Source organism: Streptomyces sp. NPDC014864 (genome assembly GCF_043081525.1).
GTDB lineage: Bacteria > Actinomycetota > Actinomycetes > Streptomycetales > Streptomycetaceae > Streptomyces.
In genome coordinates this window covers 114,647-171,063 of record NZ_JBIBWT010000004.1, presented here as the reverse complement: position 1 = coordinate 171,063, position 56,417 = coordinate 114,647, and the positions used below count along the sequence as shown (strand labels likewise).

General features: G+C 73.8%; 48 protein-coding genes, 1 pseudogene and 1 riboswitch (1 of these 50 cut by a window edge). Of the genes and pseudogenes, 22 read left to right on the top strand and 27 right to left on the bottom strand.

What is annotated here, in order from left to right; genetic code table 11:
• Positions 1–216: 216 nt before the first annotated feature.
• Complete coding sequence (locus ACF1A5_RS09370) at positions 217–561, top strand: helix-turn-helix domain-containing protein (protein ID WP_392192242.1); 345 nt, start codon at positions 217–219, stop codon at positions 559–561.
• Here ACF1A5_RS09370 and ACF1A5_RS09365 read toward each other — a convergent pair.
• The 4 genes from ACF1A5_RS09365 to ACF1A5_RS09350 form a co-directional block, all read right to left on the bottom strand.
• Positions 503–1,126, bottom strand: coding sequence for a potassium channel family protein (locus tag ACF1A5_RS09365; RefSeq protein WP_392192241.1), 624 nt, complete (start codon positions 1,124–1,126; stop codon positions 503–505). The two genes, ACF1A5_RS09370 and ACF1A5_RS09365, sit on opposite strands and share 59 nt — an antisense overlap.
• A 392-nt stretch (positions 1,127–1,518) precedes the next feature.
• Entirely contained in the window at positions 1,519–2,712 is a 1,194-nt protein-coding gene (locus ACF1A5_RS09360) for an NAD(P)/FAD-dependent oxidoreductase (protein ID WP_392192240.1), read from the bottom strand.
• Between the two features lie 138 nt (positions 2,713–2,850).
• The gene (gene sigJ, locus ACF1A5_RS09355; RefSeq protein WP_392192239.1) at positions 2,851–3,795 is read right to left on the bottom strand and encodes an RNA polymerase sigma factor SigJ; all 945 of its coding nucleotides are present in this window, start codon (positions 3,793–3,795) and stop codon (positions 2,851–2,853) included.
• A 106-nt stretch (positions 3,796–3,901) separates the two neighbouring features.
• Positions 3,902–4,720 carry a hypothetical protein gene (locus tag ACF1A5_RS09350; RefSeq protein WP_392192238.1) on the bottom strand — a complete coding sequence of 273 codons (819 nt, stop codon included), beginning with the start codon at positions 4,718–4,720 and terminating at the stop codon, positions 3,902–3,904.
• 300 nt (positions 4,721–5,020) lie between these two features.
• On the opposite strand from ACF1A5_RS09350, the gene ACF1A5_RS09345 reads away from it, so the two are divergent.
• Positions 5,021–5,932 (top strand): hypothetical protein, encoded by a 912-nt coding sequence (locus tag ACF1A5_RS09345; RefSeq protein WP_392192237.1) that lies wholly within the window; start codon positions 5,021–5,023, stop codon positions 5,930–5,932.
• Between the two features lie 238 nt (positions 5,933–6,170).
• Here the strand turns inward: ACF1A5_RS09345 and ACF1A5_RS09340 are convergent, their stop codons facing one another.
• Positions 6,171–6,653 (bottom strand): SRPBCC family protein, encoded by a 483-nt coding sequence (locus tag ACF1A5_RS09340; RefSeq protein WP_392192236.1) that lies wholly within the window; start codon positions 6,651–6,653, stop codon positions 6,171–6,173.
• 224 nt (positions 6,654–6,877) lie between these two features.
• Between ACF1A5_RS09340 and ACF1A5_RS09335 the strand changes: the two genes are divergently transcribed.
• Together ACF1A5_RS09335 and ACF1A5_RS09330 are read left to right on the top strand one after the other, a co-directional pair.
• Positions 6,878–8,350, top strand: coding sequence for an aminotransferase class I/II-fold pyridoxal phosphate-dependent enzyme (locus tag ACF1A5_RS09335; RefSeq protein WP_392192235.1), 1,473 nt, complete (start codon positions 6,878–6,880; stop codon positions 8,348–8,350).
• A gap of 128 nt (positions 8,351–8,478) precedes the next feature.
• Entirely contained in the window at positions 8,479–9,087 is a 609-nt protein-coding gene (locus ACF1A5_RS09330) for a cysteine hydrolase family protein (RefSeq protein ID WP_392192234.1), read from the top strand.
• A gap of 459 nt (positions 9,088–9,546) precedes the next feature.
• Here the strand turns inward: ACF1A5_RS09330 and ACF1A5_RS09325 are convergent, their stop codons facing one another.
• On the bottom strand, positions 9,547–9,954 hold the full coding sequence (locus ACF1A5_RS09325; protein ID WP_392192233.1) for a hypothetical protein: 408 nt from the start codon (positions 9,952–9,954) through the stop codon (positions 9,547–9,549).
• Between the two features lie 102 nt (positions 9,955–10,056).
• A complete protein-coding gene (rox, locus tag ACF1A5_RS09320; RefSeq protein ID WP_392192232.1) occupies positions 10,057–11,502 on the bottom strand; it encodes a rifampin monooxygenase in 1,446 nt (481 codons plus the stop codon).
• A 1,491-nt stretch (positions 11,503–12,993) separates the two neighbouring features.
• On the opposite strand from rox, the gene ACF1A5_RS09315 reads away from it, so the two are divergent.
• Both ACF1A5_RS09315 and ACF1A5_RS09310 read left to right on the top strand, forming a co-directional pair.
• Complete coding sequence (locus ACF1A5_RS09315) at positions 12,994–13,650, top strand: YeeE/YedE family protein (protein WP_392192231.1); 657 nt, start codon at positions 12,994–12,996, stop codon at positions 13,648–13,650.
• Positions 13,650–14,066, top strand: coding sequence for a YeeE/YedE thiosulfate transporter family protein (locus ACF1A5_RS09310; RefSeq protein ID WP_392192230.1), 417 nt, complete (start codon positions 13,650–13,652; stop codon positions 14,064–14,066). Before ACF1A5_RS09315 ends, ACF1A5_RS09310 begins: the two co-directional genes overlap by 1 nt.
• A gap of 152 nt (positions 14,067–14,218) precedes the next feature.
• Here the strand turns inward: ACF1A5_RS09310 and ACF1A5_RS09305 are convergent, their stop codons facing one another.
• The 5 genes from ACF1A5_RS09305 to ACF1A5_RS09285 form a co-directional block, all read right to left on the bottom strand.
• Positions 14,219–16,375, bottom strand: coding sequence for a transglycosylase domain-containing protein (locus ACF1A5_RS09305; RefSeq protein WP_392192229.1), 2,157 nt, complete (start codon positions 16,373–16,375; stop codon positions 14,219–14,221).
• A 179-nt stretch (positions 16,376–16,554) separates the two neighbouring features.
• Positions 16,555–19,110, bottom strand: coding sequence for a glycosyltransferase (locus ACF1A5_RS09300; protein WP_392192228.1), 2,556 nt, complete (start codon positions 19,108–19,110; stop codon positions 16,555–16,557).
• Positions 19,111–19,123: 13 nt separating this feature from the next.
• Complete coding sequence (locus tag ACF1A5_RS09295) at positions 19,124–19,699, bottom strand: hypothetical protein (RefSeq protein ID WP_392192227.1); 576 nt, start codon at positions 19,697–19,699, stop codon at positions 19,124–19,126.
• 10 nt (positions 19,700–19,709) lie between these two features.
• Positions 19,710–20,006: a hypothetical protein gene (locus tag ACF1A5_RS09290; protein WP_392192226.1), complete on the bottom strand. Its 297-nt coding sequence runs from the start codon at positions 20,004–20,006 to the stop codon at positions 19,710–19,712.
• A 90-nt stretch (positions 20,007–20,096) separates the two neighbouring features.
• Complete coding sequence (locus ACF1A5_RS09285) at positions 20,097–20,600, bottom strand: DUF1877 domain-containing protein (RefSeq protein ID WP_392192225.1); 504 nt, start codon at positions 20,598–20,600, stop codon at positions 20,097–20,099.
• A 188-nt stretch (positions 20,601–20,788) separates the two neighbouring features.
• On the opposite strand from ACF1A5_RS09285, the gene ACF1A5_RS09280 reads away from it, so the two are divergent.
• The 3 genes from ACF1A5_RS09280 (at position 20,789) to ACF1A5_RS09270 (ending at position 23,106) form a co-directional block, all read left to right on the top strand.
• On the top strand, positions 20,789–21,238 hold the full coding sequence (locus ACF1A5_RS09280) for a hypothetical protein (protein ID WP_392192224.1): 450 nt from the start codon (positions 20,789–20,791) through the stop codon (positions 21,236–21,238).
• Positions 21,239–21,525: 287 nt separating this feature from the next.
• On the top strand, positions 21,526–22,227 hold the full coding sequence (locus ACF1A5_RS09275; protein WP_392192434.1) for an RNA polymerase sigma factor: 702 nt from the start codon (positions 21,526–21,528) through the stop codon (positions 22,225–22,227).
• 120 nt (positions 22,228–22,347) lie between these two features.
• On the top strand, positions 22,348–23,106 hold the full coding sequence (locus ACF1A5_RS09270) for a hypothetical protein (RefSeq protein WP_392192223.1): 759 nt from the start codon (positions 22,348–22,350) through the stop codon (positions 23,104–23,106).
• A gap of 78 nt (positions 23,107–23,184) precedes the next feature.
• Here ACF1A5_RS09270 and ACF1A5_RS09265 read toward each other — a convergent pair whose 3' ends face one another.
• Positions 23,185–24,198 (bottom strand): RimK family alpha-L-glutamate ligase, encoded by a 1,014-nt coding sequence (locus ACF1A5_RS09265; protein ID WP_392192222.1) that lies wholly within the window; start codon positions 24,196–24,198, stop codon positions 23,185–23,187.
• Positions 24,199–24,533: 335 nt separating this feature from the next.
• Between ACF1A5_RS09265 and ACF1A5_RS09260 the strand changes: the two genes are divergently transcribed.
• The 6 genes from ACF1A5_RS09260 (at position 24,534) to ACF1A5_RS09235 (ending at position 33,297) form a co-directional block, all read left to right on the top strand.
• On the top strand, positions 24,534–26,225 hold the full coding sequence (locus ACF1A5_RS09260) for an acetolactate synthase large subunit (RefSeq protein WP_392192221.1): 1,692 nt from the start codon (positions 24,534–24,536) through the stop codon (positions 26,223–26,225).
• 125 nt (positions 26,226–26,350) lie between these two features.
• Positions 26,351–27,544 (top strand): PP2C family protein-serine/threonine phosphatase, encoded by a 1,194-nt coding sequence (locus tag ACF1A5_RS09255; protein WP_392192220.1) that lies wholly within the window; start codon positions 26,351–26,353, stop codon positions 27,542–27,544.
• 53 nt (positions 27,545–27,597) lie between these two features.
• Positions 27,598–30,189 (top strand): SpoIIE family protein phosphatase, encoded by a 2,592-nt coding sequence (locus tag ACF1A5_RS09250; RefSeq protein WP_392192219.1) that lies wholly within the window; start codon positions 27,598–27,600, stop codon positions 30,187–30,189.
• A gap of 16 nt (positions 30,190–30,205) precedes the next feature.
• On the top strand, positions 30,206–31,531 hold the full coding sequence (locus ACF1A5_RS09245; RefSeq protein WP_392192218.1) for a hypothetical protein: 1,326 nt from the start codon (positions 30,206–30,208) through the stop codon (positions 31,529–31,531).
• A gap of 149 nt (positions 31,532–31,680) precedes the next feature.
• Entirely contained in the window at positions 31,681–32,046 is a 366-nt protein-coding gene (locus ACF1A5_RS09240; RefSeq protein ID WP_392192217.1) for a hypothetical protein, read from the top strand.
• A 240-nt stretch (positions 32,047–32,286) separates the two neighbouring features.
• Positions 32,287–33,297 carry a hypothetical protein gene (locus tag ACF1A5_RS09235; protein WP_392192216.1) on the top strand — a complete coding sequence of 337 codons (1,011 nt, stop codon included), beginning with the start codon at positions 32,287–32,289 and terminating at the stop codon, positions 33,295–33,297.
• A 49-nt stretch (positions 33,298–33,346) separates the two neighbouring features.
• On the opposite strand, the gene ACF1A5_RS09230 is transcribed toward ACF1A5_RS09235, so the two are convergent.
• Together ACF1A5_RS09230 and ACF1A5_RS09225 are read right to left on the bottom strand one after the other, a co-directional pair.
• Positions 33,347–34,237 carry an NAD(P)-dependent oxidoreductase gene (locus ACF1A5_RS09230; protein ID WP_392192215.1) on the bottom strand — a complete coding sequence of 297 codons (891 nt, stop codon included), beginning with the start codon at positions 34,235–34,237 and terminating at the stop codon, positions 33,347–33,349.
• A gap of 157 nt (positions 34,238–34,394) precedes the next feature.
• On the bottom strand, positions 34,395–35,090 hold the full coding sequence (locus ACF1A5_RS09225; RefSeq protein WP_392192214.1) for a type 1 glutamine amidotransferase domain-containing protein: 696 nt from the start codon (positions 35,088–35,090) through the stop codon (positions 34,395–34,397).
• 362 nt (positions 35,091–35,452) lie between these two features.
• On the opposite strand from ACF1A5_RS09225, the gene ACF1A5_RS09220 reads away from it, so the two are divergent.
• The gene (locus ACF1A5_RS09220; RefSeq protein ID WP_392192213.1) at positions 35,453–35,938 is read left to right on the top strand and encodes a hypothetical protein; all 486 of its coding nucleotides are present in this window, start codon (positions 35,453–35,455) and stop codon (positions 35,936–35,938) included.
• Between the two features lie 65 nt (positions 35,939–36,003).
• Here the strand turns inward: ACF1A5_RS09220 and ACF1A5_RS09215 are convergent, their stop codons facing one another.
• Together ACF1A5_RS09215 and grpE are read right to left on the bottom strand one after the other, a co-directional pair.
• Positions 36,004–36,687, bottom strand: coding sequence for a DUF6445 family protein (locus tag ACF1A5_RS09215; protein WP_392192212.1), 684 nt, complete (start codon positions 36,685–36,687; stop codon positions 36,004–36,006).
• Positions 36,688–36,697: 10 nt separating this feature from the next.
• On the bottom strand, positions 36,698–37,264 hold the full coding sequence (grpE, locus tag ACF1A5_RS09210; RefSeq protein WP_392192211.1) for a nucleotide exchange factor GrpE: 567 nt from the start codon (positions 37,262–37,264) through the stop codon (positions 36,698–36,700).
• Positions 37,265–37,530: 266 nt separating this feature from the next.
• Between grpE and ACF1A5_RS09205 the strand changes: the two genes are divergently transcribed.
• A complete protein-coding gene (locus ACF1A5_RS09205; RefSeq protein ID WP_392192210.1) occupies positions 37,531–38,262 on the top strand; it encodes a DUF4142 domain-containing protein in 732 nt (243 codons plus the stop codon).
• 22 nt (positions 38,263–38,284) lie between these two features.
• Here ACF1A5_RS09205 and ACF1A5_RS09200 read toward each other — a convergent pair whose 3' ends face one another.
• Together ACF1A5_RS09200 and ACF1A5_RS09195 are read right to left on the bottom strand one after the other, a co-directional pair.
• A complete protein-coding gene (locus tag ACF1A5_RS09200; RefSeq protein ID WP_392192209.1) occupies positions 38,285–39,976 on the bottom strand; it encodes a glycoside hydrolase family 13 protein in 1,692 nt (563 codons plus the stop codon).
• A gap of 196 nt (positions 39,977–40,172) precedes the next feature.
• Positions 40,173–40,547: an ArsR/SmtB family transcription factor gene (locus ACF1A5_RS09195; protein WP_392192208.1), complete on the bottom strand. Its 375-nt coding sequence runs from the start codon at positions 40,545–40,547 to the stop codon at positions 40,173–40,175.
• Positions 40,548–40,627: 80 nt separating this feature from the next.
• Positions 40,628–40,828: riboswitch (cobalamin riboswitch) on the top strand.
• Between ACF1A5_RS09195 and ACF1A5_RS09190 the strand changes: the two are divergent.
• A pseudogene (locus ACF1A5_RS09190) lies at positions 40,826–41,955 on the top strand (HoxN/HupN/NixA family nickel/cobalt transporter). Its footprint overlaps the riboswitch before it by 3 nt.
• Here the strand turns inward: ACF1A5_RS09190 and ACF1A5_RS09185 are convergent.
• Positions 41,948–42,943 carry a nucleoside hydrolase gene (locus tag ACF1A5_RS09185; protein ID WP_392192207.1) on the bottom strand — a complete coding sequence of 332 codons (996 nt, stop codon included), beginning with the start codon at positions 42,941–42,943 and terminating at the stop codon, positions 41,948–41,950. The pseudogene ACF1A5_RS09190 and the gene ACF1A5_RS09185 sit on opposite strands and share 8 nt — an antisense overlap.
• Before the next feature lie 184 nt (positions 42,944–43,127).
• On the opposite strand from ACF1A5_RS09185, the gene ACF1A5_RS09180 reads away from it, so the two are divergent.
• Entirely contained in the window at positions 43,128–43,907 is a 780-nt protein-coding gene (locus tag ACF1A5_RS09180) for a hypothetical protein (protein ID WP_392192206.1), read from the top strand.
• Positions 43,908–43,923: 16 nt separating this feature from the next.
• On the opposite strand, the gene ACF1A5_RS09175 is transcribed toward ACF1A5_RS09180, so the two are convergent.
• From ACF1A5_RS09175 to ACF1A5_RS09150, 6 genes are all read right to left on the bottom strand, one after another.
• A complete protein-coding gene (locus tag ACF1A5_RS09175; protein ID WP_392192205.1) occupies positions 43,924–45,267 on the bottom strand; it encodes a tetratricopeptide repeat protein in 1,344 nt (447 codons plus the stop codon).
• 462 nt (positions 45,268–45,729) lie between these two features.
• Entirely contained in the window at positions 45,730–47,121 is a 1,392-nt protein-coding gene (locus ACF1A5_RS09170) for an extracellular solute-binding protein (protein WP_392192204.1), read from the bottom strand.
• A 134-nt stretch (positions 47,122–47,255) separates the two neighbouring features.
• The gene (locus ACF1A5_RS09165; RefSeq protein ID WP_392192203.1) at positions 47,256–50,060 is read right to left on the bottom strand and encodes a caspase family protein; all 2,805 of its coding nucleotides are present in this window, start codon (positions 50,058–50,060) and stop codon (positions 47,256–47,258) included.
• A gap of 4 nt (positions 50,061–50,064) precedes the next feature.
• Entirely contained in the window at positions 50,065–50,430 is a 366-nt protein-coding gene (locus ACF1A5_RS09160; protein ID WP_392192202.1) for a hypothetical protein, read from the bottom strand.
• 81 nt (positions 50,431–50,511) lie between these two features.
• On the bottom strand, positions 50,512–51,915 hold the full coding sequence (locus tag ACF1A5_RS09155; RefSeq protein WP_392192201.1) for a hypothetical protein: 1,404 nt from the start codon (positions 51,913–51,915) through the stop codon (positions 50,512–50,514).
• Between the two features lie 87 nt (positions 51,916–52,002).
• Positions 52,003–53,220, bottom strand: coding sequence for a PP2C family protein-serine/threonine phosphatase (locus ACF1A5_RS09150; RefSeq protein WP_392192200.1), 1,218 nt, complete (start codon positions 53,218–53,220; stop codon positions 52,003–52,005).
• Between the two features lie 183 nt (positions 53,221–53,403).
• On the opposite strand from ACF1A5_RS09150, the gene ACF1A5_RS09145 reads away from it, so the two are divergent.
• Both ACF1A5_RS09145 and ACF1A5_RS09140 read left to right on the top strand, forming a co-directional pair.
• Complete coding sequence (locus tag ACF1A5_RS09145) at positions 53,404–53,835, top strand: hypothetical protein (RefSeq protein ID WP_392192199.1); 432 nt, start codon at positions 53,404–53,406, stop codon at positions 53,833–53,835.
• A gap of 283 nt (positions 53,836–54,118) precedes the next feature.
• On the top strand, positions 54,119–55,075 hold the full coding sequence (locus ACF1A5_RS09140) for a hypothetical protein (RefSeq protein ID WP_392192198.1): 957 nt from the start codon (positions 54,119–54,121) through the stop codon (positions 55,073–55,075).
• On the opposite strand, the gene ACF1A5_RS09135 is transcribed toward ACF1A5_RS09140, so the two are convergent.
• The gene (locus ACF1A5_RS09135; protein ID WP_392192197.1) at positions 54,966–56,324 is read right to left on the bottom strand and encodes a PLP-dependent aminotransferase family protein; all 1,359 of its coding nucleotides are present in this window, start codon (positions 56,322–56,324) and stop codon (positions 54,966–54,968) included. The genes ACF1A5_RS09140 and ACF1A5_RS09135 overlap by 110 nt on opposite strands.
• 90 nt (positions 56,325–56,414) lie before the next feature.
• On the opposite strand from ACF1A5_RS09135, the gene ACF1A5_RS09130 reads away from it, so the two are divergent.
• Positions 56,415–56,417: the 5' end (the start) of an alpha/beta fold hydrolase gene (locus ACF1A5_RS09130; protein WP_392192196.1), read on the top strand. Its footprint extends 819 nt past the window's final position; only the first 3 of its 822 coding nucleotides appear in the window; it begins with the start codon at positions 56,415–56,417; its stop codon lies beyond the right edge, outside the window.

The following is a 56,417-nucleotide window of genomic DNA, read 5'->3' as shown; positions in this document are numbered from 1 at the left end:
GCCCGAGAAGCACTCGGCCCGGGTACCGCAAGACCCCGGATTGGATGGTGGTCCCCGGTCACGCAGCTGCGATCCCCCCGCTCCGCCCTGCCGGGCCGGGTAGCGGAAACAGAAGGTCGGCACAGCAGTAGGGCCGACAGATGGTGTTGAATTTCCTTCGGGGCCCTGGTGCCGTACGGCACCAGGGCCCCTCGACGCGTTGCACAGCGAGGTGACATGACATCGGACAACCCACTGAATGATCGTCTGGACGACGACGACTACCCCGCGTACTCGATGGGCCGGGCAGCCGAGATGCTCGGCACCACCCCGGCCTTCCTCCGAGCCATCGGTGAGGCTCGTCTGATCACTCCGCTCCGCTCGGAGGGAGGACATCGCCGGTACTCCCGTTACCAACTCCGGATCGCCGCCCGCGCCCGCGAGCTCGTCGACAAGGGGACCCCGATCGAGGCCGCGTGCCGCATCGTCATCCTCGAGGACCAGCTCGAGGAAGCGCAGCGCATCAATGCCGCATACCGCCGCGCCGCCAACGAATCCGCGGCCAGTTCAGGTTCCGGCTGAACACGCGGACGCGGCCGTGTCCCGTCGTACGCAGGCTCCTACTTGCCGGTTGAGTCCCTCGGGGCGTCGGAGCCGGAGCCGTCTCCGGCGGCGGCCGGGATGGCCGGAGCCTTGCTCGGCGGTGACCAGCACCCTGGCGTAGGCACCCATCACCGCCGCGGTCACCACGAGGATCACCAGCCGGCGCAGATGCAGGCGGGCGGGCAGGCTCAGCGTCGGAGGCCGGTCGCCCAGCCGCCGGACCGGCGCGGCGCAGTTGGGAGATGCGCAGGGCGAGCGCCCGCCGCCGGGCCAGAGCCGGATAGATGCCGAGGATCCAGGAGACGGTGGCGGTCAACAGCACGAAGCCGACCATCGCCTCCAGCGGTGCCACGATGCGCAGCCAGTCGGCGGAGGGTGCGATGTCACCGAGGCCGAGCGTGGCGACGGTCACCAGTGAGAGGTACACAGAGCGTCCACCGGTCCCGAGTGCTCGGACGGCTTCAACGTGCCGGAGAAGGAGAACGCTTCCGGCATGTGCGGCCAGTACACCAGAGCCCAGCCCACGGCCACGGCACAGGCCCATGTGGCCACCACGGCCACCATGCCGACAGGCCCGGCCACCCGGCGGTCCTGCTGCTCTCGCGGCCCCGGGTGGACAGCCGCCACAGCAGCGACATGACGACCCTGCTCAGGCCCCCGTGCCGGGTGGGGTGCCACAGAGTGTGGAACACGTCCCGCAGGATGATCAGCACCACCACCGCGCCGATCAGTGTGACCAGCCATTCCATGGAACCTCCCGGGCTCGCCCGCCTCGGGTCCAGCATGGGGCGAGCCCCACGCGGAGACGATCGTGCGCCACGCCTCGTCCGGCACGCCCCAGTCGATCGGGCCCCGGTCGGGGCTTTTCGGCGCCGCCAGCCGGCCGGCACCCGCCCGAGCCGCGACGCCGCAGACCCTGCGCGCCTTGAGGACGGGTCAGACCGGTGACCCGACCGCCGAGCCCGCCCGGGCCGGCTCCCGTACCACGCGGTGGCGCCGGGTCGGAATGAGCAACGGGTGGGCGACGCCCCAGGCGGCGCCCTTGCAGACCAACTCCTTGTAGCAGGCGGCGATCCGTCCCGTCAGGGCGGTCCGCACGGCGCGGTCGTCGGCGGTGACGTACTGGATCAGGCCGTCCTTGCGGCCCAGCGAGATGCACTGGTTGAAGTAGCGGAGCGGCACCTTCGGGAGCTTCCTGCCGGTCAGGCGCGCCGCGATGGCGTCGGCCGCCTGCCACGCGGTCGGGACGCCCGAGGCGCACGACATGCGCAGCGGTTTGTCGCCGGGCCCCGTCACCCTGGCCGCGTCGCCGATGGCGTACACGTCGGGGTGCGAGACCGAGCGCATGGTCCGATCGACCACGATCCGGCCCGTGCCGGTGACCTCCAGGGTGGTGGCCTTCGCGATCGGGTGGACGGCGAAGCCGGTGGTCCACACGGTGACCGCGGCGGGGATCGTCCCGCCCTCGGCCGTGGTGACGCGGTCGGCCTCGACGCCGGTGACGGCGGTGTGCTCGTGCACGGTGACGCCGAGCTTGCCGAAGACCTTGCGCAGGTGCCCGCGCCCTTTCCCGGAGAGCCAGTCGCCGAGGCCGCCACGGGCGACGAGGGCGACATCTAGGTCCGGCCGGGCCTCGGCGATCTCGCTCGCCGCCTCCAGGCCGGTGAGACCGCCACCGACCACGACCACGGACTGTCCGGCGTCCAGGCGGGCCAGGCGCTCCCGCAGCCGCAGTGCTCCGGGACGACCGGCGATCTCGTGGGTGTGCTCGGCGGTGCCGGGGACGCCGTGGTCGTCCCAGCCGCTGCCGAGGGCGTAGACGAGGGTGTCGTACGCCAGTTCCTCGGCGCCGTCCGCCGCGACGACCGCGACCGTCTTGCGGTCCACGTCGACGCCGGTGACCTTCCCGAGCTTCAGCTCGACTCCGGTGCCCGCGAACATCTCGCCGAAGGGCCGCGGCTTGAGGTCCTGGCCGACCGCGAGTTGGTGCATCCGGACGCGCTCGACGAAGTCGGGCTCGGCGTTGACGAGGGTGAGGGCGACCTCCTCGCGGCGCAGCCGTCCCGCGAGGCGCCCGGCGGCGATGGCTCCTGCGTATCCGGCTCCGAGGACGATGATGCGGTGCTGCATTTCCTGGCTCCTGTCGTCAGCGGGTTCGCCACTTGAACCGGGCCGGCCGCCCTTTCCTGACAACACTGCGATGTGAAGCACCTCACATCAGTGTCAGAAGGCGCAGAGTCGGAAGGCGCGGAGTCAGAGGGCTCAGAGTCAGAAGGCGTGGAGCAGGGGTTCACCGTGGTCGGCGGACGCCCACCGCCGGGTCGCACGTTCGAGCTTGTCGGGGTTGACCTGGTTGCGGAACGCGGCGATGCCGCCCGCGGTGACCTCCAGGCAGATGACGCCCACGACCCGGCCCTCGACGACCGCCACCACGGCGGGGCCGCCGTTGGCGGTCGTGGCGTAGACCTCGGGTGAGCCACCGGCCAGGACGCGCTTGGCCTTGCTCGGTTTGAACAGGCCCCGCATGAACTTGGCGACCGCGAGCGCGCCCTCGAACGCCTTGGCCCGGGCCGGGACCTTCCCGCCGCCGTCGCCGATCGAGACGGCGTCCTGGGTGAGCAGCCGTACGAGTGGCTCGGTCCGGCCGCTGGCGGCGGCCGCGAGGAACTCTTCGACGATCCGCCGGGCGGCGGCCTCGTCGATCTCGGTGCGGCTCCTGCCGTCCGCCACGTGCTTCTTGGCACGGTGGAAGATCTGCTGGCTGGCGGCCTCGGTGATGTCCAGGATCTCGGCGATCTCCCGGTGCGGGTGGGCGAAGGCCTCCCGCAGCACGTACACCGCCCGCTCGTTGGGGGAGAGACGCTCCAGCAGGGTGAGGACGGCGTACGAGACCGACTCGCGTTGTTCGGCGGTGTCGGCCGGGCCGAGCATCGGGTCCCCGGCGAGCAGCGGCTCGGGGAGCCATTGGCCCACGTAGGTCTCGCGCCGCGCACGGGCCGAGGTGAGCTGGTTCAGGCACAGGTTGGTGAGGACCTTCGCCAGCCATGCCTCGGGGACCTCGATGTGCTCGACGTCGGCGGCCTGCCAGCGCAGGAACGTCTCCTGCACGGCGTCCTCGGCCTCACTGGCGGAGCCGAGGAGGCGGTAGGCGATGGCCTCCAGGCGAGGCCTGGAGGCCTCGAACCGTTCCACGTCGTTCACGGTCAGGGCCATGGCCCGGATCCTAGCTCCCGGAGAGGACGCACTCCCCCGCGTCCGGTGGGCAGGCCGCGAGGGCGGTCGCGGGACGCGTCGGCGGCCCGGCCGTTCCCGGTGTGCGTCACGCGCCGACCTGCGGGGGCGCACCGACCTGCAGGGGCGGCCGGCTCGCCCCGTTGTGCGGGTACAGCCAGGGGCTTTCGGCCCCCGTTCGGAGGTGGCCGATCGCTGTCAGCGCGTCCGCCGCGTTCTTGCAGCGCGGATGCCGTGCGGCGAAGGCCGCGATGCGGTCCCGCTGGGTGACGAGCCAGTCGGCGACGGCCTGCGGGTCGCCTTCGTACCACCAGAACCGGAAGTCCTCCCACAGGAGTTCGGTTGCCCAGTGGGCCGCCAGCCGGACGAGGCCGGCGTCCGCCTCGGGGCCGGGGAGTCCCGCCATGTACTCCAGCCACGGCCCCAGGCCGTCCGTGGCGCCCGCGATGCCTTCCACGAGGTCGGTGATCTCCCCGGGGGACCGGCCGTCGGTCACGGCGATCGCGAGCAGGGCCCGGAAGGCCCGTTCGACCGCCGTACGTTCGCAGACCGGCCAGTCGATCAGCCGGGCCCCGTGCGGGCCGAGACGGTCGAGTTCACCGGACGGGTCGGTGCCGGGGCCGCCCGGACCCCAATGGCGCAGGGCGCGGGGCAGGAGGCGACGCCACAGGACGGGGTACTGGTCGGTGCTCCAGTGGTCGACGACCTCGCGCAGGAAATGCCCGAGGAGATCTTCCGGTACGGCGGACGGGTCGCCGCCGAGGATGCGCAGCTCCGGCTCCGGCGTGCAGAAGGTGCACCCCTCCACCGGCCGGTCGAGCGCGGGCGGCGGAGCGAAGATCCGGTCCACCTCGGCGAGCGCGTGCTCCCACATCGCGTACGGGTCGAGGGCGAGCTGATCAGGCATGGCAGGTACCTACCGGTGACTCCGCACAGGGCGCCTAGCGAAGAGCGTGACGCTACCACCTGACGCGCCCGGTGCCACCTGTCCCCACCCCACCCCACCGCCCGCGCGCGGTGCGCGGCGGACGGGGACGAACTGGCCACTGTGACGCTTGATCAAGTTTCGACGCTTAGAGGATGGGGCCTGATCGGCCCGCCAACCAGCCACATTCCAGGGCGACTTGACCAGCACAGGCGCAAGTGTCGCGCGTGTGGCCGGTCGAGATCACCACACTCCCTTGGGGGGACCTTGACGAGAAGTACCATGCCGAGGCGCGTACTGGCCCGCACGATGGGCGTGATCGCGGCAGTGACCGTCGCGCTCACGGCCGCACCGCTGGTGGGCACCGCGGAGGCCCAGAGCGCGGAGTCGGGAACGCTCAGCTTCAGCGGCGGTACCGGTGAGCCCATCTCGGGCGGTCAGTCGTACGCGTACACGGGCGGCGCGGTTCAGCTGTTCGACGTCCAGGGCAGCCAGGACGAGAACAGCCTGACCGTCGCGGTCGACGCGGACGAGAGCACGCGCTGGCGTCTCATCATCGCCGCGCCCGACGGTCAGAAGCTGACCGAGGGCACCACGTACACCGGGGCCAAGCAGTGGCCCTACGCCCAGCCGGCCGATCCGGAACTGCAGTTCAGCGGGACCTACAACGGGACCGACAAATGGTGCAACACCAACTCCGGGTCCTTCACCGTCCAGCACATCGCCTTCGGCCCCTACGGCTACGTCCGCGAACTGGACGCCACCTACGAGCAGTACTGCAACGGGTCGACGGTGCCGCTGAGCGGTGAGGTGCACGCGGTCATGCCCGAGCCTCCGGCCGAACTGACCCTGGGAATGACCACCGACCCCAACGGCACGGTGGACGTCCGGGACGGCCACATCACCGTCGGTGGCACCGTGACGTGCAACAAGCCGGCGAGCGTCTCGCTGACCGGGCAGGTCTTCCAGGTCCAGAACAACCGAACGCCGGGCGCGTCGTACTCGACCACCGTCGCCTGCGCCCCGGGCGCGCCCGTCCCGTGGTCCGTCAGCCTGACCAGCCAGGAACCCGACACCTCGTTCCGGCCGGGCACCGCAACGGTGCGCGGCAAGGCCAAGGCGGACGACCGCGACTACCCGGTGACCGTCGACACCGGGCAGCAGGAGTCCGAGGTCACGCTTTCCAAGGTCTGACCTCCGGCCTCGGGTGACCACGACGGCAAGCCGTGCCTACAGCGGCTGAAGCGGCTGCGCAGGCCGGTACGGCCCCTCATTCCGGGGGCCGTGCCGGCCTGCGTGGGGTCCGGGCCGGCCCGCCGGAGCGCGGAGCCGACCGCTGCCTTGGCCGAAGTGTTGCTCCGACCAGGTCCTGCCGGGGTCCTGCCGGGGTCCTGGCCCGGATACCGCGTCGGCGCGTGGGCCTGCCGGGCCGTCAGAAGCCCGTGCCCGCGCCCGGGTCCTCCGGGCGGATACGTCCGCGCCAGCCTTCGCCCTCGCCGCCCCCGCCCTCGATGTAGTTCTTGAAACGGCGCAGGTCACCCTTCACCCGCATGTCGATCACGCCCAGCGCGTCCGCGCCCTTCTCGGCGACACCGGTCGGCTCGACCTCCATCGTGAGCTCGACCCTGGTGTGCGCGTCGTCCAGCCGCTCGAACCGGACCGAGCCGCGCTGCCGGGTCTCGCCGTCGACGGACCGCCAGGTGATCCGGTCGTCCGCCAACTGGTCGACGATCTCCGTGTCGAACTCGCGCCGCACCCCGCCGATGCTGGTGGTCCAGTGGTTGTGCCGGTCGTCGAGTTGCCGGACCTCCTCGACGCCTTCCATGAACTTCGGGAACTGCTCGAACTGCGTCCACTGGTCGTACGCCCTGCGCAGCGGGACCTCCACGTCGACCGTTTCCTTGACCGTGCTCATAGATCCCTCCTGGTCCGCTGGTCGCCGGAGCCGGCCGAGCCGGCCTCCTGCCTGTGTGCCAGGCACCGGGTACCCGGGAAACCGATGTGAAGACCATGGCTTCGGGACGGGACCCCTCGCCGGAGCACGTCGCCTCCCCGGCTCCTCAACACGGGCCTGACAACTCCACGCGGGCCTGAAAACCCGGCCCGCATACCGGTCGGGCCGCTGGGAACCCGGCGCGCATGGGTGTGAATCACGCGGAGGCCCCGATCCTCGAAGCGCTGGCCGCATATCAGGACGCGGACGAACTGGGATTCACGCCCCCGGGCCACAAACACGCACGCGGCGCGGATCCACGCGCCCGCGCGGTCCTGGGCGACGCGGTGTTCCACGGCGACATCCTGGCCAACGGCGGCCTGGACGACCGGCTCACCCGGGGCCGGGTGCTGGCGCGGGCCGAGGACCTCATGGCCGACGCGGTGCACGCGGACCACACCTTCTTCTCGACCTGCGGCAGTTCCCTGTCGGTGAAGGCCGCCATCCTGGCGGTGACCTGCCCCGGCCACCGGCTCCTCGTCGGGCGCGACGCGCACAAGTCGGTGGTCGCCGGACTCATCCTGTCCGGTGTCGAGCCGGTGTGGGTGGAGCCCCAGTGGGACGCCGACCGGCACCTCGCCCATCCCCCCACCGCGGCGGCCTACGAGGAGGCGTTCAAGGAGCACCCGGATGCCGACGGGGCCCTGGTCACCAGCCCCACGCCGTACGGTTCCGCGGCCGATCTGGGGGGCATCGCCGATGTCTGCCATCGACACGGCAAGCCGCTCATCGTGGACGAGGCGTGGGGAGCGCACCTGCCGTTCCACGACGATCTGCCGACGTGGGCCATGGACGCCGGCGCCGACATCTGCGTGACCAGCATCCACAAGATGGGCAGCGGTCTGGAGCAGGGCTCGGTGTTCCACCTCCAGGGCGATCTCATCGACCCCACCGAACTGTCCTCGCGGGCCGACCTCCTGGGCACGACCAGCCCCAACGTCCTGATCTACGCCGGCATCGACGCATGGCGCCGGCAAATGGTGCAGCACGGTCACGAGCTCATCGGCGGAGCACTGGAGCTGGCCGCGCGCACCCGCGGCGCCATCGAGGCGATCGACGGCTTTCACGTCAACGACGCGATGGACTTCTGCGGCCCCGGTCTCGCCCCCGACTTCGACCCGCTCCCCGTCGTCATGGACATCAGCGACCTCGGCACCACCGGCTACCGGGCGGCCGACTGGCTACGGGCCCACCATCACATCGACGCACATCTGTTCGACCATCGACGCATCAGCGCGCAGCTCACCCACGCCGACGACGAGCGGACCACGGCGCGGCTCCTCACCGCGCTGCGCGATCTGGCCGGCCATGCCTCGGAACTCCGGGACGCCCCCCAGGTCACCGTCCCGTCCCCGGCCGAGCTGCGGATGGACCAGGCCGTTCTGCCCCGGGACGCCTACTTCTCGCGGTCCGCGACCGTCCCCACGACCGAGGCCGCCGGCCGGATCGCCGCCGAGATGATCACTCCCTACCCGCCCGGCATCCCCGTGATCCTGCCCGGCGAACGCCTGACCGAGCCGGTATTGAAGTACCTGCTCACCGGGGTCGAGGCCGGTATGTTCCTGCCGGACGCGGCCGACCAGCGCCTGGAGACCGTACGAGTCGTCGCGGACGGCTGACCGACCGCCCAGGACACCCGCACACCCCCCGTTAGCGCCGCCGGGCCACCGGGTACTCGGCAGCGCGTCCCCAAAAGCACCACACACCTCACCGGGAGACACCATGTCCGACATCCCGCCGCAGCCACATGGCTGAGAGAGCCGGACGGGCGGCGGAGGCCACGGACCGGCGGTCGGACCCGACGGGCCTCGCCCTCCTCGTGGTCGACATGATCAACACGTACGAGCACGAGGACGCCGAACTGCTCGTGCCGTCCGTCGAACGTGTCGTACCCGTCCTGGCGGAGCTGCTCGACCGGGCCCGGGGGGCAGGCGTGCCGGTGATCTACGCGAACGACAACTTCGGGCGGTGGCGCTCGCACCACGGAGAGCTGGTGGACACCGCGCTGGCCGGACCCCACGCCGGCCTGATCGAGCCGATACGGCCCGACGACGAGTCGCTCTTCGTGGTGAAGGCCCGCCATTCCGCCTTCTACGAGACGCCCCTGGCCTACCTCCTGTGGCGTCTGGGCGTCGGACAGGTGGTGCTGGCCGGTCAGGTCACCGAGCAGTGCGTCCTCTACTCCGCCCTGGACGCGCACATCCGCCACCTGGAGGTCACGGTGCCCAAGGACGCCGTCGCCTCCATCCACCCCCATCTGGCGTCCGCCGCGCTGGAGATGATGGAGCTCAACATGGGCGCCCGCATCGTCACCGCGAAGGAGATCGACTTCACGGATTCATCCGCCGGATCCTGACCGGACTCGCTTGCTGTGGGTCGTCCGCGCGTGTCTCTCCGTTCGGCGATGTGCGCGCCGTCGATACAACTCTTCGGCGTGGGTGTGTGTCTGACGTGCTGAACTAGCGTTCGCCCGCGGTTCACCGTCCGTCGCCGCCGCCCCTCTCCGGAGAGACCCGCATGCCCCACTTCCGTCCCGGCCTCCGCACGTTCCGCAGGACCGCCGGTGCCATCGGCGCGGGTGCGCTGATCGCGTTGGGGACCGCCTCCGGCGCCGTCGCCGACGATGCCGGGACCGGGCTGGTGCTGGGGGACATCGCCCCGATCGACGGGGTGAAGCCGGGGAGCACCGGCCCTGTCGCTGGCGGCCACCGCGGCCGCGGCCGTCGCCGCCGGTGCGGGTACGGTCCTGCTCGTACGCCGTCGCGCGGCCCGGCGGTAACCGCTCGGCGCTCCCTCGTGGCGCTGGTGAACGCGTTCAGCGGACAGCCGACCGCGGCCCGCCTCGGGTCACGGAGGCGATCACGGTGGAGGCGACGGCGGTCACGGCGAGGCTCCCCACCATGACCATCCCCACGCCGATCACGAAGAGGCCGCTGGAGTCGTCCGACCAGTCGGCCCAGGCGGCGACGGTCAGGCCTGCCGTGGTGCCGAGCACGGCGGCCGCGACGTGACGCCGGGATGCCGCCCAGTACACCGGCACCAGCAGCGTCAGTACCAGCCCGATCACCTGCCAGGCCGCGTACGGTCCGGTCGCGGAGCCGTCGGGGTGGACGTCACGCTGCTGGTCCCAGCCCAGCCAGGCGGCCCACAGCAGCAGCGACGCCCCGGCGGGCACGAGGACCGGCAGCAGCGGGAGCACGGGTTTCATCAGTCCTTGGCGCATGGTCCAAGCGTTCCGGCTCACACCGCTCCCGGACAGAGCACGCGTACTCAGCTCGACCCGAGTACCTGAACCGGGGTCGTGGTGCGCTCCGGGCCGTCGTCGTCACCGGTGGTCGGGGCCGCGGCCGGCGGCGGTGCCGAACCACTTCGGGAGGTGGCCGAGCAGATCCCGCTGGTCCTCACCGGCCCACGCCACGTGGCCGTCCGGCCGCAGCAGCATCGCGGGCACGTCCAGGTCCTCGGCCACGTCGGCGACGTGGTCGACCCGGTCCGCCCAGCCCTCCACCGAGAGCCGGCCGGTCTGGTCGAGCAGCAGTCCGCGGCCGTCGTGCATCAACTCGTAGAGGCGGCCCCGTTTCAGGTTCACGTCCCGCAGGCGCCGGCCGAGCAGGTCGTGGCCCTCGCCGAAGTCGTAGCGGACCTCGACCGCGGTGATCATCCCGGTCACGTACCGGTTCACCTCCTCGAAGTCCATCAACTCGGAGAACAGCTCCCGCAGTGCGGTCGCGCCCGGATCGGTCCCCAGCAGCGTCATCTGCGCCCGGGTGCCGGCCAGCACGCGGGCGCCCACCGGGTGGCGTTCGGCGTGGTAGCTGTCCAGCAGTCCCTCCGGGGCCCAGCCGTTGACCGCGGCGGCCAGCTTCCAGCCGAGGTTGAACGCGTCCTGCACACCGAGGTTGAGCCCCTGCCCGCCGGTCGGCGGGTGGATGTGCGCCGCGTCGCCGGCCAGCAGCACCCGGCCCACCCGGTAGCGCTCGGCCTGCCGGGTGGCGTCGCCGAACCGGGACAGCCAGCGCGGCGAGCGCGCGCCGAAGTCGGTGCCCGCGACCGTCCGCAGCCGGTCCCTGAACTCCTCCAGGGTCGGCGCGGTCGTCCGGTCCTCCGCCACCTCCGCGGCGGGCACGACGACGCGGTACACGCCCTCGCCCTCGGGGATGACACCGAACCGCAGTTGCGTCCTGCGGACCTCCTCGACGACGGCGGCGATCGTCTCCGGATCCTCGGTCAGCTCCATGTCACCCAGCAGGGTCTCGACCTTGGCGGGCTCGCCGGGGAAGCCGACGCCGAGCAGCCGGCGCACCGTGCTGCGACCGCCGTCGCACCCGACGAGGTAGCGCGAGCGCAGGCGCGTGCCGTCCGCGAGCTCGACGCCCACCCCGTCCTCGTCCTGGCTCAGCCCGACCAGCTCACGGCCGCGCCGGAGCTCGGCACCGAGTTCCCGGGCACGCTCCTCGAGCAGCCGCTCGGTGACCGGCTGCGGGGTGGCGAGGCCGTACGGGTGGGCCGTGTCCAGGCGGTCCGGCCACGGCTTGACGATGCCGCCGAAGAGACCCCCGACCTGGAACTTCTCGCTGACCGCGAGGAACCGGTCCAGCAGACCGCGCTGGTCCATCACCTCGACGCTGCGCGCGTGCAGGCCGCGTCCGCGGGACTGCCCGCTCGGCTCGGTCAGCTTCTCCAGCACGACCACGTGCACTCCGGCCAGCCGCAGCTCGGCGGCCAGCATCAATCCGGTCGGTCCGCCACCGGCGATGATCACGTCCATCATCAATGCCCCCATTTTTTCCGCGGGTTGCCGCTTCGGCCCGCGATTCTGCGGCACAGGAGGGGCCTTGCCGCAAGCCCCCAGGTGCGCTATACGTTGAGAGTGGCAAGGAGTGGGTCGACCTCCTTGCCTTTGTCATTTTCTTCGCGCGCCGCGTTCCGTCGCCGATGGACCGGGCGGCCCCCTCGCATCGCCGCGTGCCTGGCTCGCCGGGAGTGCCGGGATCGCCGGGCATCACCCGGATGGCGTAATCCGCGTGGCGGGGACCCGGGGCAAACGGTCTCCGGCCGACCGAGGAGGGCGGCCTGGAGGTCAGCGGCCCGTCCGACGCGATCGCGTGGCGGTCCACCAGGGACGTGACGTCCTGACCGGGCGGGGCCCCTCCCCACCTCGTGCACCGACGGCCTCCTGGCCGAGCTCGAGGGCCATGAGACCAGGCCAGCTGATCCCCTTCTGCAAAGGCCTTCATTCACGATCCGCAATATTCACATCTTCGTCACACTCGGTCGCAGATTTCTACTCTCTCCACGAACAACCGACCTGATCGGTCAAGGATTCAACTGTGCGGCCGAATAACGATCAAACCGCCCGCGCCGTGGCCAGCGGATATCCGGACATGGGAGATAGACCGGCGTATTCATCGCGTGGCGCACATCACTGCGTGATGTCAAGGGGTTGGCCGAGTAATACCCAGTCAGGTTGCCCGGGAGGCCGAAAAGGTGGTTGCATCACGCCTGAACCCGATGACAGGAAGTCACAATTCGGCGCGGGGCCCGCATTTCCCGAGGCATTCGAAATCGTCGGCCGACCGCAGCAAGGACAAGAACCGAGAACGGCAACCGCCCTCTCCGAACCGGGCGGCAGGCCCCGGTCAGGAGGGAGCAGCGTGAGTTGCTCGCACGCCGTGTCATGTCCCCTTTTCCCCCTACTCCGGGCGAGCTTGCACGGATGGCGCGATTACTACTGCGACAGCCAGGACCAGTGGCACACCTGTGCCCGCTACAAGTCGTCGCTCGCGGGTGAGCGCGTGCCCATCAGCCTGCTGCCCAACGGAGCGGTGGCGCGGCACCTCGAGACCCCGGCCGCCGCGGAGACGGCCCGCGCGGGTATGCCCGGCGGCGGCATGCAGGGCACAGGAATGCCCGGTCCTGGGATGCCCGGCGCGGGTATGCAGGGCGCGGGTGTGCCCGGCGCCGGCATGTACGGCGCGACGAACCCGGGGCAGGCGTCCTGGCAGGCGCCCGCACAGGCCCCGCCGTCACAGCCCCATCCGTGGGCACAGGGAGCCGATTCCTGGTCCCAGCCGGCTGCCGCTTCCTGGTCCCAGCCGGCCGCCGCTTCCTGGTCCCAGCCGACCATGGCCGGACATCACCAACCGTCATCACCCACCCTGACTCCCCAGGCCGGGGATCGCCCCGCCCGACGCGCGCGGCAGGCGCCCAGCCCCAGGCGCGGCTGGTGGGCTCGGCTCGCCGACTGGATGAGAGGCCCCGCATGAGTACGTACTGGCCCTGGTGGGCGGGAGCTGTCGGGCTCGCGCTGATCACCATCAACTTCACCCTCATCACCGACCGCTCCCTGGGTGTGTCGTCGGCGTGGGAGCGCGTGCTGAACTGGCGCAGCGAACGCGAACTCGAGCGGATGGACGAGGAGTTCGCGGACGACGAGGCGCTCGCCGCGGCGCTCGCCGCGGCCACCGCGGAGCACTTCGGCACGGTCGGTGCCCCCGCCGCGGCGCCGGCACCCTACCCGCAGGCGCAGCCGCCCCAGCCGCACGTCGCCGAACCGGCGCCGGGTGCGGACTCCTCGGTCACGAACCCGCGGCCCGCCCCGCTGGTCACCCAGGCCGCCCTGCTGGTGTCGGTCTTCTTCGGCGGACTGATCGCCGCGGTCACCTCCGGGCGGTTCCACGTGCGGTACGACATGGGCGCGGGTTTCCGGAGCCTCGTCACCGGCGATCCGGCCGTCATGGTCGGCGTGCTGTTCCTCGGCGGCGTCCTGGTCGGCTTCGGCACGCGACTGGCCGGCGGGTGCAGCTCCGGCCACGGGCTCAGCGGCTGCGGCCGGCTCCGCCCGGTCAGCATCGTCGCGACCACCGTCTTCTTCGGCACCGCCGTCGCGGTGTCGTTCCTCCTGTGGAAGGTGATCTGATGCGTACCCGGGGCGCGATTCTGCTGGCCAACGTCCTCACCGGACTGGCCTTGGGTTACGTCGTCACCAACATCGGCTTCGGCGACTTCGCCGAGCTGAACCGCATGTTCACCTTCCAGGACCTGCGCATGCTCTACTCCTTCGCCGGCGCCGTCGCGATCATCGTGGTCGCGTTCGCCCTGGTGCGGGTCCGCCGCACCCCGGGGCGCATCCACGCCGGTGTGATCCCGGGCGCGATGCTGTTCGGCACGGGCTGGGCGATCTCGGGCGGGTGCCCGACGATCCCGATCATCCAGGTCGCCAGCGGATACCTGCCCGCCTTCGCCACGATCGCCGGCGTCGCCGTCGGCATGTGGCTGTGCCGCTGGGCCAGCAACCGGTTCTTCCAGTTCGACCGCGGCTCCTGCGGGATGTGACGCGGGGGAACCCGCGCCGTTCCCGAAGGACCGGACCGGCTGGACCGGCCGCACAGCCGGAGGACCACACAGCCAGGCGACCGGACAGCCGGACGACCGGACGAACGTCACGCCATCGCGACCCGGGGTCTCACGCTCCGGGCCACGCCGCGTCAACCGCACTTGTGAGCGTGGCACTTGGTGCGGTTCGCCGGGGCGCCCGGGGTGGGTGCGGCGGTCGACGGCGCCTTCTTGCCGGTCTTGCCGCCTCGCCCGTCAGGGGACGCGGACGGCGAGGGGGACGGGGCGCCGGGTTCGTCGGCGCCGTGGCCGAGGGGGGCGGGGGCCGGGAAGGGCGTGTCGGGCAGACCTGAGAGAGCGTCCCGCATGTACTGGGTCCAGATCTCGGTGGGGATGTCGCCGCCGAACACCTTCCGCAGGCCGCCGACACCGATCAGGGACTGCAACTGCGGGTGGGCCGAGTCCTCGCGGAAGAGGACGACGGAGGTGGCGAGCCGGGGGGTGTAGCCCACGAACCAGGCCGACTTGAAGTCGTCGGTGGTGCCCGTCTTGCCCGCGGCCGTCCGGCCGAGCGCCTGGGCCTTGGTGCCGGTGCCCCGGGCGATGACACCACGGAGCACGTCCGTCACGTTGTCGGCGACCTCCGCCGGCAGGGCCCGCACGGGGGCGGGGGCGGTGAAGCCGGGCAGGGGCGAGCCGTCGTGGACGACCTTCGTCACCGAGTACGGGGCGGCCTGCATCCCCTCGGCGGCGAAGGTCGCGTACGCGCCCGCCATGCGGATGGCACTCGGTGTGGAGGTGCCGATGTAGAAGCCGGCGCTGGGGGCGGCGAGGCTGCTCGGGCGCAGGCCGAGGGCCTGCGCCGTGCGCGCCACGTTGCCGTAGCCGACGTCCTCGCCGAGCTGGACGTACGGCGTGTTCACCGACTGCTCCATCGCCTTGCGCAGGGAGATGTGGCCCCAGCGCTGGGTGGTGTCGTTGTGCTGGTGGAGGAGGCCGGTGGGGTCCTTGGGGTCGGCGACGTAGTTGCCCTGCTGGTCCTTGATCCTGAGGCCGTCGTCCCCGTTGAACTTGCTGGCCGGGGTGATCGGCTTCGGGGACGCGCCGGGCCGCAGTACGGCCCCGTGCTGGAGCGCGGCGGCGAGGACGACGGGTTTGAAGGTCGAGCCGACCGGGACGCCGGAGGTGTCGGCGTTGTCGGAGAAGTGGTTGTGGTCGAAGCCGGGGCCGCCGTAGACGGCGAGGATCCTGCCGGTCGAGGGATCCACCGAGGCGGCACCGACCTGGACGTCCCGGTCGACGGACCGGTGGGCGGGGTCGAGGCGCTGCCTGCGCACCGAGGCGACGGCCCGGGCCAGGTGCGCCGTCTTCCTCCTGTCGAAGGTGGTGTGGATCTGGTAGCCGCCCCTGCTGAGGCTGCTGTCGGTGATGTTCCGGTCGTGGGCCTGAACGTAGGACCGGGCGAGCTGGACCAGGTAGCCGGTCTCGCCCGTGAGCCCCGAACCGGGGGTCCACTTCCTGGGGACCGGGAATCCGGCGGCCGCGTACCGCGCCCGCTGCTGGGGCGTCAGCCTGCCGATCTCGACCATCCGGTCGAGCACCCAGGACCAGCGTGCCTCCGCCTTCGCCCTGGCCACCGGGTCGGAGTCCGCGCGCTGGAAGAGGCTCGGCTCGTTGACCGCCGCGGCGAGGAAGGCCCCCCGGCTCACGTCGAGCTTCTCCGCCGGCAGGTCGTAGTACATGCGCGCCGCGGCCTGGATGCCGTTGGCCTGGCGGCCGAAGAAGCAGGTGTTCAGATACCCCTGGAGGATCTGGTCCTTGGTCATGACGGCGCCGATCTTGGTGGAGATCAGCAGCTCCTTGAGCTTCCGTGAGACCGTCTGCGACTGGTCCAGGTAGGTGTTCTTGACGAACTGCTGGGTGATCGTCGAGCCGGACTGGACCGACCCGCCCTCGGCCATGTCGACGACGGCGCGCAGGATTCCCTGCGGGTCGATGCCGGGATCGGTGTAGAAGGAGGCGTTCTCCGCGGCGATGAAGTCCCACCGCACGTCGGGGGGTACCTGCGCGAGCGTGGCGTTCTGCCGGTTGACGCTGCCGTCGGTCGCCAGGACCGTGCCGTCCGACCAGTAGTAGACGTTGTTCTGCAGCAGTGTCGTGGGATTGGGGTCGGGGATGGTGACCGTGGCGTAGGCGTAGCCGACGGCCGCCGCCGTGACGCCGGAGAAGAGCGCGAGGACCGCCAGCAGTTGACGCACCGAAGGCAGCCAGCGGCGCAGGCCCGTCCTGGCCCGGCGCGGGTAGTCCATCCGGCGTTTCTGCTGCGGCGCCCGCCTCCGGGCGCGGCCCGGCACGTCGTGCCGGGGGGCCTGGTCACCGCGTGCGGCCCTGCGGCCCGTGGCGAGGTGTCCCCCGGCACGCGTGCCGCCGGGGAAACGCTGCGGCGGTCGGCGCCGGTGTCCGCTCATGGGCGCTGCTCACTGTCCTCTCAGTACGGTCGGGTGGTCTCGTGGGGTCCGGGCTGCCAGTAACCGGGGTGGGGCGGCGGCTGCTGCCGGGAGTCGTACGGCGCCTGCCGCTGGTGAGGGTCGTACGGCGCCGGCTGCTGGCAGGGGTCGTACGGGGCGGGATGCGGGGCAGCGCCGTACGGGTCCGGGTGGGGGTGCGCGTCGTACGGGGCCGGCTGCTGGTACGGGTCGTACGGCGTCCGTTGCGGGACTCCGCCGTACGGCGCCGGCTGCCGGAGGGGCTCGTACGGCCTCTGCCGAGGGAGGCCGCCGCCGTGTCCCGCCGGCACCGGGGCGTCGCCGTACGGCGCCTGCGCCGGAACGCCGTCGTACGGCGCCGGATGGGGAGAGCCGGGGAGCCCATGGTCCTCGTGGGGCGTCTCCGCGGACACCGGGGCCTGCAGGCTGCCGTAGCGCTCCATGCGCTGCCACCGCAGCCGGGAGCCCGAGACGGCGGTGAAGACGGACTGGATCACCACCAGGTACATCAGCTGCCGGTAGACGAACTGCTGCAGCGGCAGGCTCCACAGCGGGCCGGGCCGCTCCCCGTCCAGGCGGAACGCGTACAGGCCCATCAGGAGCTGCAGCAGCAGGAAGGCCAGCCACAGTCCGACGATCCGGACCGGGTCGAGGAAGAACAGGCCGTACACGGCGAAGACGTCCACGACGGGTGCGAGCAGGGGCAGCAGCACCTGGAAGAGCAGCAGATAGACCAGGCCGCGGCGGCCCAGCTTCCCGGCCGCGCCACGCTGTACCAGCGCGCCGCGGTGCTTCCACATCGCCTGGAGGGTGCCGTAGCACCAGCGGTACCGCTGCCGCCACAGGGCGTTCAGCGACGCGGGCGCCTCGGTCCAGGCCACCGCGCCCTCCTCGTAGACCACGCGCCAGCCGTCGCGGCACAGCGCCATGGTGAGGTCGGTGTCCTCGGCGAGGGTGACGTCGCTGACGCCCCCGAGTTCGAGCAGCGCCCGGCGGCGGAAAGCGCCGACCGCTCCGGGCACGGTCGGCATGCACTCGGCGAGGTCGAACAGGCGGCGGTCGAGGTTGAACCCGACCACGTACTCGATGTGCTGCCAGCGGCCCAGCAGGCCGCCGCGGTTGACGACCTTGGCGTTGCCCGAGACGGCGCCCACGTGGGGGTCGGCGAAGGGCTGCACGATCGCGCCGACGGTGTCGGAGTCGAAGACCGTGTCGCCGTCGACCATGACCACCAGGTCGTAGGTCGCGGCCGCGAGCCCGGTGTTGAGCGCGGCGGGCTTGCCCGCGTTCTGCTGCCGGATCACCCGTACCGGCAGGCGGAGCGACTCCACCAGGTCGGCGGTGCCGTCGGTCGAACCGTCGTCCACCACGATGATCTCCACCGGATGGTCCGAGGCGAGCAGGGAGCGCACGGCCGCCTCGATCCCGGCGCTCTCGTTGTACGCGGGGACGATGACGCTGACCGGCTCGGTCACCGGCGGCCCCCAGGACGCGCCCCGCCTCGCCGTCCGCAGCCGCCGGTGCCGGCGGGCGGCGATCAGGACGACCGCCGCGCGCAGCACGCTGATCGCGCCGGCCGCGTACATCAGCAGGCCCAGCAGCCACACCAGCCAGTCGCCGCCCTGCAGCACCCGGATCAGGGCCAGCCCCTGCAGATGGTCGCCGAGGCCGGCGGATTGGACGGGCGGGGCCATGCCGACCGCGTCGGAGACCGTGGCGAAGGTGAAGCCCCGCGCCTTGAGCCGGGGCACCAGGGTGCCCAGCGCGGTGACGGTCTGCGACCGGTCGCCGCCGCCGTCGTGCATCAGCACGATCTGCCCGGCGTGGCCGCGCGGTGTCGCCCGGGCGAGGACGCGGTCCGTGCCGGGGCGCTGCCAGTCCCCGGCGTCCAGGGTGGAGAGCACCGTGACGTAGCCCGCCGCGCCGGCCTGCCGGAGGACGGACCAGTCGGCGTCGTCCAGCATGTCGTTCTCCGAGGAGTACGGCGGTCTCAGCAGCGCGGTGGTCACTCCGGCCGCGCCGGCCACCGCCAGCTGCGTCTCGCGCAGTTCCAGGGAACGCTGCCAGGGGGCGAGGCGGGACAGGTCGGGATGGGTGAAGGTGTGGATGCCGATCTGGTGGCCCTCGGCGACGATCCGGCGGACCAGTTCCGGGTGGGCGACGGCCTGGGTGCCGACGACGAAGAAGGTCGCGTGCACATGGTTGCGGCGGAGCACGTCCAGGATGCGCGGCGTCCAGACGGGGTCGGGGCCGTCGTCGAAGGTCAGTGCCACGGTGCGGGCCTTCACCCGGGCGGTGTGCGCGGTGGTGGCGGCGTTCGCGATCACGGGGCCGCCGTGGGTCACCTGGCGGGGCACCGCCTCGCTCCGGCCGCGGGCGCCGGACGCGTCGTCCGACGTGATGCCGAACATGTGGTGGGTGTAGCCCTGCAGCAGGAGGGCCGTCGCCAGGGTCACCGTGAGCACGCTCAGCAGCAGCCAGTGGGTGCGGGGGGTGATCTGGCGGGTGCGGCTGCGGCCGCGGCGCGCGGGAGCGCTGTGGCGTCGGCGGTCGGTCACGTCGGGGCCTGACTCACTTCACGGGGTTGTGGGTCGAGCCGACGCCGCGGCCCTGGGACACGGGGGTGGGGGCGGCGGTCGTGGTCGCCGTCGGAGTCGGGGCCGAGGTCGGGGACGTGGTCCTGGTGGGGGCCGCGGTGGCCCCGGAGGTGGCCACGGGGGTGGAGGAGCCGGTCGGCCCGTCGGCCGGGCCGACGGCCGCCCGTGTCGCGGTGGCGCGGGAGTGCTGTGGCGCCGCGACGGAGTCGGTGGTCCCGGACGAGTGGTCCGTACCCGGCGCGGAGTCGGGTGCGGTCGCCCCGGGCGCGGCCGGGTGCGGGGAGTGCGGCTGCGGGACGACCGGGGAGCTGATGCTGGGGCCGCCGAGCACGGTGCTGATCAGCAGGGCGACGTAGCCGCCGGCGGGGATCAGCAGCAGCCGGGTGGCGCGCTGGACGCGGCGCTGGCGTCGCCCCGAGGAGTCGACGAAGACGGGCCGCACCGCCTCGCCCGCCGCGTCCGGCTCCGGTTCCGGACGCGGACCCGGTGACGGTTCCGCTGCCGCTTCCGGTACGGCAGGGACATGGGTGCCGAACTCCGGGGACGGCACGGTCGGGGCGTCACCGTAGCGGGCGTTCCACGCCGTCGTGGCCGGGCCGGGGCCGGCCGCGTGGAGGTGCCGTGCCGGGGACGTGGGGGTACGTTCCCGTCGCGAAGGCGGCGTCCCCCGGGTGCGTCCCGTACACGGGTTCCTGGGACCAGGGCAGGGTGGCCGTGTCGGTGGTGGTGCCGCCGTATGCGTGCCCGTACGTGTACCCGTCGCCGTACCCGTGGCCCTGGCCATGGGCATACGGGTACCCGGCACCGGCGTACGGGTCCTGGCCGTACGCCGCGCCGCTGTCGTTCGTCCACTGCACGAGTCGTGCCCCCTGTCCTGGCCGACGACCGGCATGGTCGTCCGCATGGAAAGAGCGCACGCGGCCGAAAGTGTTACACCCGGGTGGCCTTCACGCGCCCCGGACGGACAGCCACTTCACCACCGCCTCGCCGCAGTCGGCCGTCCGCGTGTAGAACGCCGTCAGCTCGCGGTGCCCCCTGATGAACGCGCCCCACGTCTCGGGCTCCGCCCGCACACCGCCGTAGCGCGGCAGCAGTTCGTCGCGGGCGAAGAACCACAGCGCGTCGAAGTCGGCGGTGGTCAGGAACCTGGCCACCCGGCGGGCCTGGGCCGCCGTCAGCACCAGGAGCTGCGGCTTGCGCGGGTCGGCGCGGGGCACCGGCCGGCCGCCGAGGACCACCTGGGCCTGGGGCCGGTCGGCGGCGCGATGCGGGGAGCCGCCGGCGTAGATGCGCTCCTGGTCCAGACAGCGCCCGTCCAGCACCTCCTCGCGGTGCCGGACGACCCGGTGCCGGACGGTCGCCGAGTCGTCCTGGAAGAGCCGTTCAAGCCAGGTCGCACTGTTGCGCAGCGCCGGGGGCGGCACCGCTCGCAGACGGAGGTACGCGCTCATGCCAGGAGGAGCGCACCGGGGAGCCGAAGCGTCACGCGGGCGGAGGGACCGCCAGGTCCGGGGGGTGCTGGACCGTCGCGCTCCCGTCGCGCTCCCGTCGTACGGCCGGAGGGGGCCTCCCGGTCACCGTCGCGGGGAAGCGCGCGGCGCCGGGTGACGGATCGGCCGGAGACCTCGCTTCTCCGTACGTGACGACACATCAGGAGACGAGACCCGACGCCGCGGCCAAGCCCGTGCGCTGGGCGGCGGACGTGGTGGCGACGATGCGCGAGGGGGCCCGGCTGCGCCTCGACTACTCGGCACCGAGCCTGTGGCGCGTCGACCGGATCATCGCCGACCTCCGGCGGGAGGAGACGCCCTACGCCGCCGTGGAGAGCGTGCTGCGCGCCTTCGGGGCGTACGCGGGCGAGGTGATCGTCCGCCAGGCCGACGCCGAGTGGTGGGTGGTGGACGGTGACCACCGGATCCGCACGGCGGAGGGACGGCTGTGGGACCCCATCGACGAGGCCCGCCGCTGCTTCGCCGGACACGGTTCGCTGCGGCTGCTGTGCCGCGACGCGACGGCCGGCGCTGCGGCGGCCGCTCCCGCACGGGCGGGGGCGCCCTCACCGGCGCCCGCGGATCGCCGGTCCCGTTGAGGCCGGGAGATGTGCGGGCGGCCGGAACCCCATGCAGTGGGAGGGGTTCCGGCCGCCCGCGGCCCTCTCCGTGCCGCTCCCGGGGGGAGTCAAGAGCAGCACGGAGAGAGATCCGGGGGTGGATCGCGGCGCCGGGATCCGGCCAGGTGGTCGCTTGCGACCTGTCCCGGGCGGACTCGGCACTCATGAAGCGCACGGCCGGCGTGAAACGTCACCCGGCACACCTGCGCCGACGTGAAAGCTCCTGGTGCGTTGTGACATTTCTGTGCGGACGGACGCTGGTCATCATGGGGCCGTCGACGCGATCGGACGCACGGCGGAGGTACGGACTCGCTGTGAATTCGGTGCGAACGAGGACAGTTTTGAGCCAGGTGCGGCAACCCGGGCGCGTGGCCGCGAACGGGGAACTGGGCGCGGCGGTGGCGCGGGCCCAGGAAGGCGACGAGACCGCTTTCGCCGTGGCCTACCGGATCGTCCAGCCGGGGCTGCTCGGCTATCTGCACGGGATCGTCGGCGACGACGCGGAGGACGTGGCGTCCGACGCATGGCTGGAGATCGCCCGCGACCTCGGACGCTTCAAGGGGGACGGAGCCGGGTTCCGCGGCTGGACGGCGACCATCGCCCGGCACCGGGCCCTGGACCACCTGCGCCGCCAGCGCGTGCGGCCCCGGGCGGGGGGCACCGAACAGGACGTCCTGGACCTGCCCAGCCCGCACAGCACCCACGACCTGGCCCTGGAGTCCCTCTCCACCGAGCGGGCCCTGGAGCTGGTCCGCGGACTGCCCCGGGACCAGGCCGAGGCCGTGCTCCTGCGGGTCGTCGTCGGCCTGGACGGTCCCGCGGCCGCACGCGTCCTCGGCAAGCGCCCGGGGGCGGTGCGCACGGCCGCCCACCGGGGTCTGAAACGCCTCGGCCGCCAGCTGGGGCTGAGCGCCGAGGGCGAGGGTGTGACGGATGAGGCTTCCCGCACGCTTGGGGAGTCGAAATGAATCAGAACTTGCCGTACAGGAACGGAAGCGGACATGGGTGAACGGCTGAGCGGCGGCGGAGTCAGAGGCCGTCGACGTGCGACGCACCCTCACGGCGAGGCGTCCGGCCGGTGGGACGACGTGCGGGAGACCGCCGCGCTGGAGGTGGCGCTCGCCGCCGCCCTGCGCGGAGGCGATCCCGCCCCCGCGGCCGAGCAGCGGGCCGTGGCCGCCTACCGGTCCGCCCGCGGTACGGGCGCGCACCGCACGCGCACCCGGCGCCGGGACGACTGGCGGCGCCCCGAGGAGCGGCGGGCCGGGCGCCCCATGAAGACCACGTTCGGCGTGGTGTTCGCCAGCCTGGCGCTGGGCGGTGTCGCGGTCGCGGCCATCGGTTCCGCCGGCCCGTCCACGGACGGAGCCGGTGCCGGCCCGGGAACCGCGCACCCGTCGGCGGCCGCCTCGGACCGACCGGGCGGTGCCCTCTCGTCGTCCTCCGGCGACCGCGGACCGACGGGCCGCCCGGCCTCCGCCCAGGACACCGAGGCGCACTGCCGCGCCTACGAGAAGGTCGAGGACCGCGGCAAGGCGCTCGACGCCACGGCCTGGCGGCAGCTCGTCGAGGCGGCCGGCGGCAAGGACGAGGTCTCCGCGTACTGCTCCGAGCAGCTCGCGCACGCGACGGCCGCGCCGGCCAGGCCGGGCGGCACCGGCAGACCGGCCGGAGGCGCGACGGCGGCCGGCAAGGACACGGCGGGGAGCCCGGGCAGCTCCGGCGGCCACACCTCCGGCAACGGCACGTCCGGCGGCACCTCCGGCGGCGGCAGCGACGGTACGGGCAACACGGCCGGCGGCGGTACGACCGGCGGCGGCAGCGGCGGCGGCGGCAGCCGCAGGTAGACGGCGGCGGCAGCGGCGGCGGCAGCCGCAGGTAGACGGCGACGGGAAGCCCGGGGCGGCAGGCGCCCGCGCCGGGATTTATGTGGACGTGGACGTCCCGGAGACTCTCGGGGGCACGCCGTCCGCCGTTCTCCGGGGCTTCTCTCCCCGGGCACCGGGCTCCGGGGGCACGCCGTCGAGGCGCGTCCGCCGTGCCGCCTCCGGCGCCTCGGCCCGCTCCGCGATCAGACCGGCGACCAAGTCCTTTACGAGTACGAAGAGTTCACGGCCGAGCGAGCGTCCCGCGGCGGCGAAGAGATCGGGGTAGAAGCCGGGGAAGGTGTTCTCGTCCACGATGACGGGCCGCCCCTCGCTCCGGATCAGATCGAAGCCGACCAGCGGCAGGCCCAGGGCCCGCTGGGCGAGCCGCGCGAGCCGGGCGTGCGCCGGGGTGACGTCGCAGGCGTCGACGTCGCCGCCGACGCCCTCCGGGTCGTACGCCTTCCAGGCGCCGGTGGACATCCGGGTGAAGCGGTGGGCGCGCTTGCGGTAGCCGTACATCAGCGTGCCGTTGACGAGGGTGGTACCGACCCAGTCGGCGGGACCGCGGTTGGGGCAGAAGCGCTCCAACAGGAAGGTGCTCTCCGTACTGCCCGCGACGGTGCTGTCGAGGTAGCCCGCCAGGTCCCGCAGGGTGGCGAAGTCCTCGATGAGCAGGACTCCTCGGCCGTACGAGCCGAGCCGGGGTTTCAGCAGGGCGCGGCCCCACTCGGCGAGGACCGGGGCGGCCGCCGCCGTGTCGCGGTGGTCGAGGAGAACCGTCTCGGGGACCGGGAGGCCGGCCCGGGACAGCCGCAGGTGCGACCGGTACTTGTCCAGGCCCGTCGCGAAGCGATCCGGGTCGGGGACGACGGGGACGTCCAGGCTCAGTGTGCGCAGCGCCTCCAGGGTGTAGCCGCGGGGGTCACGGGCCGTCCAGGCGTGCCAGACGTAGAGGTCGAGGTCGTTGAGGCAGACCTCGCCGCAGTGCACCCTGCCGTCGCGGACGCAGGAGCGGCGGATGTCCAGGCCGTGCACGAACTCGACGTCCGGGAGCGTGGCCAGCAGGTCCATCAGCAGCGCGTGGTCGTCGGCCGGGATCCTGCCGATCTCCGCACGAACGGCCGGCGCCGGCGTTCCGCCGCGGGGGCGGGCGGCAGAAAGGTGCCCACTGTCAGCATGACCATCTCCGCCGTCCGGGACCGGTCGAGCGCGATCTCCCCAGAGCAGCACATCGCGCCGACGGGCGCATCTCGGCGGCCCGTGGGTGCTGCCCGCGCGTCCGTCCACCACGGTGCGCCCCCACCCGCCCCGACGCGCCCGTCCGCCACGGAGCCCCACCCACCGGCCCCCGCCCGCCCGGACGCCGACAAGTGGCCGGCCCCGGCGGGCATGCCTATGTTCGTGCCATGGGCACCGAAGACGCGACCGGGTCGCGGACCACGGAAGCGGATGAGGATGTCGCGCACCTGCTGGTGCGCTGTCTGCGCGCCGAGGGCGTCGAGTACGTCTTCGGGATCCCCGGTGAGGAGAACATCCGCTTCGTCGACGCGCTGAGCGGCTCCGGGATCCGGTACGTCCTGGTGCGCCACGAGCAGGCCGCCTCCTTCATGGCGGAGATCTACGGCCGGCTGACCGGACGGGCCGGGGTGTGCTCGGCCACGCTGGGGCCCGGCGCGATCAATCTGCTCCTCGGCACCGCGGACGCCACCACCAACAGCACACCGATGGTCGCCCTGTCCGCCCAGGGCTCCCTGCGCCGTATGCACAAGGAGTCGCACCAGGTCATCGACCTGGTGTCGATGTTCGCCCCGGTCACCCGGTGGGCGGCGCGCGTCGAGTGCCCGGAGGCGGTGCCGGAGATGACGCGCAAGGCGTTCAAGACCGCCGAGAGCGAACGCCCCGGCGCCGTGTTCCTGGCGGTGCCGGAGGACATCGAGGCCGAGCACCCCGCCGAGCCGCTGGCGCCCCTCCAGATCGACACGGTGCACGCCGACGCGCCGTCCCTCACCCAGATCGCGCGGGCCGCCGAGGTGCTCACCGCCGCCCGGCACCCGGTCGTGCTGGCCGGTCACGGCGCCGCCCGGGCCGGGGCGGGTGACGCCCTCGTACGGTTCGCCGAGCGGCTCGGCATCCCGGTCGCGACCACGTTCCACGCCAAGGGCGTCTTCCCCGACGACCACCCGAGCGCCCTCGGCGCGGTCGGCTTCATGCGCCACGACTACGGCAACTTCGGCTTCGACGCGGCCGACGTGCTGGTCTGCGTGGGCTACGAGATCCAGGAGTTCGACCCGGCGAAGATCAACCCGAACGGCGACAAGCGGATCGTCCACGTGCACCGCTTCCCCGCCGAGGTGGACACCCACTACCCGGTCGCGGTGGGCGTCGAGGGCGACCCCTCACTGGCGCTGGACGCGCTCGCGGCGGCACTGCCCGACGGACTCGCCTACGACCCGGGGAGCAGCGGGAAGATCCGCACGCTGCTCGACGACGAACTCCGCTACGGGCGCGAGAACGACGCGTTCCCCCTGGTGCCGCAGCGCGTGGTGGCCGACGTCCGCACCGCGCTCGACCGCCACGACATCGTGCTCGCCGACACCGGCGCCGGAAAGATGTGGATGGGCCGCCTCTACCCCACCTACGAGCCGAACACCTGCCTGGTCTCCAACGGCCTGTCCACCATGGGCTTCGCGCTGCCGGGCGCCATCGCCGCGAAGCTCGTCCGGCCGGACCGGCGCGTCCTGGCGATGATGGGCGACGGCTCCTTCCTGATGAACTCCCAGGAACTGGAGACCGCCGTACGCGAGGGCGTCCCGCTGGTCGTCCTCGTCCTGGTCGACCAGGAGTACGGCCTGATCACCTGGAAGATGGAACTCGAACTCGGCCGCCACAGCCACACCCGGTTCACCAACCCGGACCTGGTCGCCTACGCCGAGAGCTTCGGCGCCCGCGGCTACGCGGTCGAGAGCGCCGACCAGCTGCTGCCCGTGCTGCGCCACGCTCTCGCCGACGACGCGGTCTCCGTGATCGCCTGTCCCGTCGACTACGCCGAGAACCTGCGCCTGACCGACCGGCTGGGCAGTCTCAGCGGCCCGTTCTGACCCGGCGGGCCGGCCGGTCCCCGGGGGGCCGCACGGGGCCGCACCGGGGGCGGCGGCCCGGTTCGGGCGGGTAGGGGCGCGGGGCGCGGGTGGACCATCGGGAGGCGGAGAGGGACGCTGTTGTCATGCGGTGGCTCCGTGGTTCTCCCGGATCCGCGGCGGGCGGTCACGGCCGGGTCCTTCTCAGAGTCGAGCAGTGCGTACCCTTCGCGGTCGTACTCGTCGGCCTGGGCATCGAACTCTCACCGGCGCACTTCGTCTACACCGGGCCGCTCCTCACCGCGATGCCGCCGCTCGCCGCGCTGACCATGGGCCCGGTGGGCACCCTGTCGGCGGCCACCGGCGCCCTGGCGGTCACCAGCACGTCCGCCACGCTGCACCACTCGTGGGCCGGCGAGCAGGTGTACAGCAACATGCTGGGCCTGTTCGTGGTGTCCATCGCGTCCGTCACCATCAGCAACCTCATGCGGACGCGCAGGAAGAACGAGCTCGACCAGATCCGCCGTATCGCGGAAGCCGCGCAGCTGGTCCTGCTGCGGCCGGTGTGCCCCCGGCTGGGCCCGCTGCGGGCCGCCAGCATCTACCTCGCGGCCGAGGCGGGGGCGCAGATCGGCGGTGACCTGTACGAGGCGGTGCAGACCCGGTACGGGGTCCGGATGATCGTGGGCGACGTCCGGGGGAAGGGGCTGCCCGCGGTGCAGGCGGCCGCCGCGGTGCTGGGCGCGTTCCGGGAGACCGTCCACTACGAGCGCGACCTGGTCGAGGTCACCGACCACTGCGCGGCCGCCGTGCGCCGGGAGTGCGCCGGCGCCATCCATGACGAGGAGTACCGGACGGAGTGCTTCGTCACCACGATCGTCGCCCAGGTGTCGAGCACGTCCGAGGTCGAGCTGGTCAACCGCGGGCATCCGCCCCCACTGCTGCTGCACGAGGGCAGGGCCCGACCCCTCGCCCCCCGGGTGCCCATGCCGCCGCTGGGCCTGGAGGACCTGCTGTCCGGCCCACGCGCCGGCCCGGAGCGCCATCCGTTCGCGCCGGGCGACCGGCTGCTCCTGCACACCGACGGCGTGGTGGAGGCGCGCGACAGCTCCGACATCTTCTTCCCGCTGCCCGAGGCCATGGAGGCGGTGCGCGCCCACGGTCCCGAGGAGTTCCTGGAGGAGCTGCACCAGCGGTTGCTCCGGCACACCGAGGACTCGCTCGCGGACGACGTCGCCATGATCCTCGTCGACCGGCTCCCGGAGGATGCCGAGCCGTGCCCCCAGCCCGCGACGGACGGCGCCGGGTCACGACGCGCGGGCGGCGGCGAAGGACGGTAGAAGTGGGGTACGCGAGGAGGTACGGGGTCGACGCGGCGAGGTCGGAACGGGCGATGATCGACATGCACGGTGGCACCCCACCCGGAAGCGGTTCCGGGCCGCTCCCGGACCCGGCGGCCACGGCCACGGTCGTCGTCGACGACCAGGGGCTCGTGACCGGGTGGAGCGCGGGTGCCGAGCGCCTGCTCGGCTATCCGCACCAGGAGGTCGTGGGGCGTCCCGTGGTCCGTCTGTTCGGCTCGGACGCGGACGTCCAGCGGGGCTTCCGCGCCGTGCTCGGGGAGCACGCCGCCGACGGGATGCGGCGCGGGACGACCGTGCTGCGGCACCGGGACGGCCGCCGGGTGGAGGTACGGCTGCGGGTCTACCCGTCCTTCGACGGCGTGGGCAACGCACAGCAGCTGGTCGTGGTGTCGGCACCGTCCCCGGAGACGGAACGGCCGGAGACGGCAGAGCCGGAGACGGAAGGGACCGCGGGGGAACAGCCGGAGACGGAACGGCCGGAGACGGAAGGGACCGCGGGGGAACAGCGGGAGCCGGAGGACGCCGAGACCTTCACCGCGGACGAGGCGTTCACGCAGTGCCATCTGCCCGTGATGATCTTCGACTCCGGGCTGCGGGCCCTGCGGGCGAGCGCCGGGGCCGTGCGCGAGCTGGGGATGAGCGAGGAGCGGATGCGCGGGCTGCGGGTCACCGACATCCTGCCGCCCCACGTCTGCCGGACGACCGAGAACGGTATGCGCAGGGTGCTGGAGACCGGCGCACCGGAGGAGTTCCAGATACGGGGACGAGCCCGGCCGGAAGCGTCCGAGCGGGCCTGGTCCATCACCGTGTCCCCGATCAGGAGCCCGTCCGGCCGGGTGCGGCACGTGCAGCTCTCCGCCCTCGACGTGACCGAGCAGTTCCGGGCCCGGGAACGGCTCGCGCTGCTGAACGACGTCAGCGCCCAGGTGGGCAGCACGCTGGACGTCATGCGCACGGCCCAGGAGATGGCCGACGTGGCGGTGGGCCGGCTCGCCGACTTCGTCACCATCGACCTGCTGGACTCCCTGTTCCGGGGCGTCGAGCCGCGGTCCCCCTCCCAGGGCACCGTCGCCCTGCGCCGCGTCGCGCAGCAGTCCGTGCTGCCCGGTGCGCCCGAGGCAGTGATCCAACCGGGAGACGTGGACCACTACCCCGAGGCCGCTCCCCCCGTCCGGTGCGTGGTCACCGGCCGGCCCTCGCTGCACAGCACGAGCGACGAGGCCGTCCAGGCCTGGCAGGAGGCGGACCCGGCGCGGTCCGGGGTGGTCCGGAAGTTCGGGATCCACTCCATCATGGTCATTCCGCTGCGCGCCCGTGGTATCACCCTCGGCGTGGCGGTGCTCGTCCGCCACCAGCGCCAGGACCCGTTCGAGGAGGACGACCTGCTGCTGGCCGAGGAGATCGGCGCGCGCGCCGCCGTGGCCGTGGACAACGCCCGCCGCTACACCCTCGAACGCGACACCGCCCTCGCCCTGCAGCGCAGCCTGCTCCCCCGCCGGCTCGCCCCCCAGGAGGCGGTGCAGGTGGCCTACCGCTACCTCCCGGCCCGCACCCGCGCCGGGCTGGGCGGGGACTGGTTCGACGTGATCCCGCTGTCGGGCGCCCGGGTCGCCCTGGTGGTGGGCGACGTGGTGGGCCACGGCCTGCGGGCCTCGGCCACCATGGGCCGCCTGCGGACCGCGGTCCGCACCCTGGCCGACGTCGACCTGCCGCCCGACGAACTCCTCACCCACCTCGACGATCTGATCACCCACCTGGCCGCGGAGGAGGGCGCCTCCGCGGAACCGGAACCGGGGGAGGCGCCCGAGCCCGCCCGCGGGGCCGACCTCGACCTCTCCACGGCGCTCATCGCCACCTGCCTGTACGTGGTCTACGACCCGGTCTCGCGCCGCTGCACCGCCGCCACCGCGGGCCATCCGCCGCCCGCCGTCGTCACCGGCGACGACTCCGCGGACTTTGTCGACGTACCGCCCGGTCCTCCGCTGGGCGTGGGAGGCCTGCCCTTCGAGACCATCGAGTGGGAGCTGCCCCGGGGCAGCCTTCTCGTCCTCTACACGGACGGTCTCGTCGAAGGGGCCAAGGACGATCTGGGCCACGGCATGGCGCTGCTGCGCCAGTGCCTGGAGCGGCAGGCCGACCGGTCGCTGGAGACCACCTGCGACGACCTGATCGAGACGCTGCTCCCGGCCCAGCCCCGCGACGACGTGGCCCTGCTGGTCGCCCGCACCCGGGCGCTCGACGCCGGCCATGTCGCCACCTGGGACCTCCCGTCCGACCCGGCGGCGGTCGCCGACGCCCGTGCCGCGGTCCTCGCCCGGCTGACGGAGTGGCGGCTTGAGGACGTGTCCTTCACCGCCGAACTGGTGGTCAGCGAACTCGTCACGAACGCGATCCGCTACGGGCAGCCGCCCATCCAGTTGCGGCTGATCCACACGGCCACCGCGCTGATCTGCGAGGTGTCCGACTGCAGCAGCAGCGCCCCGCACCTGCGGCGGGCCCGCACCTTCGACGAGGGCGGGCGCGGCCTGCTGCTCGTCGCCCAGTTCGCCGAGCGGTGGGGGACACGCCCCCACGCCGACGGAAAGACGATCTGGGCGGAGATCGACCTGCCCGGCGGGTGAATCCCCCCTGTGGGTGGTGAACGCCGGCCTCGCCGTGGCCCTGGTCTGCTACGTCCTGGCCGTCGGCCTGGTCGGCCGGCGCAATGTGGCCGGCATGTTCTCCGGCGTCACCGGCGTCGTGGGCTCCGTCGTCGGCGCCTGCTTCGGCGTACGGGTGAGCCATTCGGCGCGACGGGACGCGGAGCGGTCGCGCCAGGACGCGGAGAGCAAGGCCCTCCGGCTCGCCGCGGCGGCACCCCCCGAAGTGGCGGAGAAGGCGCCGGCCGACCCTCCCCCCGTGCCCCGCCGACCGCACGCGCCCACCGGCCGCACGCGGCTTCCCGACGGACCGGCGCCGGACGGGATGTTATCGCGGAGCACTTCGGGGAAGATCATGGACCGGGGGGCCGCCCGGGAGCGGCCGGGCAACGCGCTTGGCAGGATTTCGGTCCATACGGGTGTGGCACGGTGGGTGGGGGAATTGCTCCGAGGAGCACGGCGGCGCCTCGGCGCCGGGGGAGAGCGGCCGCGTGACCTTCTGGCGCGGGCCGGGCTGTTCGTCGGCCGGACCCTGCGCGACGAGTGGCACGGCATCGTCGTCGACCCGGTGCGGCAGCTCGTGCGCCGGGGTCTGTCCGGGCTGGTGCTCGCGTTCGTGGCCGCCTTCGGGGTGATCTTCTTCCACGCGGTGGCGCAGCGGCCGGCCGGTGAGGTGGCCGTGCGGCTGCTCGGCGGGGTCAAGGCCGACCTGCCCCTCTGGCTGGCGCTGCTGCGCACCCCGGTCTCGCTGTACGTGCCGGCCCTGGACCTGCCGGTGTGGGCGGGCATCACCCAGCTGTTCCTGGCGTTCGCGCTGGCCGAACTCGCCCTGGGCCGGGCCAGGACGCTGGTGGTGTCGTACGCGACCACGCTGGCCGGGACGCTGACCGTGCGGGTGATGTTGGCGATCGGGCCGGGCTGGTGGGGGCTGGGGCTGCCGCCCGAGATCGGGCAGGTCCTCGACACCGGTCCGTCCGCCGCCGTGGTGGGCCTGTTCACCTACATCGCGGTGGTCCGGCGTGCCCCGGTCGTGTTCGTCCTGACCGGCGGGTCGATGGTGTGGGAGTCGATCGCCGTACCCAACCTGGCCGGCCGCGAGCACCTGATCGCCGTGGCCGCCGCGATCGTGCTGGGCCTGCTCCACGGGCACCGGCCGAGGCGGCTGCTCCCCGGGGACCTCCCGAGCCGGCTGCTCGGCCGGGCGGCGTTCGTACCGGCGGCGCCGGTACCCGCACCCGCACCCGTGTCCGTGTCCGCGCGGCCCGTGGCGGCTCGGGGCGGCGACCGGGCCCGCGCAGTGCCGCAGCGCGCCCGGGAGCCGTGACCGGCCCGGCACTCGATGCTCGGCCCTCCCCCCTGTCGGCCCCAACTCCCCCTGCCTATCCTGAAGTCCGGGCCCCGGTGCACCGACAGGCACCGGTCCCGCGCGGCGACCGCACCGGGTCGCCGCCGTACCGGGGGGAAGGACGACCGATGGACTGGTTCTGGTGGGTGCTCATCCTGTTCTGGACGGGTGGTTTCGCGTGGCTCGCGGACACCGCGCGGACCGCTCTGCGCAACCGGCACGAGCGCAGGATGGAGCGGCTGGAGGCGGCGAAGTCGGAACGCCTGGCCGTGGAGGCGGCGCACAAGCCGCCGGAGCCGGTGTGCGGCTGCACCCATCACCTGGCCAAGCACGACAGGACGGGCCGGTGCCACGAGCGGGTGGAGGTGCCCACCGCCTGGGACGAGAACAGGAAGCCGCTGCGCTTCGAGGCCGGTGAGTGCAACTGCCGGCAGTACGTCGGTCCCCAGCCGCTGTCGCAGGTGTACGCCGAGGAGCTGACCGACCGCGCCTGACCGGACCCGCCCGACGGACCGTGCCTGCGGACCGCGCCCGGCGGGGCCGGCGAGACGTTGCCGCCCCGAGCAGGTCACACCTGCGCGAGGTTTGCGGAGAATCCGCGCAACAGCGTCACAGGGACTGCACCGCGTCTTTCGAAAGGCTCGTTACCGTGGCTGCCGCTCGGTTCCACGTGCGAGCGTGTTCAGGCCACGGCCCCGGCGGGCCGACGGCGTGTCGACTCAGGAAGACCGCGGATGGACTACTGCTCCTCGTGTCGCCGGTATCTCAACGGCGCCCTGGTGTGCCCCGGGTGCGGCGCCTACGCCCCGGACATAGCTCCCCCCGTCGCCTCGGCCCGCGCCCCGCTGGCGTCGGCCGGCGCGGCGGCGGGCCCGGCCGCCGGGTGGGAGGTCACGGCCTCGGGCGAGTGGCACAGCGGCCGCCGTCCGGACGGGCCGCGGGTTCCGGCCGACGTGCACTACGCACCCGGCATGAACGACATGGACGGCGTGCACGGCATGGACGCCCCGCACGGCGTGGACGAGGCTCCGCGCGGTGAGGCCGGCGTCGTGGGCGTGGCGCCCGCGCGGATGGGGCGGGCGGCCCGGCGCCGTCGGCTGGCCCGCTGGAAGAAGACGCAGCGGCGGGCCCTGGTCGCGACCGCCGTCGCCATGGTGGGCGGTGGCCTGACCCTCGCCTCGATGGACCAGCACACCGGCGACGGGGCCCAGGCGGCCTCGGCACCCGACTCCGCGAACGCGGGCTCCGTGGGCGGTCTGCCGCCGCAGCACGTCCTCCCGGACTCGCCGACCCCCGACGCCCGGCAGTCGTCCCCCGCATCCTCCGCACCGCGGCGGACGGACGGGCGCGCGCACGGACAGTCCGCTCCCGCGCCGCAGGGCTCCACGGCACCGGCCGTCCGTCCGGACTCCGCCGCATCCCGCACGTCGGCGCCCACGACGGGACGTACCGCGGCGGGCGGCTCGGCCGGTACGACGTCGGCGGCCCAGGGGACGGGGAGCCTCTCCTCGTCCACCGGCCGCACGGCCTCCGGCGGGTCCGGCACCGCGACCCAGCCGTCCACCGCACCCACCGGCTCCGACAGCACCGGCTCGACCTCGGGATCCGGGACCGCGACGGGATCGGGGTCGCAGTCCGGTTCGGGTTCGACGTCCGGGTCCGGGTCCGGGTCGACGCAGACGAGCCCCACGACCGACCCGACGTCGCCGTCCCAGCTCTGCCTGCTCGTGGTCTGCCTGGGCTGACCGCGCCGCCCCGGACCGGTGCGGGGCCGCCCCGCCGGGCGGCCCCGGCTCAGCCGGCCGGCTTGTCGTCGAAGCTCGCGAAGTACGCCGCGGCCATGTCCTCGTCGGCGTGGCCCTGGGCGGCGGCGCGGGCGAAGCGTTCCGCGCTCGCGGCGGCCACGTCGAGGCGGACCCCGTGCCGTTCGCCGGCCTCGACGATGAGGCGGGCGTCCTTCTCGGCGGTCGCCACCGCGAAGCTCGCCGGGGACAGCCGGTCCTCCAGGACGAGGGCCGCCTTGGCGCGCAGGTATCCCATGTCGAGCGGTCCGTCGGCGATGAGGCCGAAGAAGTCCTGCGGGTCCACGCCGAGCGCCCCGGCCAGGGCGAGAACCTCACCGGCCGCGGCGGTGGCCGCGAGCACCCAGCTGTTGGTCACCAGCTTGAGCCGGGTGGCACCGGCCGCCGCGCCGTCCTCGCCCGTCCACACCGTGCGGGCGCCGACCGCGTCGAAGACCGGGGCGACCGCGTCCCGGTGCTCGACCGGGCCCGCGGCCAGGACGGTCAGCTGTCCGGCCTCCGCGGGCTGGCGGGTGCCGAGCACCGGCGCGTCGTAGAAGACGAGCGCGTGGTCGCGGGCGAGGCCGGCCAGTTCCTCGACGGAGTCCAGGCCGACGGTGGTCGACTGGACCCAGAGGGCTCCGGAGCGCAGCGCGGGGGCGGCCTCGCGCATGACCTCCAGCACCGTGCCGCCGTCGTAGAGCATGGTGAGGACGACGTCGGCGTCCCGCACCGCCTCGGCGGGCGTGTCCGCGATCCGCCCACCGTCGGCGGCGAGCGGCTCGGCCTTGGCGCGGGTGCGGTTCCAGACCCGGACGGTGTGCCCGGCCTTCAGCAGGTTCCGGGCCATCGCGGAACCCATGATCCCGGTGCCCAGGACGCTCACGGTGAGAGTGTCGGTCATGTCGTCGGCTTCCTGATCCGTGCGGTGGGTGGTGGGGCGGCCGGGCGCGTCCGGTCGACGCCTCCGGTCAGGTCCGAGCCTTCCCGGAGCCGGCCGGGCCACGCCCCCTGAGGAGCGCGGCCCGGCCGTGCGCGCCCCGGCCGGCGCGCCCGGTGGCTCAGCCCAGCTTCTTCAGCAGTTCCTGGGCGAGGGGCGCGGAGGACGCCGGGTTCTGGCCGGTGACGACGTTGCGGTCGGTCTCGACGTGCGGCGCCCACGCCTCCCCCGTCTCCACCTTCAGGCCCGCCTCGGTGAGCCGGTCCTGCAGCAGCCACTTGGCCCGCTCGGCGTTGCCCGCCATCCGCTCCTCGGCGTTGGTGAAGGCGGTGATGCGGTACCCGGCGTAGGCGTTGGTGCCGTCCTCCCGCACCGCCGCCAGCAGGGCGGCCGGGCCGTGGCACACCACGCCGACCGGCAGGCCGTTCTGCACCGCGCTCGTGAGGAGGCGGCCGGAGTCGGCGTCCACCGCCAGGTCCTCCATCGGGCCGTGGCCGCCGGGGACGTACAGGGCGTCGTAGTCCTCCAGGCGGACGTCGGACAGTGCGGCGGGGGCCGCGAACTCGGGGGCGGTGTCGATCACCTGCCGCAGCCGGGCGGCCTCCTCGGCGCCACCGGCGGCCTCGGGGCTCAGGCTGGCCGGGTCGACCGGCGGGACCGCGCCACCCGGGGTGGCCACGGTGACCTCATGGCCCGCGGACTTGAACGCCTCGAAGGGGACGACCGCCTCCTCGGCCCAGAAGCCGGTGCGGTGCTTGCTGCCGTCGGCCAGGGTCCACTGGTCGGCGGCGGTCATCAGGAACAGGATCTTCGCCATGGTCGTAGCTCTCCTCGGACGGTCACGGGGGCGAGGATCCCGACGGTAGGATCGCCCGCCGCCGGCGAGCCAATAGAAGATCCGATTCCTGCCATCGGAGCTTCGATGTGTGCGTGCGTGGACGCGGGGGACGGCCGCGCGGGACGGCCCGACGCGGCGGCCGCGTGCAACGGCCACGGGCGGCATCCGGGCCCGCCCCTCTACGACCATCCGGCCGTGCGTCCCGCGCCACCACGGGGGCGGGCCCGGACGGGTGACGCCCGCGTGCGGGGGCCCGCTCCCGGCCCTTCACTGGAACTGACGACCCACCCCTCCCGTCGGCTCCCGGCGCAGGGGTCACCGCACGAGCAGTGGGAGGCGACATGGCCGGTCACCCGGCACGCTGGACGACGGGCGCGGCGCTGGCGGCGGCCGTGGCCATGGGGCTGGCCGGCTGCTCCGACAACACCGGCAGCCCCTCGGAGTCCGTGAGCAAGGCGTCCTCCGCCGCCGCCTCCCTCGCCTCGCAGGCCAACGAAGCGCTGGCATCGGCGACCGCGGAGGCGGGCCACCGGCTCGACGAGGCCAAGGGTGGTGTCGACGCGAGGAGTTCGGTCAAGCTCGGGGCGCCGACGACGGACGACGCCGGGCGCACCACGGTCCCCGTACAGGTCACCAACTCCGCCGACTCCACCAAGTCCTTCGCCGTGCAGGTCAACTACAAGGACTCCGGCGGCAACCTGCTCGACACGGTCGTGCTGACCCTCCACGACGTCCCGGCCGGCAAGTCGGCGAACGGCACCGCCCGCAGCACCCACAAGCTGTCCGGCCAGGTGAAGGCGGAGGTGGGCACCGCGCTGCGGTACTGACCCCGCCGCGCCCGGCGGGCCGTCCCGGAGACCAGGCCGTCCCGGAGACCAGGCCGTCCCGAAGGTCACGCCATCCAGAAGAAGACCGCCGTCATCCGCTTCTCCTCCAGCGTCCGCCCGGTGTAACCGCTCGCGCTGTGGACCAAGTTGGCGTGGTAGAGCAGCAGCCGGTTGGCCCGGTGCGGCACGCGGACGTCCTCGACGAAGGCGCCGGGTGCGACGAACCGGGTGCCGAGGGCCTCGACGAGGTTGGTGTGCGGGGCCCGGACGACGTTGCCGCCGAGCCGCCCGCCGGGCAGGGACTGCCGGTAGAAGCCGGTCCCGCAGTCCTTGGGGACGGCGGGGTTGAGGTAGAGCACGGCCGCGTACCGGCACAGCGCACGGGAGTCGGTGTGCGGCCGGGGCTCGCTCTCGCCCTCGCCGACGACCTGGACGCAGTTGTGGTTGAGGGTGCCGCCGCCGGGCGTCCGCTGCACCCACAGCTCCCGCGCCCCGGTGGCCTTCTTCACCAGCCGTTCGACGCGGGCCAGTTCGGCGGGCTCCAGGCCGGGCATCGTCCGCATCCCGGGCCAGCTCTCCGTGGTGTACGGGTGGCCCCTGACCCAGTCGTCCCTGGTCAGGCACCGCTGCCGGACGGCCTCTGCGTCGGACAGGACGTCGTCCAGCACCCAGTAGTCACGGCCCTCGGTGGGCTTGCGATAGGGCAGGACGGGCAGCGCGGCGGGCACGCCGGGGGGTTGTGGGGGCATGGCGCCGAATCTAGGCCGGGCCCTCCTCCGGGCTCTCCCCGGAAGCGGTCAACATTCCCTCAACCTTGGCCCCGCGTACGGTCATCGGCGGCTTTGCGGAGGCCTGCGCGGGGCCCGTCACCTCGACGTGGGCCGGACGGAGCAGCTGGTCGCCGAGGCGGTAGCCGGGGCGGAGGACCGCCGAGCAGACGAGGGGGCCGACGCCCGGGGAGACGTGGTGCGCCAGGGCGTCGTGGCACGCCGGGTCGAAGGGGTCGCCGACCGCGCCGAACGTCCGTACGCCGAGAGCGCCGAGCCCTTCCCGGAGCGCGCCGGCGATGTCCCGCAGCCCCGGTGTGGAGGGTTCGTGCGCGTCCGCCCGGTCGACGGCGTCCAGCACCGGCAGCAGGGTGCGCAGCACGTTGACCGCCGCGATCTCGCGCACGGCCAGCCGGTCCCGCCGCACCCGCTTGCGGTAGTTGTCGTACTCCGCCTTCACCCGCTGCAGATCCGCGGTGCGCTCCTCCAGCAGGCGCCGCAGCGCGGCCGCCTCCCCCGGCTCCGCGGACGTGTGCGGCCTTCCGTCGCGCGTCGGCATCCGGTCACCTCCCGCAACCCCGCGGCCTGCGCTCCCGGGCCCGATCGGCCCCTCTGCCGAGTAAAACCCGAGCGCCCCCGGGTCACATCCGGGCGGCGGCGCACCCGGCCCGCATGCGTGCATACTTTGCCTACTCTTTACCTTCAGGAGCGGCGCCGTGCGTTCCCGCGTCCGTACTCCTGTGTGTCCGAACCGCCCGCCGGCGGATCCACGACCGGGCAGGAGGCACAGTGCGCTTTTCGCGGAACGCGACGGGAACTCTCTTCGTGGGCGGGGCTCTCAGCCTGACCCTCGTCGCGCTCGCCTATCCGTCCATGCTCGGGGTCACCAAGGTCTCCACCGACTCCTCGCGCGTCATCGCCCAGACGCAGTGGGGGCCGCTGACCGAGGGGGACCGGGACTTCGTGGTCAAGGTGCGCGCGGCCGGGCTGTGGGAGTACCCCGTGGGGCAGATGGGCCTGAAGAAGGGCCAGAGCAACGCGGTCATCACCGCGAGCAAGCACCTGATCGACGGGCACGCGGCCCTGGACGCCAGCTGCCGCAAGATCGCTCCCATGCTCAACATCGCGATCCCCAACGTGGCCAGCCCCCAGCAGCAGGGCTTCGTCAGCAAGCTGGCCTCGGACAGCGGCAAGCAGTTCGACACGGACTTCGCCAACATCCTGCGCATCACGCACGGCTCGATCTTCAACACGATCGCGAAGGTCCGTTCGACCACGAAGAACACGCTGGTGCGGACCCTGGCCGACCAGGCCAACGACACGGTGCTGGACCACATCACGGTCATGGAACAGACCGGCCTGGTCGACTTCGACCAGGTCCTCTTCCAGCAGACCACCCCGCCGCAGCTGCCCGCCACGGACCTGACCCCGCCGCCCCCGCCCGTGGGCCAGCCCGAGGTCGTCCTCACCCCACCGGTGAACAGCACCACCAAGCCGCCGGTCCTGCCGGGCGAGAACCCCGGCCAGAACGGCGCCCCGAGTCCGACGGTGGGATGAGAACCAGGTCCCTTCCCCGGGATCAGCCCACGGAGAGGCCCGGGCCGAGCCAGACGGTCGTGTCCGGGCCCAGCCGGCCGTCGTCCAGCGGGGCGCTGCACAGCAGCACCTCGCCCGCCGGCAGCGCGACCGGCCGGTCCGACAGGTTGGTGACGCACTGCCAGCCGTCGGACCGGTCGAACCGCAGCACCCCGGCCGGGACGTCCTCCGCCCAGGTCAGCGACTCGCCCTGAAGCAGCTTGCGGCGCAGCCGCAGGGCCGAGCGGTACAGCTCCAGGGTCGAGCCCTCCACGCCGTCCTGCGCCTCGACGGCGTACGCGGCGAAGTCGTCCGGCTGCGGCAGCCAGGCCGCGCCCGCCCCGAAGCCGTACGACGGTCCGCCGGTCGTCCACGGCAGCGGCACCCGGCAGCCGTCGCGGCCCTTGCGGACACGCCCGGTCTGCTCCCAGATCGGGTCCTGGAGCACCTCCGTGGGCAGGTCGGCCACCTCCGGCAGGCCGAGTTCCTCGCCCTGGTAGACGTAGGCCGAACCGGGCAGGGCGAGCATCAGCAGCGTCGCCGCACGGGCCCGGCGCAGCCCCGCCGCCGCGTCGACCGCCGGGGCGCGGCCATCGGACAGCAGCCAGGCGTTGTCGTCGGTGCCGGACGGGAGCATCAGGCGGGAGGTGTGCCGGACGACGTCGTGGTTGGACAGCACCCAGGTGGCAGACGCTCCCGCGGCGCGCGCGGTGCGCAGCGACTCGGTGATGACCTGCCGCAGCTCACCGGCGTCCCACCCGGCCCGCAGGTACTCGAAGTTGAAGGCCTGGCCGAGTTCGTCCGGGCGGGCGTAGAGCACACGCCGGTCGCCCGGCACCCAGGCCTCCGCGACCGCCGTGCGCGGCGGGGTGTAGGCGTCGAAGATCTTCCGCCAGTCGCGGTAGACCTCGTGCACCTCGTCCCGGTCGTAGTAGGGGTGGCTGCCGGGCGGTACCCGCAGCAGCGCGTCCTCGCCGGTGGCGCCGATGTCGCCGAGGTCCCGCAGCGGCTCGTCGAGGTCCTTGACCAGGGCGTGCGCGACGTCCACGCGGAAGCCGTCGACCCCGCGGTCGGACCAGAACCTCAGCGTGGTGCGGAAGTCGGCGCGGACCTCCTCGTTCTGCCAGTTCAGGTCGGGCTGTTCGGGTGCGAACAGGTGCAGGTACCACTGCCCGTCGGGCACCCGCCGCCACGCGCTGCCGCCGAAGACGGACTGCCAGTCGGTGGGCGGGAGTTCACCGTGCTGGCCCCGGCCGTCGCGGAAGACGTACCGGTCCCGGGCCGGGGATCCCGGTCCGGCCCGCAGCGCCTCCTCGAACCAGCGGTGCTGCCGCGAGGTGTGGTTGGGCACGATGTCGGCGATCACCTTCAGGCCCAGCCGGTGCGCCTCGGCGACCATGGTGTCGAAGTCGTCGAGGGTGCCCAGGCGCGGGTCGACGTCCCGGTGGTCGGCGACGTCGTAGCCGCCGTCGGCCAGTTCGGAGGGGTAGAAGGGGCTGAGCCACAGGGCGTCGACACCGAGCGCGGCGAGATGGGTCAGCCGCTGGGTGATGCCCCGGATGTCGCCGAGTCCGTCGCCGTCGGCGTCGGCGAAGCTGCGGGGGTAGACCTGGTAGACGACGGCCTGCCGCCACCAGTCGGGGTCGCGGGACGAGAGGTCGGGCGGGGAGTCGTGCGTGGTGGTGCGGTCGGTCACGCTTTCTCCTCTTCGGCTGCGTACGAGCGTCACGTAGGACTCTGTCCACCTCGCCGGAAAAGTGAAACCCGTTCGGGGTACGCGGAGTTGGTGCGCCGGACGGCACGCGCCCGCGCCGGACCGGCGCACGCCGGATCGACGGAAGCAGGGCCGGCGCGCGCCGGATCACCGCAGCTCGGGCCTGTGCACCCCCCCGTCAGCGCGCGCCGGGTCGGCCCCCGTCGGCCGCGCAGTGCTGCAGCAGCTGCCGCACCTGCGGGTCGACGATCCGGTAGCGCACCACGCGCCCCTCCTTGTCCCCCTCCACGGCCCCCGCCGCGCGCAGCAGCCGCAGGGCCTGCGAGACGGCCGGGTCGTTCATGCCCGTGGCGATCGCGAGGTCGGAGACGGCGAGCGGGCCGGTGCGGTGCAGGGCCAGCAGCAGCGCGAGCCGCTTGGGGTCGGCGAGCAGGGAGAAACGGTCGGCCCAGGCACGGACGTGGCCGGCATCGCCGATCGCGGCGATGGCGTCGCACACCCGGTGGCCGTCGATCGTGCGGCGGTCTGCGCGGTCCGCGGGGACGAGATGCATGGCGTCATCCTCGCAGGCGCCCCGGTGTGATCTTCCATACCTGCCCAGGTGCGCAGCTATGCAGGGGACGGCTCATGGCCCTACGGTGGGCGCGCCGTGGTGTTCGGGAAGCCGGTGACGGCCCGTCAGGGGCCCATGCCGGAGCGGCCCTCGCCACTGTGATCGGGGAGTTCCCGTTCCGTCCGGCTCACGCCGGGCCACTGGTCGCACGACCGGGAAGGCAGGGACGGCGGACGCACGACCCGTAAGCCAGGAGACCGGCCACGGCAGCTCACGAAGTGATCCACGAGGTGCTGGAGCGTGATACCGGATGACCCTGCCCGACCCTGCCCCGACGCCGTCCTTCCGCTGGCGCCGGGAGGACACCCTCAAGACCGCCGGCCTGATGGCCGTCATCGCCGTGCTGCACGTCGTGGCCTTCGGCGTGCTGTTCCTCCTCGTCGTGCCCGGCCACTACGAGGTCGGCTCCCAGGCCTTCGGCATCGGCCTCGGCGTCACCGCCTACACCCTCGGCATGCGGCACGCCTTCGACGCCGACCACATCGCCGCCATCGACAACACCACCCGCAAGCTGATGGCCGACGGCAAGCGGCCGGTGTCGGTCGGCTTCTGGTTCGCGCTGGGCCACTCCAGTGTGGTCGTCGTGCTCTCCGTGCTGATCGCGGGCGGCACCCAGCTCGCCGGAAAGGTCATGGACCAGGGCTCGCGCACCCACCAGGTCCTCGGCTTCATGGGGACGACCGTCTCGGGCACGTTCCTCTACCTGATCGCCGCCCTCAACCTGGTCGCCCTGATCGGCATCCTCAAGGTCTTCCGGGCGATGCGGGCGGGCACCTACGACGAGCGGGAGCTCGAAGAGCACCTGGACTCCCGCGGCTTCATGAACCGCGTCCTCGGCCGGCTGACCCGGTCCGTCAGCCGGCCCGGCCAGATGTTCCCGCTGGGCTTCCTGTTCGGCCTCGGCTTCGACACCGCCACCGAGGTCACGCTGATGGTGATGGCGGGCTCGGGGGCGGCGGCCGGGCTGCCCTGGTACGCGATCCTGTGTCTGCCCCTGCTGTTCGCCGCGGGCATGAGCCTGTTCGACACCCTCGACGGCACGTTCATGAACTTCGCCTACCAGTGGGCGTTCTCGAACCCCGTCCGCAAGGTGTTCTACAACCTCACCATCACCGGCCTGTCGATCGCCGTCGCCTTCTTCATCGGCACGATCGAGCTCGTCGGCGTGCTGCACGACAAGCTCGACCTGCGCGACGACGTGACCGGCTGGATCGCCGGGCTGGACCTGGACAACGTCGGCTACGTCATCGTGGGCCTGTTCGTCGTGGTGTGGGCGGCGGCGCTGTCGTACTGGAAGGTGGCCAAGGTGGAGCAGCGGTGGTCGGTCCCGGCGGCCGACGTCAACTAGCCTCCGCCCGGGCACCGTTCTCGACCGTCGTGAGATACAGCTTCACGTAGCGCTCGACGTCGATGTCCAGGGCCACGTCCACCAGCGGCTGTTCGCGCATCTCGCCGTGCAGTTCCGCCTCGCCCGGCCGGGGGCGGCGGTCGACGACCGTCTGCCCGCGGGCCGGGCCCGGCGCGAGGTTCACCTCCACCGGCAGCCGGTGGGTGGCCAGTCCCGCCGGGTCGGCGACCGAGCAGACCGCGCCCGCGTCGCCGAGGCCGCCGCAGACGTCGCCGAGGGCGTCGGAGGGGGCCTGGTAGGTCGCCGGGTCGCGGTGGGACAGCAGCCGCCCGGCCAGCCGGGCGCCTGGCTCCGCGCTCTCCCGCAGCCGCCGTACGTCCGCCGCCGGGACGATCACCCGCTCGAACACGTCGAGACCGTACATGGTGATCGGCACCCCGGCGGACAGCAGGATCGCCGCCGCCTCGGGGTCGTGCCAGACGTTGAACTCGGCGACCGCCGTGGCGTTCCCGGCGGCCACCGCGCCGCCCATGAACACGATCCGCTCGATGTTGCCCGTCACCTCCGGGTGGGTGCGCAGCAGCAGGGCGATGTTCGTCAGCGGGGCCGTCGGGACCAGCGTGACCGGACGGTCGGACGCCATGATCTCCCGCCGCAGCAGCGCCACCGCGTCCACGTCGACGGGACGGCGGCGCGGTGCGGGCAGACCGAGGTCGCCCATGCCGTCCCGGCCGTGCACGTGATGCGCGCCCCGGGCCGGCTCGATCAGCGGGCGCCGGGCGCCGCGCGCGACGGGCACGTCACCGGCGCCCGCCTGCTCCAGGACGGTCAGGGTGTTGCGCACCACCTGGTCCACGTCCGTGTTCCCGGCGACACAGGTGACCGCACGCAGGTCGAGGCCCGGGTGGCGTACGGCGAACAGCAGGGCCAGGGCGTCGTCGACGCCGGTGTCGCAGTCGATCACCACGGGGACGGGCTGACCGGTCACGGCGGGCTCCTTCCGTCGCACCGACCCTATGCGCCACTCCCGGCGCGCGGTACCGCGCGCCGGGGCGACGGAGTGCTTTTCACACGATCACCCGGACGGCCCGGCGCGCTGGTGCGCGGGCGGCGCCGGTGGTGCCGTGAACTGAGCCCAGCCCCTCAAGGTCCGTACGTCTGGAGGCACCGCCATGCCCCCCTCCCCGGCCCGCGCCCGCTCCGCCTCCGCCGCGCTGACCACGGTCGCCGCCGCCGCCCTGCTCACCACGACCGCGTGCACGGTCGGGCCCGGGCAGGCCGAACCGCCCCCGGTGACGGCACCGGACACCCGCACGCCCGCCGCCTCCCCGGCCGGGTCCGCGCTGACCGCCGCGCAGGCGCAGGCCGCCCTGCTCACCCAGGCCGACCTGGGTTCGGCGTGGGCACCCACCGAGGGCGCCGCGACCTGGCGGGACGGACTGCTCAAGGCGAGCACCGAGACTCCCGACTGCCAGCGCCTGCTCGACGCCCTCTACGCCGACGAGCCGCTCGGCACGCCGACCGGGACGCACGCGGTCGCCGCCTTCGACAACGGCGACGACGCGGCCCAGCTGCGCTACCAGGTCCTCGACCGCCCGGCGGCGGACGTGGACCGGTCCCTGGCCTGGCTGAAGAAGCTGCCGGAGACCTGCGCGCAGTTCACGGCGACGACCACGCGGGCCGGCACGCAGCGGGTGGAGGTCACCGATCTCGGACTGCCGGCCGTCGGCGACGCCCGCCAGGGCCTGCGGGTGGTGCTGACCGGCAGGAACTCCGACGGCGACCGGACCGTGCTCACCCTGGACGTGGCCGCGGTGCGGGTCGGCGGTACCGCGATCACCCTTACCGACGGCGCCCTCGGCGGCATCGCGTCCGACGCCACCGCGCAGACGGCCCAGCTGGGCGCCCAGCGTCTGACGGAGATCCGCCGGCGGGCGCGGGTGCAGGCCTGAGAGGAGCGGGCCCCCTTCACAGGGGCGGCTGGGCGGGCGCCGGGCCCAGGGTGGTGGTGCCGGGGGCCGTGCGGTGGCCCAGGCCGGTGCGGTAGGCGTCCAGGGCGGCCTCGACGCGGCCGGTGCGGCGCAGCAGGTCGCCGAGGAGGCGGCACAGGTCGGCCAGGTCGCCGGCCGCGCCCGCCCGCTCCAGGAGGCTCAGCGCGCGGACGTAGTGCTCCTCGGCCGTCTCGGTGTCGCGGGCGTCCTCCGCGATGATGCCGAGCAGCCGGTGCGCGGCGGCCGCGTGGACGGCGCCGCGCTCGGAGGAGAGGTCGCCGAGGACGTCGCACAGCAGCGCCACGGCCTCCTCCGACTTGCCGCGCCGGCGCATCACATCGGCCAGCTCGACCACGACCTGACTGGTGTAGAGCGCCGCCCGCCGGGCCGAGAGCATGGCCTTCGCGGAGCGCAACTCCTCCTCGGCACGGTCCAGTTCGCCGTTCTGCGCGCAGACGTAGCCGCGCATCCAGTGGCATTTGGCCAGTTCGGTGCGCAGCTGGAGGCGGCGGTAGAGCTCTGCGGCCTTGGCGAGCGACGCGTCGGCCTCGGCGACCCGGCCCTCGGCCAGCAGGGTGCGGGCTACCGAGCGGTGCATCCGGGCCACCAGCGCCGGATCGCCCGCCTGCGGGGCCAGGGCCAGCGCGAACTCCGCCGCCTGCGCCGCCCGTGCGTGCGCCCCCATGTCCATGTACGGCCCGATCACGCTGGCGTACAGCAGGAGCAGCGCGTCCGGGTCGTGCAGTCCGCCGCGGTTGAGCTCGTCGAGGGTGGATTCGAGGAGGTAGACGGCGTACCGGAGTTCGCCGGCCAGGTAGTGGGAGACGGCGCGGCCGCGCAGGGCGGGCACGCGGGCGGGCAGCGGCGCGTCGGCGAGGGCCCGTTCGGACCGCTCGAAGTGCTGCCGTCCGGCCTCCAGTTCGCCGGTCTCCAGGGCGCACTCGCCGAGCCCCAGCAGGGCCTGCGCCCGGACGTCGGCGAGTTCGTGCTCCTCGGCCTCCGCGAGCAGCCGCGCGTAGCTCTCGGCCGCCTTCCCGGTCTCCCCCGCGGCGAGGGCGCGCTGTGCCTCGATGAGCCTGAGCCGCAGGTCGGTGGCCAGGTGTGCGGGGCGCCCGGTGGCGAGTTCGTCGAAGGCGACCCCGAGCCGGCCGGCGAGGTGCCTGAGCGCCTCGTCCGAGGGCCGCACCCGTCCGGCCTCCAGGGTGGAGATGTAGGCGGGCGTGTAGGCGGGCTCCGCCAACTGGCGCTGGGTGAGGCCTTGTTCGTGCCGCAGCCGCTGCACCCTGCGCCCGATGGTCTTCGGGTCGTCCCGCTTCGCCATGCGGTTAATCATGCCAGTAAGCGGACTTAACACCGAGCGGTCGCAGGGGCCTCCCGAGACGCCCGCAGGAGGAGGCCCGATGGCGCCCAACTGCCCCGGGCCCCCTTCCGGTTCGGCCTCCCGACCCCCTAGGTTGGGGAGCACATTAAGCGTGCTTAATCCATCACTGTCGCTGCGAGGTCGGTTGCCGTGCCCGGACGCACTGTCGCGCGCCATGGACGCATTTCCGCACGTCACGCCAGAGGATTCGGCGCGGCGGTCATAGCCGTGGCCGCCCTGATCACCGCCGCCAACGCCGGACCCGCGCGCGCGTCGGACGCCGCACCGGCCGCCCACCAGGCGGTTCGGCACTGCTAGGGCTCTCTTTCGGATCTTGCCCAAGGCCGCGGGCCTGGTCGGCCCGATCCCGAAGACCCCATCCGGAAGAGGAGCCCTGGCCGGCCCGATCCCCAAGGAGGGTCCCTAGTCCGGCAGGGCCCGGCGCAGGGCCCGGTCCAGGCGGGCGGCCAGGTCCGCGTCGCCCGGCGGGTCGTCGGTGAACAGGGCCCCCAGCTCCGCGGTGAACGTCTGGGTGAAGGCCCCGTAGAGCGGGGTGCTCGGCCGCCGCACCGCGGCGCGCAGGGCCGGCAGCAGGATGCCGCGGGCGTAGCGGGGGCGGCCCATCCGGTCGCGGGGCATGTGGTCGGCGCTCTCGCCGGTCGGCGACGCCGAGGGGCCCGCCCCGGAGGTGGGCGCTGAGGCGCAGGTGACGTGGTCGTCCGCGTAGGCCGAGGTGCGCGTCGCGGCGAAACCCGCGTCCAGCAGGCAGCGTTCGCTCTCCGGGCTGGTGAGGAAGGTGATCAGATCGGCCGCCTTCTCCGCCCGCTGCGAGTCCCGGGTCACCGCCAGGTTCTGCCCGCCGAGCACCGCCCGGCCGGGCAGCGGCGCCACACCCAGCTGCTTCTCGGTGAAGGTCTGGTACAGCGTGCGGTAGGCGTACGGCCAGTGCCTCAGGAACGCGGTGCGGCCGTCCGCGAAGTCGCTGAGCGAGGCGGCCTCGTCGGAGTCGACGGCGTCGTCGAGGGTGTACGGCTTCGCGGTGCGCCCGCGCAGCTCCGCGATGCCGTCGCTCAGCTCCTGGACGTCACCGGTGTAGTGGCCGGAGGCGTCGGTGAGCGCGAAGTCCTTCGTCGCCGACGCGAACGCCTCGATCGCGTTGACCGTACGGCCCTCGTACCCGGCCAGCTGCGTGGTCCACGCCTTCTCGAATCCCTTGGGCCGGTGCGTGTTCAGCACGTCGCCCAGGTTGAGCAGGTCCTGCCAGTCGGTGCCGCCGCCGAGCGCGGTCTGCTGGACGCCCGCCTCGCGCAGGTAGTCCTTGCGGTAGTAGAGCAGTCCGACATCGCTGTTGAACGGCACCGCGTACACCTTGTCCTTCCAGCGGGCGGTGCCGGCGACCGACGCGATCACGTCGTCGTCGACCGCCCGGTCGGACAGCGGGCGGATCAGCCCGGCCTCGGCGAACTCCGGCACCCATGTCACGTCCAGGTTCACCACGTCGTACTTCGCGCTGCCCGACTGCAGCGCGCCCAGCAGCTGGCTGCGCTGCTCGTCGGCCGAGCCGGGCAGTTCCACCAGGCGGGCGGTGAAGTTCGAGTGCTCCTTGGCCTGTTGCTGGTTCCAGGCATCGATGAGCTGCTCGCGGATGCCGTTCTTGCCGGTCACGTCCCGGCCGCTGGCCACCACGATCTCCCCGGGCACGTCGGCGGCGGGCGTCTGCGACACCTGCGGGCCCCGCCCGGTGCAGGCGCCGACCGCGAGCAGCGGCAGCAGCGCGGGCAGGGCGAGCCGTCGTGCCGTCAGCCGCACAGACACCGGCCGGCGTGGCTCGGACCACCCTGCCTCCGGCCGCTGCGGCGTCGGTCGCCCTGTCTTCGGCCGCTGTGACACCAGTCGCCGTGGTGTCAGCCAGTGTGGCACCAGCCGTCGTGGCGTCGGTCCCCGTGACATCAGTCCTCCCCCGTCCCCGCCCGTGCGACCTCGTCGTGCAGCCCCGTGCCGAGGTCGTCGCCGGCGTCCAGGCAGCGGCCGCCGCTCGCCTCGGCGATCAGGGCGTCCGGCCGGCCCTCGTCGCAGGAGCCGCCCGCCAGGGACACCATGTCGACCGGCACCTTGAGCCGGCGTGCCCGGGTCAGCACCTCGTCCAGGTTCCCGCCGGCCAGCCGGTTGTCGTCCTCGTCGTCGGTGATGTAGACGATCAGCTGCGGCCGGGCGTCGTCGGTGCCGCGGCGCCGCATCTCGTCGAGCGCGGCGAGCAGGGCCGCGTGCGGATCGGCCTCCGCGTCCCGCACCCGCGCCCCGCCGTCCACGACGCGCTCGGCGTCGGCGCGCCGGTGGTGGGTGAAGGGCAGCAGCGTCCCGTACGGCCGGGCGCCCGAGGTGCCGTACACCGACCACACGCCGTACTCGTCCTGCACACCGAGTCCGCCGAGGGACTGCTTCAGCAGGCCGGGGCCGCCGCTGGGCCCGCGCCACTGGGCGTTCATGGAACCGGAGCTGTCGAGGAGGTAGAGGACCCGGCCGGGGCCGTTGGCGCTGCGGTACCGCTCCAGCACCGTGTCCATGACCCCGGGTTCGGCGGGGCCGGGCAGCGGGCTGGGATCGCGCAGCACACCCTCGCCGGGGTCGTCCTGGTCGAGCAGGGCGTGGCCGGGGCCGGACGCCTGCCGGAAGCCGGCCTTCTCGAACGTGGCACGGCCCGGCTCACCGGTGAGCCAGTCGTGGAAACGGCGCACGGCGTCGTCCCGCACCGACGCGTCCCGGTCGGCGCCCTCCCAGCGCACCCGCACGAAGGTGGGGGTCAGCCCGGGTACGTCGCTCGGGTACTCGGCGATCCGCCGCACCCGGGTGGTCCGGGCGCAGCCGACGCCGCTCTTCAGCAGGAACTCGGGGACGAGTACGGCGGTGCGGCCGTCCGCGGCGTGGTCGGCCGGCAGCGTGCACAGCAGCTCGGCGGAGGTGGGCGCGGGCGGCCCGGTGGGGCGGATCCTCCCCTCGGCGGTGCGCGGGTCGTCGTCGCCGCCGCCGTAGAGGCCGACGGTCGCGAGGAGCGCGGAGTCGGTGAACTCGGGGTCGGGCCGCCGGACCTCGGCGTTCGCGTCCTGCTTCTTCAGGGCGTCGACCAGTTGGGACAGCGGGCGCCCGACGCGGTCCGCCAGAGCGTCCGCGGCGGTGTTCTGCGGGACGGCCAGGACGACCGGCGAGTACACGAAGGGCCCGGCCTCCGGTTCCAGCGGGGCGAAGGAGCGGTTGGGCCGGTCGGTGTTGACCCGGGGCACGTCCGCGACGGAGGCGGGGATCCAGACGTCCGGCTGCGGTCCCACGTCACGCTGCGGGTCGGCGTCCTCTCGGGGTGCCTGCCAGGGGTCCGTCTGCTGGTGCAGCGCGTTGACCGCGGCGGCCGCGCCCGCGCCGTAGACGGTGATGCCGGTACGGCGGCAGCCGTGCCCGGTGGTGTTGGCGTCCGAGGTGAGGTACGCGTCCGCGGCCGCGCGCACCGTCGGCTCCAGGTCGGGGTCGGTCAGTACGCGCAGCTCCAGCGGCGGCGCGCAGGGGTGGTCGTCGCCGGGGGCGATGAGGACGTAGCAGCCGATGCCGAGGGCGCCGAGCGCGAGCACGATCAGGGCGCTCACGGCGGCCCGGACGCGGGGGCGCAGCCCGCGGAACCACCGGCCGGCGGCGTGGACCCGGCCGCGAACGGCCCGCAGCGCGGCCACGAGCGAGCCCCGGGCCCCGGAGCCCGGCGGCCGCCCCGGCCCGGACGGCTCCCCCCGCTCCGACGGCTCCGCGTCCGGCCGCCCGGATCCCGGCGGCGCCGAACCCGGCCGTCCCCCCGGCTCGGATCCCGGCGGTTCCGCACGGGGCGGCTGCTCGGACGCCTCCGGACCGGGCCCCGGCTGCTCGGACGACTGGGTGGAGGACGGGGGAGACACCAAGGCCGCCGAGGGCGCCGCCCCCGACGCCGACGAGGACACGGGCGACCGTGACGACGCCGATAACGGTGACAACGGGGCCCCCGTCAGCAGGACGTCCGTGCCCGGCTCCCCGGCGAGCTGCGGCTCCCAGGGGTCACCCAGCGTGGTCGTGCGGCCCGCCAGGGACATCCGGTCCCGCAGCCGGTCGAACAGCTCCAGAAGCGACGACTCCCCGTCCGCGCCGAGGAGTCGTACGAGTGCGTCGGTGAACGGTGTCGGACTCGTGCCGTCGCCGGAGTCGATGAGCCGGTTGGCCTGCACGCTCATCAGCAGCAGGATCTTCTGGCGTCGGTCGGCGAAGTCGTGCCAGACCTTGGCGGCGTTGCCCGCGTAGCAGCAGTCGAGGATCACCACGACGCGCTCGGCGCGGCTCCCGGCCAGCTCGGTGAGCACAGCGGTGAAGGCGTCGGCGCCGGGGAACACCGCGCGCCCGCCCGCGACCACGCGCGCGTTGCGCATCTGCAGGAACAGCTCGTTGCCCGCGCTCGGCACCGCCCCGTGCCCGGCGAAGTAGCACAGCAGCAGCCCCTCGGTGAGACGGGCGGCCGTGCGCAGCTCCTCGCTGAACTCGTCCAGGGACGGCGAACGCCGGACGGTGATCTGCCCCGGATCGAACACACCGCCCCGCCGCAGCACTTCCTCGAGCAGGGTCAGGTTGTGCCCGACGGCGGGCAGATCGCCGGGCACACCGTCCGGTTCGGCCGGTTTCGTGTGGTCGTAGTCCGACACGCCGACCAGCAGCGCCCGGTTCACCCGCCCGCGCGGGTCGAAGCGGTTCACGGGGCTACCCCTCGTCGAGGTCCACCGGATCGACCCGTTCCTCCGGCGGATCACCGCGCTCCACCCGGCGGCGGTTCTCCTTCCAGGCCGCGACCGCCCGCTTGGTCTGCGCCAGCAGCTCCCGGAACGTGATCTCGGTGCCCACACCGACCACGACCAGCAGGATCTCCATGCCGACGCCCATGTGCCCCGGCGGGCCGTCCGTGCGGGGCCGCTCCAGGATCCGCAACTGCCCGCCGCGGACCAGCTCCTCCAGCGGTCTCTCCCGCTCCAGCCACGCCTTCAGCGCGGCGACGTCGTTGGTGCTGCCCGCGCTTCCGTCCAACCGGACCCGGATGCCTCGGCCGGCCACGCCATCCCCCTCAGCCATAACTCACCATTCTGGCATCGCGGCAGGCGTCGCGGGGAGGGTTCGTACCGGACACGTCCTTTTGGTACCAGCGGAGTTGGGTCAGCCCTGCGCCTGGAGCTGCCTCAGCTGCCGCCGCACGTGGTCCAGCGCGCCCTGCCGCCGGCCGGGCACCCGGCCGCGCAACTCGGCCATTTCGGGGCCGAGTTCACGGGCCCGCGCCGGGTCGCCGAGCTGCCCCCACTGGTGGTGCGCCCGGTCGACGGCGGCCTCGACCTCCGGGGTGTCGGGGGACTGTCCCAGGGCGAGGCGGGTGGTGGCGACGGTCAGCCAGGCGCGGCAGCTGCGGGCGGCGTCCCCCGCGAGCATGGCCAGGTCCGCGCGGACTTCGGCCCAGTGAAGCGCCTCCTCGGAGGCGGTTCCGTGCGCCCGTACGGCGGCCTGCTCCCAGCGGGCGGCCAGCGCGTCGGCGTCGCCGTGCCGTCCGCCCCGGACGCACTCGGCGATCGCGGCGTGCGGGTCGTCCGCCCCCGGCGGCCACGGATCGCGGCGCGGGGCCGGGACGCCGTCGGCCGTCCCGGCGAGCGGGGAGGCCGTCACCGGCGCCTGCGGGGCGTGCCGCCCTTCCGCCGTCGCGGCGATCGGGTCGGACGCCACCGGCGCCCGCGGGGTGGTGTTCCACCCGGCGGGGACGCCTTCCGCCGTCGCGGCCGGCGGGTCGGACGCCACCGGCGCCCGCGGGATCTGCCACCCGGCCGGGACGCGTCCGGCCGTCGCGGCGTGCCGGTCGGGGTGGGAGGACGCGGCCGGCGCGGGGTATCGGCCCGGAGGGAAGGACGCGGCCGTCGCGGGGTACGGGACGCCCGTCACCGGCGGCTGTGCCGTCAGCACCAGATCACTGCCGGTACCGCCCTCGTCGGCGAGGCGCGCCAGCGCCTGCTGGTGCAACTGGTCGGGCGGCGGCCGGTGCCCGCTGCGCAGGAGGGTCGCCACCGCCTTCATGTACGACGGCACCGCGACGGTGCGCCGGGAGGGCGGGGGCGCGATCCGGCCGTAGACGGCGATGTTGCGGCCCGAGTCCAGCGGGCGCTCCCGGAGCCGGGCCCAGGCCTCCGGGTCCGCGTGCAGGTCGGCCAGGACGGTGGTGGTGCCGTCCGGGCGCAGCCGGAGCTCCTCTCGCAGCCAGTGCCAGGGCAGGGCCGTGTAGCGGACCGTCGCGGGGGCGGTCCGGGCGAGGGCCAGGTGGGGCAGGCGCTGCCGGCGGTCGAGCTGGAGCTGGCCGGTGACGAAGACGGTCAGCGGGCCGGGGGCCGCCGCGGCGGCGCGCAGCCGGGTCAGTACGGCCTGTGGTTCGAGCGGGTCGACGAGTTCCACGACGGTCGCGGTGTCCGTGCCGGAGAGCACGGCGGGCGGGACGGCGGCCAGCACGGGAAGCACCGACGCGGCGTCCACCAGGCGCCCCCGCCCCACGGGCGAGGCCGCGAGCAGCAGCACTGTTCCGGGCATCGTCCCCCCGTGTCGTGTCGGTGATCCTGACGGTCGCGTACGTCAGCACCGTAGCCTCTGCGGCTGCGAAGGTGGGCTTCGGACCGGTCAGTGCCGGTGGAGGCCGTACCAGGGTCCCCGCCCGGTGGCCCGCCCGGCGGCGCGGCGGACGGCGAAGATCGTGGTGTCGTCGCCGAGGTGGCCGCCGGAGTGGCGCAGGGTGCCGTCCCGGACGTGGGCGACCAGGCGCTGCGGCTCCGCGGTGCGCGGGTCGGCGGCCACGGCGCGGGCCAGCTCGGCCACCAGCGGGTAGAACCTCCCCGCGCCGTCGCGGGACTCCGTGACGCCGTCGGTGAACAGCAGCAGCGTCTCACCAGGGCCGAGTTCCACCCACCGCACCGCCTGGGAACGGCCGGGGGCCAGCTCCCCGAGGCCGAGCGGGAGGCGGTCGCCCTGGGGCAGCGGGCGTACCCCGCCGGGGCCGACCGCGAGCGGCGGCTCATGGCCGAAATTGACCATCTCCACGGCGTTCGTGGCGTCCGCGGGGAAGCCGAGGAGCAGGGCGGTGGCGAAGCGGTCGCCGTCCGCGCGGCCGAGCGCCGTGGTGTGGCGGCGGTGCCGCAGCATCCGGGTCTCCAGGCGTTCGGCGACGGCCGCCAGGGACGATTCGTGGAAGCCGGCCTCGCGGAAGGTGCCGAGCAGCGCGGCCGCCGCCTCGACCGCGCCGAGGCCCTTGCCCTGCACGTCGCCGATGAGGACCCAGGTGCGGCCGGGGCCGGGCTGGATGTCGTAGAAGTCGCCGCCGACCCGGGCCTCGGCGTCGGCCGCCAGATAGGCGGCCGAGTGGTCCAGCCCGCCGAAGCCCGGTGGCAGCGGCCGCAGCACGGTGCGGCGGGTGGTCTCGGCGACGTCCCGCATGTGCAGCATGCGCTGCTCGCCGCGCACCCGGACCGCGCAGGCCAGCACGGCGAGGCTGCCGCCGGTGGCGACGAGGATGAAGTCGGGGACCCCGGTCCGGAACTGGTGCGGCCAGGCACTGTCCACCAGCAGGTAGGTGACGACCGACAGCGCGGCGAAGACGGCCGTCGCCCACACCCCGCAGATCGCCGCGGAGATGCCGGGGACCAGCACGATCCAGGAGATGATCCGGAACTCGCCGGTGGTGTTCCAGTCGACCACCGCGATCGCCACGAGCAGCAGCAGCGGCGGCACCCAGGCAACACTGCGCCCGCGCACGCGCAGCAACTGGCCGCGGTGCAGGACGTCGCCGCGACCGTGCTCCGGACAACGGTCGAGCGGCTCTGGACCCCCACCGCCCTCGCTCACGCGCCTCAGCGAAACACAGCGGCGCACCGGCCGCATCCGGGCCGGGGGCGGGATGGGGCCGGACGGCCCCCATGTCGCACGCGGCCACGGAAGGCCTCTGGAACAATCCCCGTCCGCCGACTTGCCGAGGCCCGCCGCCCGGTGTGCCCTGGTAGGCGGGGGCGAAGAGAGAGGAGTGCTCTCATGGCTCAGGCGCTCGCGCCCGGCGGCACCAGGCGCACCCACCCGCCCGACGTCTTCAGCGAGCGGACCCACGCCGTCGCCCGCTGGGCGATCCCCGCCGTGCTGGGGCTCGTCTACGGCTTCTGGGCCGCGGCCAACCAGCGCCACGGCGGGCCGGTCACCGGCTGGAACCTGCTGTTCGGCTGGGTCACCGCGATCGTGTTCATGCTGGCCATGGTCGGTGTCCTGTACCTGGCGCCGCGCCTGAGGCGCGAGTTGCACGCCACGCTGTGGGCCGCCTTCACCGGCATCGCCGTGGGCTTCCTCTACGCCCAGACCGGCGACTCGGTCTTCACCGCCCTCTTCATCGGCCTGGGCTGCGCCGCCCTGGTGGGCGTCTCGCTCTTCTACTGGTGCTACACCCACGAGGACGCCGAGGGCCACCGCCTCTGACCCCCGCGTCCCGCCGGGGGCGCGCACCGCTCCGCCGGGGCTCGGCCTGTCCGCCGGCCCCGCGCCGTGCCGCGACCTGCCCCCGAGGCCGCCCCCCTCGGGGTCTCGGGATCAGGAAGCCGGGTCGCCAGGAACGCACCGGGCCGGCGACGACCCACCGGAACCTCGGGAACCCACCGCGGGAAACCGCCGGGCCGCCGGCCACCGGGCCACCGGGGACGCCCCCTCACCCGTTCGCCCACCACCACTCGCGCCCCCCGCCCCGAGGCCGTTGCCTGGGAGGGTGTCCCCCCGTCTGCGAAGCGGTCCGGCGACCGCGCTGATCGCGCTCTCGTGCCTGCTCGTGCCGTTCGGCGCGCTGTCGGCCTGGGCCGCGTACGGACTCGCCGACACCGACCGCTACGTCACCACGATGGCGCCGCTCGCGGGCGATCCGGACGTGCGTGACGCCGTCGCGGACACCGTCGGGGACGGGATCATGCGTGAGATCGACACGCGCAGGACCGACCACGAGCTGGACGCGCGCGTGGTCCGGGGCACGGTGGCCCCCTTCGTCCACGAGGCGGTGCGCTCGTTCACGCAGACCGTCGCCTTCCGCACGGCATGGAACGAGGGCAACCGGGCCGCCCACGACGCCGTGCTGCACGCCCTGCGCGACGAGCGCGCCGAGCACGACCGCCCGGTCACCGTCGACCTCGCCCCCGTGACCGCCCAGGTCAAGCGGCAGCTCACCCAGGACCACGTGCCGCTCGCCGGCCGCATCCCCGTCGAGCACACCGAGGTCTCCCTGCTCCCGGCCCAGCAACTGGGCCGCCTGCGGAAGGGGTTCCACGTGCTCGAAGTCGCCGGCTTCTGGCTCCCCGTCGCCGCCGTCTTGTTCGCCGTCGCCGGCATCGCCCTGGCCGCCCGCCGCCGCCGCGCGGTCCTCGCGACCGCGCTCGGCACCGCCCTCGGCGGCGCGCTGCTCGCCCTCGCCCTCGCCGTGGGCCGCGACCTGACCCTCTCCGACCTGCCCGGCGAGGTCTCCCACCCGGCGGCGGGCGCCGTCTACGACGCCCTCACCTCCACCCTGCGCACGACCTCCTGGCTGCTGGTTGCGATCGGCCTGACGGTCGCCGCCCTCACGTTGGTCACCGCCCGCTCCGGGCGCCCCCGTCCGCCCCGCTCCGGGCGACGTCGGCGAGCGTCCGCAGCGCCCGCTCCAGCTCCGGCTCGGGGGCCGACGCAAGCCCGAGCCTGACCGCGTCCGGGGTACGGGCCGGGTCGACGGCGAAGGCCGGCCCGGGCGTGACGGCGATCCCGTGGACGGCCGCCGCGGCCGTGAAGGTGTCCGCGCGCCACGGTGCGGGCAGCTCCCACCAGGCGAAATAGGCGTACGGATCGGACCGTACGGCGAAGGCGCCCAGGTGCCGGCGCAGCAGCCGCTGCCGCCGGGCCGCCTCCGCCCGCTTCGCCGCCCCCAGCCGTGCCACCGTCCCGTCCCCGGCCCACCGCACGGCCGCCGCCAGCGCGAAGCCTCCCGCGCTCCAGCCCCCGGAACGCACCGCCGCGGCCACGGCCTCGACCCGGTCCGCCGGTACGACGAGGAAACCGGCGGTGAGACCGGGGGCGACGCGCTTGGACAGTCCGTCGACGACGTGGACGAGGCCGGGGGCGTGGGCGGCCAGCGGGTCGGGGGTGCCGGGGTGCAGGAAGGCCCAGATGCGGTCCTCCACGACGGGCAGGCCCAGTTCGGTCACCGCGCGGGCGAGCCCGAGGAGCCGCGCCGGGCTCGTGGTGAGCGAGGTCGGGTTGTGCAGCGTCGGCTGGAGGTAGAGCGCGGACAGCGGCGCCGAGCGGTGGGCGGCGGCCAGGGCGTGCGGGTTGAGGCCCTCCGCGTCCGCGGCCAGCGGCACCAGGACGATCCCCAGCCGGGCCGCGATCTCCTTGACCAGCGGATACGTCAGCGCCTCGACGCCGACCCGCCCGCCGGGCCGGACCAGGGAGGCGAGGGCGGCGGCGATGGCCTGCCGGGCGTTTCCCGCGAACAGCACCCGGTCCGGCTCGGGACGCCAGCCCGGGGTGGCGAGCAGCGCGGCGGCCGCCTCCCGGGCGGCGCGGGTGCCGGTGGCGGCGGCCGGGCGCAGCGCGTCGGTGAGGCTGCCGGGCCGCAGCAGGGCGGCGAGGGCGGGTTCGAGCAGCTCGGACTGGCCGGGCGCGGTGGGGTAGTTGAGTTCGAGGTTGACCGTCGGCGGGGCGACGGCCGGGGACTCGGCGAGCGCACGGCCGGCCGGCCCCGGTGCCGCGGCCCGCACGAAGGTGCCGCGCCCTACCTCGCCCACCACCAGCCCGCGCCGCACGAGTTCGCCGTACACCCGCGCCGCGGTCGAGGCGGCGATGCGGTGCCGCCGCGCGAACGCCCGTTGCGGCGGCAGCCTCCGGCCGGGCGCGAGCCGCCCGTCCGCGATCGCGTCGGCGATCCGGTCGGCGATGCGCCGGTAGTCGTCCACGAAAACCCCCTCGCCTGCCTTCCGCCCCCATTGCTCCGAGGGCAAAGACTCTATTGCACCGAGCAGTTGACCGCCTCTAGGGTCGCAGCCATG

Excerpts from the sequence above, each read along its gene's own strand:
- ACF1A5_RS09370 (WP_392192242.1), top strand. The coding sequence starts at position 217 with ATGACATCGGACAACCCACTGAATGATCGTCTGGACGACGACGACTAC.
- ACF1A5_RS09365 (WP_392192241.1), bottom strand. The coding sequence starts at position 1,126 with ATGGGCCTGTGCCGTGGCCGTGGGCTGGGCTCTGGTGTACTGGCCGCA.
- ACF1A5_RS09360 (WP_392192240.1), bottom strand. The coding sequence starts at position 2,712 with ATGCAGCACCGCATCATCGTCCTCGGAGCCGGATACGCAGGAGCCATC.
- sigJ (WP_392192239.1), bottom strand. The coding sequence starts at position 3,795 with ATGGCCCTGACCGTGAACGACGTGGAACGGTTCGAGGCCTCCAGGCCT.
- ACF1A5_RS09350 (WP_392192238.1), bottom strand. The coding sequence starts at position 4,720 with ATGCCTGATCAGCTCGCCCTCGACCCGTACGCGATGTGGGAGCACGCG.
- ACF1A5_RS09345 (WP_392192237.1), top strand. The coding sequence starts at position 5,021 with ATGCCGAGGCGCGTACTGGCCCGCACGATGGGCGTGATCGCGGCAGTG.
- ACF1A5_RS09340 (WP_392192236.1), bottom strand. The coding sequence starts at position 6,653 with ATGAGCACGGTCAAGGAAACGGTCGACGTGGAGGTCCCGCTGCGCAGG.
- ACF1A5_RS09335 (WP_392192235.1), top strand. The coding sequence starts at position 6,878 with ATGGGTGTGAATCACGCGGAGGCCCCGATCCTCGAAGCGCTGGCCGCA.
- ACF1A5_RS09330 (WP_392192234.1), top strand. The coding sequence starts at position 8,479 with ATGGCTGAGAGAGCCGGACGGGCGGCGGAGGCCACGGACCGGCGGTCG.
- ACF1A5_RS09325 (WP_392192233.1), bottom strand. The coding sequence starts at position 9,954 with ATGCGCCAAGGACTGATGAAACCCGTGCTCCCGCTGCTGCCGGTCCTC.
- rox (WP_392192232.1), bottom strand. The coding sequence starts at position 11,502 with ATGATGGACGTGATCATCGCCGGTGGCGGACCGACCGGATTGATGCTG.
- ACF1A5_RS09315 (WP_392192231.1), top strand. The coding sequence starts at position 12,994 with ATGAGTACGTACTGGCCCTGGTGGGCGGGAGCTGTCGGGCTCGCGCTG.
- ACF1A5_RS09310 (WP_392192230.1), top strand. The coding sequence starts at position 13,650 with ATGCGTACCCGGGGCGCGATTCTGCTGGCCAACGTCCTCACCGGACTG.
- ACF1A5_RS09305 (WP_392192229.1), bottom strand. The coding sequence starts at position 16,375 with ATGGACTACCCGCGCCGGGCCAGGACGGGCCTGCGCCGCTGGCTGCCT.
- ACF1A5_RS09285 (WP_392192225.1), bottom strand. The coding sequence starts at position 20,600 with ATGAGCGCGTACCTCCGTCTGCGAGCGGTGCCGCCCCCGGCGCTGCGC.
- ACF1A5_RS09275 (WP_392192434.1), top strand. The coding sequence starts at position 21,526 with ATGGGGCCGTCGACGCGATCGGACGCACGGCGGAGGTACGGACTCGCT.
- ACF1A5_RS09265 (WP_392192222.1), bottom strand. The coding sequence starts at position 24,198 with ATGGACCTGCTGGCCACGCTCCCGGACGTCGAGTTCGTGCACGGCCTG.
- ACF1A5_RS09260 (WP_392192221.1), top strand. The coding sequence starts at position 24,534 with ATGGGCACCGAAGACGCGACCGGGTCGCGGACCACGGAAGCGGATGAG.
- ACF1A5_RS09255 (WP_392192220.1), top strand. The coding sequence starts at position 26,351 with ATGCGGTGGCTCCGTGGTTCTCCCGGATCCGCGGCGGGCGGTCACGGC.
- ACF1A5_RS09250 (WP_392192219.1), top strand. The coding sequence starts at position 27,598 with ATGATCGACATGCACGGTGGCACCCCACCCGGAAGCGGTTCCGGGCCG.
- ACF1A5_RS09240 (WP_392192217.1), top strand. The coding sequence starts at position 31,681 with ATGGACTGGTTCTGGTGGGTGCTCATCCTGTTCTGGACGGGTGGTTTC.
- ACF1A5_RS09235 (WP_392192216.1), top strand. The coding sequence starts at position 32,287 with ATGGACTACTGCTCCTCGTGTCGCCGGTATCTCAACGGCGCCCTGGTG.
- ACF1A5_RS09230 (WP_392192215.1), bottom strand. The coding sequence starts at position 34,237 with ATGACCGACACTCTCACCGTGAGCGTCCTGGGCACCGGGATCATGGGT.
- ACF1A5_RS09225 (WP_392192214.1), bottom strand. The coding sequence starts at position 35,090 with ATGGCGAAGATCCTGTTCCTGATGACCGCCGCCGACCAGTGGACCCTG.
- ACF1A5_RS09220 (WP_392192213.1), top strand. The coding sequence starts at position 35,453 with ATGGCCGGTCACCCGGCACGCTGGACGACGGGCGCGGCGCTGGCGGCG.
- ACF1A5_RS09215 (WP_392192212.1), bottom strand. The coding sequence starts at position 36,687 with ATGCCCCCACAACCCCCCGGCGTGCCCGCCGCGCTGCCCGTCCTGCCC.
- grpE (WP_392192211.1), bottom strand. The coding sequence starts at position 37,264 with ATGCCGACGCGCGACGGAAGGCCGCACACGTCCGCGGAGCCGGGGGAG.
- ACF1A5_RS09195 (WP_392192208.1), bottom strand. The coding sequence starts at position 40,547 with ATGCATCTCGTCCCCGCGGACCGCGCAGACCGCCGCACGATCGACGGC.
- ACF1A5_RS09180 (WP_392192206.1), top strand. The coding sequence starts at position 43,128 with ATGCCCCCCTCCCCGGCCCGCGCCCGCTCCGCCTCCGCCGCGCTGACC.
- ACF1A5_RS09175 (WP_392192205.1), bottom strand. The coding sequence starts at position 45,267 with ATGGCGAAGCGGGACGACCCGAAGACCATCGGGCGCAGGGTGCAGCGG.
- ACF1A5_RS09160 (WP_392192202.1), bottom strand. The coding sequence starts at position 50,430 with ATGGCTGAGGGGGATGGCGTGGCCGGCCGAGGCATCCGGGTCCGGTTG.
- ACF1A5_RS09155 (WP_392192201.1), bottom strand. The coding sequence starts at position 51,915 with ATGCCCGGAACAGTGCTGCTGCTCGCGGCCTCGCCCGTGGGGCGGGGG.
- ACF1A5_RS09145 (WP_392192199.1), top strand. The coding sequence starts at position 53,404 with ATGGCTCAGGCGCTCGCGCCCGGCGGCACCAGGCGCACCCACCCGCCC.